The following is a 53766-nucleotide window of genomic DNA, read 5'->3' as shown; positions in this document are numbered from 1 at the left end:
GAAAAATGCAAGAGTAACAACTGCACCAATAATCATGATAAAGGCCAAATCAGTAACAAATGATGTGTGAGGAAGTTCAGGAGTAATCTGTTCAATCAAGCTAGAAACTGTATTGTTAAGTGAGCTTTGGATTCCACTAGGATTTAGTTGCAGTGGAATGTTTTGCATGTTTTCAGTTAACAAATTTGTTTAAAAATCATTGCGGATTGAAAATTCGAAAGTAAAATTACCTAAACTGCTAATAATTGAACACAGGCTCAAAATAATTTCAAAATGTTAATCTCTTTATTCCAAGGAACAATTATCAAAATGCAGAGTGATGATTAGGTCAACTGAATCAAATGTAGAGATATGACCTGGGGTATCTGACTGCATAATTGGTTACGTTGTCATTACCTTGATATTAATAGTACGGTACCATACCGTACTATATGATTCAATGTGAATATTGTACAAGAGGTTTTATCGAAACAGCAAATGGTTTGGCTGAAAAAACCTTCCATGAGTTACTTCATGAACCAGAAGTTGTAAACAAGTAACTCTTTACATTTTTTATTTTAGACCTAACTTTTTTATCGTTAAATTCTGTTTCAATTGATATGGCTACAAAAACTGCAAAGAAAAAAACAACTCCTAAAGCAAAAAAAGAAACAAAAAAAGTTACAAAAAGAGAACCAAGTCCATCAGTTTTACTAAAAAAAGTAGCATCAGTATCAGATTCTAACAAAGCATTACAAAAAGAGATCAAAGTAATGTCAAAGATTTTTGGAGAAAATCAAAAAGTTCTAGTTTCTATGAAAGGTATGATCGATTCATTAACATCAGCATTAGAACATATTCAAAAACAATCAAAACAACTTAACTTAATTGAAGACGACACACAAAAGCTATATGCAGGACTAAATCAAGTAAGAACTCAATCAAACCTAGTAACTAAGATTAACAATCAAACTGCAAAATTACAAGAAGAGATCAGTAGAATTTCTGAAGAACAAAAATTATCAAAAACTCAAGAAATTTCTCAACAAGTAGAAGACAGTATGAATTCTATTAGAAATAATTCACAGATGATCATCAAAATAGCTCAAAGAATTGATGAAGTAAGAGATGATTTAAGAAAAGTTTCAGGTAAAACAGACTCTTTCTTAGAAGTTGGTTCAGAAATGGACAAACTAAAAAACAGTATTGAAGAGATTTCAGGTAAAACTGCAAAACTTGAAACAGGTTCTCAAATTATTGAAAGTCTAAAACAAGAACTCTCAAAAATAACTGACGGGGTTTCAGATAGTTCCAATCTTAATTCCGAATTAGAAGCAATAAAGATCACAATTGATGCAATTTCTTCTAAAGCAGCAAAGATTGACTCACTTGGAGGCGTAATTGAGGGCCTAAAACAGCAATTTGAAACAGTTGCCACAAAGGCAAATTCAGTTGATAATGTGAGCCTAGAATCAATAAAAGAACTAGCAGGAAAAATTGACAAGATTGAAACTGAGATAGGGGCACTATCACATAGAGCAGATTCAACTGCATTTGTGGGTGAAGGTCTCAAATCGGTTCAAAACGACCTTTCAGAATTCAAACAAAATGTATTTGATAAAACTAACAGCATTGAGCAAAAAATTTCATCAGCAGCAGATATCATTAAAAGACAAGATGCTGCATCTGCAGAATTTCATAAAAAGACTGAAAAATTGTTTGAAGAGATGCAGTCAGTTAGAAGTGTAACAAACAAAGCTTCAGATGATTCATCAAAAGAAATGATGGCTTTGCTAAAACTTTCAGAGTATCAATCAAACATCAGGATGAATGCAGAATCAAAATACGGAGATGCAAAAGATCTTGAAAAGATGGCAGAACAAACTGCAGATATTGTGAATTTATTTGATAGAATCTCGATAGAATCTGGAGAAAAGATTCCACTACCACATGAAGTAAGACAATGGGCAGTAAGCAAAATTCTTGATTGTGCAGATAAGTGGGAAATTAGATTTAGTGATGTATATTCAATTTTGACAAATGCAATTGGAAGAGATTTGTTAAAAGAAGCAGTAAGAATTCAGCAAGTTAGAGACATTTATGGAATTAGAGCTGTTGATGAAATTAGAAAAGATCTAAATATTTCTTAGACTCCAACGTCGTCGACTTCTTTTAGTTGGTCTTTCTTTCTTTTTAGTGCTGCAAAGATTCCCAAGATTGCTGCAATCCAAATGGTACTAAAGGCAATATTTTGAATACTGACATACATGTAAGGAGTTGCATCCATGATGTCAGTTTGCAATGAAACAGCTCTACTGTTGATATCAAGCATTCCGGTATGATATGCAGAACTATCTTTTGGCACTGTAGAAATTTTTTCAATACTTGCAGTCATTGTTTCTACAGCATTTTCAATTCTAAGGAAGTTTGTAGATTCTGTTGGGAACATCCAAACAGGGTTTTTAGAAATAACCTCACCATTAGCATTTGTTGTTTCAGGTAAATTCTCCATAACAACAGTCAAATCAGTTTGAATTGCCAATAGATGAGCCTTTATTGCAGCAGGATCAGATGAGCCAATAATTCCATCTAGATTACCTCTCATTCTATCAAGGGGATAAATATCAGTGCTATAACCATAGATTGCCATAGAACCACCAAAGATTATGATGGCAACAATACCTACCATGGAGAGTTTGTAAACCAGATTAGCCATTTTCTCTTTCTTGCTTCTAATTTTTGGAGTACTTGATTTATTTCTTTTAAATCGAGTGTGTGAGAGGCTCAGATATGCAATATAGAAGAATCCTATTGCTTGCAATGCGATAATTGGTGCAAATATGGGATTGTTTGAAAATATTGAGATAAAGATTCCTAAAATTCCATACACACCAAAGAATAGTTCAAGAAGAGTTACTTGAGAGAAAGGTAAATTGTATGCATTATCTTTCCAGTCATCTTTTTTCTTGAGAACACCATACTTTGGAGTTCTAAGAAATTCATTCTTTTTTCCAAGAACTGCATCAAATACTGCAACAGTATTGTTAACTGACATCCCAGCATTATACACCAATAGTGCAGGTAGTATCTTTGCTTTTGACTTCCACGACTTGTGATACATGCTTTGTATAATCATGATGTATGCACCAGGTCCCATTGCAAGATATGTTGCAATTGTTAATGCAGGAAGAAAACTAATCACATAAAGATTGACATTTGCAGCTAACAAAATTGGTAATGATAGAAATTGAATTAGCATTAATGGGTAAACAATATGACGTGTAAGTTGAATGAAAGCTTGAATCTTTGCCTCAATTGCAATTTTTCTTTTTATTGTAATATCAGTTAGTAGTTTTAATGCGCATTGGATGGAACCTTTTGCCCAACGAAATTGTTGTCGTTTTGCAGCATTCATTTGAACAGGTAGTTCTGCATCAACTACGACATCAGGCAAGAAGACACACTTCCAACCTTTCATTTGAGCTCTATAACTAAGATCAAGATCTTCGACTAAAGTTGCAGTATGCCAACCACCAGCATCTTCAATACAATCACGTTTCCAGATTCCAGCAGTGCCATTAAAATTCATGAAAAGATGTGAATTACTCTTTGCCTTTTGTTCAATTAGAAAATGAAAATCCAAACTAAGTGCTTGAGCTTGAGTGATTGCTGAATAGTTTTCATTTACATGCCCCCAACGACACTGCACAAGACCAATGTTTGATTTTGCAAAATGAGGAATAGCACGTTTTAGGAACCATGTTGGGGGAATAAAGTCAGCATCAAAGATTGCCACTAATTCAGTATCAGTTGACTGCATTGCATACTTTAGTGCACCAGCCTTGTACCCTTTTCTGGTTCCACGTCTCACATGCTCGATTTGGAATCCTTTCTTCTTATAATCATCAACAGTTTGTGCCAAAAGGTCAACAGTATCATCATCAGAATCATCTAACACCATTATTCTCATTTTGTCTTGAGGATAATCCAGATTACATACTGAATCTACTAGTCTTTTTGCGACATACTTTTCATTGTATATTGGTAATTGAATTGTAATTGACGGAGTACCCAAGTCAGCTGTTTGTAAATTGTCTTTTCTTTTTCGAGACAAAAATGCAAGATAGTAAAAATTGCAAGTATACGCAGTGATAATTACAGCAGATATAATGAATAGATCAAATACAAATGCAGTGAAGGGGTTGATTGCCATTTTTCCCTAGCTCTGAGAATCACTGTTCGCTATTTATACTTGCAATAAATTTCCACTATTTTTGTTCGAAGATCTTGATTGCTTGTGGCGGACATACACCTTCACATGCAAGACAGAATATACAATCAGGTTCTTTTGACATTAGTGGTTTCTTGTCAGATGCAGGGTTTCCAGGAGTATCAAACCACTCATACACACCTACTGGGCATGCTTCAATGCATCCACCATCTGCTACACAAATATCATAATCTACTGAAACAAATTCTCCCCAAACACCCATGATTCCATTACTGGTGCCTTTTCTACCCCAAGTTTTGATTGTGTGTTCTGCTGCTTCATATGCTGTAGATGCTTTCATTTTTTGTTTGTAATCAACATCAATTGGTCCAGGCTTTGCACCATCTGGAATCTCCATATCACCTTCATCTTCTTCTTCAGCTTCTTCAGTAGCCTCAACTGGTTTTGGTTTTGCACCAAGAACAATCTTTGCTAAAGGAGTAAGGTCTTCAAGTTTTTGAATAGCTGCAACTTCAGAAATTTTTTCTGCTTTTGCAAAGTAAGAAATCATCTTGTCTGCCAAGATAGTGTTACGTAAAATAGTATCAATTACCATTTTTGCAAAATGGTCTGCTTTCTTTCTATAATCTTTGACCCAATTAGGATCACCGAACTTTTCAATTGGGAAAATCTGATAAATAATATCTACAACTTCACCAGTGACAATTTCAACTGTAACTGATAGTTCTACTTCTTCGTATCCCTTTGCATCAGGATCATCCATGTTTTGTTCAGTCCAGCGATATGTTGCAAAAACTCTATCAGCGTACTTGTCCATCTCAAAAGCCTTTTTGAGACCATCATGGACTGATTTTATCTCATTAGGATCTTCAAGATTAATTGGCAATCTATACAATCCAAGTTTGAATCCATGTAATGGATAAACTCCACGTTTTGCAGTAGGGGCTTCCATTGACCAAACTCGATCTTTGAGAAGTAAAGACATCTGAGATTTCTCAATCGATTTTATTTAAAAAGGTTATCAGTCATCATCGTCAGGACATGTGAGTTCACGTAATTCTGTGTATTTTTTTTCCATTGTTTCAGCATGTATTGAAACTGCATCAAGATCGTAAGAATCCTTTGGGAAATACCATCGAATTGGAACCCAATGGCCAATACCATCCATATCGTGAATCATACCTTTGTCAGCCTTGACATTTAGTTTTTCATCAACGGAGGTCTCCTTTACAGTAAGGCCTCTTTTTGTCTTGTCTTCCATAACAAGATCGGTGTCAGAATCTTTGATAAAATAAAAAGATCCCTTTTTTAAAACAGGGAGGTCTAGTAACATTTTATTTTTCCACAGGGTTTCCTATCATGTTTCCCCATTCAGTCCAAGAACCATCATAGTTTCGAACCTTTGGATATCCAAGTAGGTACTTTAGAACAAACCAACTGTGTGAAGAACGTTCACCAATTCTACAATAACAAATTACATCTTTGTCAGGTGTAACTCCTTTTGGTTCATAGTTTTGTTTTAGTTCATCAACTGTTTTGAAAGTTCCATCAGCGTCATTGACGGCAGTTGCCCATGGAATATTGTTTGCATCAGGAATGTGTCCACCTCTTTGTGCATGTTCCATTGGATACTCTGGTGGTGCAGTAATCTCTCCTGAAAACTCAGCTGGAGATCTAACATCAACCATTACAGTATCTTCTTTTCCAAGTGCACGGCTTACATCAAATAGATATGCACGTAATCCTTCATCTGGAGGTTGTGCATCATATGTAACTGATTCAAATTGTGGTTCATCAGTTGTATAATCTCTATTTTCTAATTCCCATTTTTTTCTTCCACCATTCATAATCTTTAGATTTTCATGTCCATAGATTTTGAAAACCCAGAAAACGAATGCTGCAAACCAATTGTTAAAGTCACCATAAAGAACTACCTCAGTATCTTTTGTAATTCCATTTTTTGCCATTAACTCTTCAAATTGTTTTTTGGAGATAATGTCTCTTGTAACTGGATCATTAATGTCACGTTTCCACCAGATAAGACTGGCACCACTAATGTGACCTTTTTGATATCCATTTACAGGATCATAGTCGACTTCAACTAATTTTCTATTTTCGTTTGGGGGATTTTGTGAAACCCATTCCGTATCAACTAATACTTCTGGATGTGCGTAACTCATGAGTTAATCGCAATTGTTTTCATAATTAATTGTTTTTCCAAAAAAATATCATTTTTAAGTAAATGCCATTTCTAGAAAACTGCTTGAAACTACAAAACGTTGCAGTGGTAAGTAAAGTAGGAAACAAAGAATCTGAAAAAGCTGCAATTGATGTTGCAAAAAAATTGTTGGCAAAAAAATCCAAAGTGTACACCATATCACCAATTCAAGTTGAGGGTGCAAAGCAGATTGAGACATTAGAGGAATTAAAGAAGGTAAAATTGGATTTGGTAGTCACATTAGGTGGAGATGGGACAACACTTCGTGTTTTTAGAAATTTAGAAAATGAGACTCCAATTTTGACAATAAATGTAGGTGGAAACAGAGGGATTTTAGCTGAAATTACAATTGAAGAGATAGATGATGCACTAAACCAAATTCAAAAAGACAAATTTTTCTTAGATAAGAGAACAAGAGTAGTTGCATCTTGTGGGGGAAAAGAATTTCCGCCAGCATTAAATGAAATTTTCATTAATAGAGCAAACTTGACAAAGACTGCAGAAATTGAAATCAAATTCCAAAACGATACTGTAAAACAAAAAATGGATGGAGTGATTGTTGCAACACCAAGTGGTTCAACAGGACATTCATTTTCATTGGGAGGACCAATTTTGCATGAGAGTTTAGATGTATTGATAATTACACCAGTTGCACCAGTGTATAGATTAGAATCAATTGTAGTTCCAGACGAAAAGATAGAGATAATCAGCTCTCATGATTGCAACATTGTAATGGATGCACAAGTTGTAAAAAGTGCAGGGTTTGAAGAACCAATTACTATCAAGAAATACAAAAAACCTGCCGTGTTTATCAGATTAAAAAAACGCGGGTTAAGACAAATGAGTAAACTTGGATTTTAGAATTTTAGATGCTAGTGCATTTTATGCAGGTGTTCCATTTAGATCATCTAATGATTGCTATACAACATCACTAGTATATGATGAAATCAAACACATAAAGAAAAATCATGACGCATTAGGAACTTTACTTGAAACAAACAGACTCAAAATCAGAGAGCCTGATGCAGAATCAACAAAAACTGCTACTGATGTAGCAAAGAACACTGGAGACTATCCACAGTTATCAAAGCAAGATTTGTCAGTAATCGCATTGGGTATTGAATTAGAGGGGGAGATAATCAGTGATGATTTTGCAATTTCAAATGTTGCAAGAAACCTAGGCTTGAAGATATCATCAATAATGACACAAGGAATAAAGGATGTTGGAAGATGGGTGCATTACTGCCCAGGATGTAGAACAAATCATGAATCAGGAAAAGAATGTCCAATGTGCGCCACACCACTAAAAAGAAAATTACTCAAAGAATAGCATTAAGATATAATTTTTTTAAATTCATTGAGTTTTCGAATTCCTTCAAATTCGATATCAAATTTTGCTTTTTCTTTGAATGAAAAATCTAATTCAATTACTTTAGATAAGATTTCTATTCCTTCTAGAACTCTTCCAGATTTTATCAAAGATGATGCTTTGTTGTAAAGAGTAGTTGGGTTGTTTGGTTTTTCTTTCAAGACTTGCTCATAGCAACCTAGAGCAACATCAACTTGTCCCAAATAATGATGAGCCAACCCTTTGTTCAGTAATGCTAAGAGATTTTTTTCTTGAGAAAGAACATTGTCATATTGAACAATGGCATCACCATATCTAGCCAATTGTCCCAAGATATGGCCCTTCTTCAGTAATGCTACAATGTGTTTTGGATCCTGTGCAAGAATTTTGTCATAAATTACAAGTGCATCTTTTGGATTTCCCAAATTCATCAGTGTTTGACCACTATTTAGTAAAGATTCGATTGTTTCAGTCATCATGCAAAGTTTTTTGATTTGATTTTTTGAGATGTTTACTTTTTGTGTCAAGAACTTTTTTGATTTTTTTGGCTCTTGCATCTCCTAAACCTTCAACTTTAGATAGCTCTGCAGTAGTTGCGGTAAATACTTTGAGAGGAGTACCAAACTTTTCAAGCATCCTTATTGCAAACTTTTCTCCAATTCCAGGTAAACTGCAAAGAGAGGATAATTGTTGTCTCTCTAAATCAGATGATTTTTTTATTTTCTTAAGATAAGGCCCTTTTGGAGCATCCTTTCTGGAACACATCGATACTAACAACTTAGCAGTATGTGTTGCACTAGGAGTAGGAATTACTGGAATTTTAAAATCAAGAACCACGGTAGAGATTGCACCATAAAATATCAAAGGGTTTTCTGTAATCTCTTCAATCTCATCTACATTTCCTTCCATTAGTACAACAGGATTCTCAAAATGCTCCTTTAGTCTAGTACATTGATCAAAGAGTCTTCCATCAAATACGGATGCCATCAAATCACGAATGCTTTTTCTCTCCACAACAGTTTCAGGTGCAACAATGTAATCACCGATTGGAAGAGTCTTCATCTCAAGATTAAGGCCAACTGATTTTAGTAATTCGGGAATTCCACTTTTGCGTTCCCTTTCATCTACAATAATTCGGAGGTTTTCTAAATTCACAAATACCTTTGAAAAGAATTGTTAATATCTTATATGAAAATGGTTTTTGAGATTATTTTCTAGGATTATCTTCTGCTTTTGGAGGTTCTTGAGATCCACTCTTCATCATTTCAGTGATCTTGGATTCTTGTTCTTTGAGAGTTTCTTTGACACGTGTTTCTTGTTTTTCAAGTACTGTTGCACGGGTTTTTGCCATCTCTTGTTTTTCTTCTAATTCATCAACGAGTTCCTTTTTTGTTGATTTTAACAAGACTGTTCCTGCTTGCTTGTAAACTGCATCAGCATCACCAACTTTCTTTAATTCTTCAAGGGCCTTCTCAGTTTCTGCCTTTTCCATCTCAAGATGTTGTTTTTGAGTCATGATAGATTGGAGATTTTGTTGAGATTGTTGTAATTTCATCAATTGTTCTTGAAGCCATGGTGGCATTTGTCCTGCTGACATTATTTATCACAATTTTTGTTTCATTATATCTTTACCGATTCTATAGTCTCATTACTTGCTTGAATCAATCTCAAGGTAGAGTTGAGATTAGCCCTCAAGTGGGGAAGATGCTCAGATTCTACAGAAATTGTCATTTTCTTGTCTAGTTTGATTTCAGTCTTTACAGGGTTTTCAGGATAAAACTCGTTATCGGTATTTACTGAATCAAAAATTGCTTTTGTTTTGTCTTTTGCATCAACTGTAATTTTTGCACTAAACTTTAACGTCATATGCGGTTCCAGCTATTTTGAAGCTGCATTTTTTGCAAGACCAAATTCCTACTGCATCTCTACCAAATGTTTTAGAACCACATTCAGGACATGCTCTTTTTTCTTTTAATTGAAGATGAATTTTGGTATATTGTTTTCTAATTTTAATTCCGTATCTTGCACCAAGACCTTTGAGTGATTTCTTGCCCTTTGCCATTTTACTGACCTCCTTGCTGAGCTGCTTTTAATTTTTCTCTTATTTTTGCGCCTACTCTGACTGAGATTTCACCGCATTGAACGATTTCATCTTGTGTGAACCCATCATCTCCACCTTTTTGTAAGGCACAGATGTTTCCATCAGAATCACTAGTAATTGTAATTCTTGCATCCATACTTGCCCATTCATCACCATTAGGATCAACTATGATGTGATTTCCAATCTTTCCCATGGTTACAGATACAGGAATTGTAGTGATTGGAACATCAACTTCTTCACCTTCAACTAGTGCAGGTGCGTCGTCTACCCAATTCCATTTAGGACTTTTTGATGAGAGTAATGCGGCAGTTGCAGCATAAGAACATGCATCAAATAGATTACCATCATAATCAACAACAACATTGTCTGCAAAGACACCAATTACAGATTTGTCTTTTTCAATAACTAATTGAGATACATCAATCATGTGACTTTCTCTGATTCCTCTATCAACAACTCTAGCTAGTTCAATTACTTCAGGTCCCGGAGGTCCTGTTTCAACTGTAGGATGTGAAAGTGGTAATAGTTCAGCAGTACAAATGAAAAGTCCTTTGTCACCAGTGTCTGGAAAAGGTCTGTCTGGTTGGATTTTAACGCCACATACAACTTCAGTATCGCCTAATCGAACTCTTGCAGAACCGTTTGCTTTTGGAATGGCATTAGTTTCAATAGAAACTTCTCTTGATTCATCAAGAGCTCTACCATCTACTCTTTTTCCTTGTTCTAATAATTCAAGAATTTGGTTTCTCTTTAGTTCGTCAATAACTGTATGTGATGTCATTTCTAATCTCCCTTGTTTCCAAAGTATTTGTCGTTGAGTGCTTTCTTTTGTAATTCATAAACTAGTTTGCATCCATCAACTCCAACTTGAATACATTTTTTGTATTCTTCAGGAGTAAGAACGCCATCTAATTGCAATAGTGTAATTTTTTCAAGATTTGGCATGTAACCAATTGGCATGTCTGCTTGACCTGCTTGGTCTTCTTCATTGTTAACATCAAGAATCACAGTATCTGCAACTTTGCCTGCAGCAATTGCTGCAACCATATCTCTCATTGGAATTCCAGCATCAGCTAGTGCGACAGATGCTGCTGTAAGTGCGGCACATCTAGTTCCACCGTCTGCTTGTAAAACTTCGATAAATACATCAACTGCAGTTCTTGGGAATTTTTCTAACATGACTGCAGGCTCTAATGCTTCTTTGATTACTTTGGAAATTTCAATCTCTCTTCTTGAAGGTGCAGGATTCTTTCTCTCACCAACAGAGAATGGTTCCATGTGATATCTAACTCTCAAAATACCAGTGTCAGTATCAGACATGTGTTTTGGATGAACATCTCTAGGACCAAATACTCCAACTAGAATTTTGTTATCACCAAATTCAATGTAAGATGAACCATCTGCATTTTTGAGTCCACCAGCTTTAATCATAATTCGACGTGGTTCATCAACTGTACGTCCGTCACAACGTTTTCCATTTTCGTCCATAAGGACCATTGTTGCTTCTCGTCCACCCATTATGATTCACCTTTTTTATCTAACATTTCTTTCACTTGATCAGTCAAATTTGCAACGTGTGCTTGCTCATTAACCATTTGAATTGCTTTTTTAGCCTTTAATAATCCCTCTGGGGATTCACAGGAAACTACAACCCAACCGTTTTGTCCAATTGTTACTGCAGCATCAGTAGCCTCTTCAATCATCTGAATCATACTACCTTTCTTTCCAATTAGGCGTGGAACTTTGCTTGGAGATATTTCCATAAGAACGCCAGAATCAATCTTTCCCAAGTCTCTATCAGAGATGGAGACTAATGGATCTCTTGTTCTATCAAAGTTTGCAATTCTTGCAGCAACTAGATCTCCTGTTCGGAGTTTGGTTGCAAGTTCATCAGCATGAGCAGAAAAGTCACGTCCAAAAACATCTTGTGCTGGCAAAAATCCAACATAGCATGAATTGATATCCAATTCCCAAGACAAGGATGTGTGGGAGTTGACTTTGCCAATTACAAGATCATTAATTTTTGGAATATATTTTCCAGTTAGTGGAATTACACGAACAGAGTCATCATAAATTTCAGAAATACCAATTGTTGTTGAGATTATTTTATTTCCTTCAAGTACTGTGTTTTGTTCAGGTCTGAAAGGTCCTGTGGTTACAACATCACCTGGGATAACGTATTTTCTCTTATCTGCCATTATTGCATTACCTCAACTGAAGCAGAACCTTTGGTTATAGAACCTAATCTGTCTATCACGTTTGGCCTTGCTGCAGCGGGTATTTCAAGTATTGCTTTTAGAGAACCATTATTTTGCCATTCTTCTTTTTTCAGAGAACCTACTGACTTTAGAACAGCATATGATTGTGAAGCATATTGTGCAGGTATGATAATCTCTAATTGCAAATTCTCAGATTTTAGAGCAATTATTGAACGAAGTTTGTCTACAATATCTTTTACTTGTTCATCAACACTTTTCTGAGGATCAACTGAAACTCTTCCATCTTTCATTGCTTGCTCAACTCTCAAAGGTGGGTGAGGTAAGTGAGTTTTAGGATCGACATAGGTCTTTGCAATGTATGCTACAATCTGTTTTTTCTTGTCTTCAATCATCTTTCGTCTTTGATCAGTTGTAAGATTAAGATCACCTTTTTGCATAATTATTTGAGCAATTTCAGTTTGATCTTCAGTTTTGAAAGCTTTGAGTAGTTTTTCAGTAGAAGGTTTTGTTCCCTTTCCTGAATCAGTGTAGATGTCTTCAGAAACCAAAATTGCAGAAATATCTTTTTTCTTTCCAAGCTTGTACTCTAGTGCTGGATCAGGTTTTACCAATATCTCAAATTTCTCTCCTTCAAAAGAGAATCTTGCAACTGTTACATCGGCCATTTCTATTTTGATGTATGATAATTTGGTATTTATCTCTACACACTGTAAATTGTGCAGAAATCATTACAACAACATCACAACATCAATTCAAAAGAAAGATTCTCTAATTGATAATTAGTTCAAGTATTTTTTTGATAATACTAGTATGATCAGCATCAATCTCAGTAGTAATCATCAAGAGGTGTTTTTCGTCAACTGGAAATGTAATTCGTTTGATTTTGTCGTATTCTGCTAGTGCGTACTTTGCAGGACCAATTTTGTGTTCAATATTTTTTCTTGTCTGCCATCTTTGGGATGCATAATAGTGCATCATCTGTAATTCTTCATCACTTAGAATTGGAGTGACATCGGATCTAAAACCACCGGCAATCTTGACACCAGTATTATTTTGAATTGCAGCATATCTGATGGAGGAATCTAAATTCAAAATATTAGAATACAATTTTTCAAAATCCATGGGTTTTCTAGAAGAAAATCGGACTTAAGCATTATCTCAAAATAGACACATTCCATACACAAAACTAGCTAGATTTTTATGTGGACTTTGAAGATTTTCATCAAGATTTGTCATCCTTAGAAGTAATTAGCAAAGATAATCAAAAAATAGCTTTAAAGCTCAAAGGCGTACCATTACAATATGCAAATGCCCTAAGACGTGTTTGTCTCAATGGTGTTCCAGTCTTTGCAGTTGACACAGTTGATATTATTGAAAATTCATCAGTTTTACCAGATGAAGGTTTAGCACATAGGTTAGGTCTCATACCACTCAAAACGGATTTGAGCAGATTTAACGAGCCATCAAAGTGTGAGTGTCAAAGTGAAACAGGATGTTCAAATTGTAAGGTAATGTTAGTTTTAGATTCTGGAGATTCAGATGTTACAAGAACAGTTCTATCAAACGAACTATCATCTGAAGACGACTCTATTACTCCAATATCAGACAAAATTCCAATTGTAGAACTTGCACCAGGTCAAAGAATCAAAGTTGAATGTTATGCAAGACTTGGACGGGGTACAGAGCATGCAAAATGGAATTCTGCAAATGTTTCAATGTTAACTGAAACAGACAAGGATGATGAGAGAATTCTTACTGTTGAATCAACTGGAGCACTTAATCCTGAGCAAATTATCTTGTCAGGAGTAGAAGAAGTAGGTCATAGATTGGCCGAATTCAAAGATACAATCGACCAAATCAGCGAATAGAAAGCATATACGTTATATTTGGGTTTTAAACCGCATTATTCACATGACTAATCAAGTAGTTATACGCATGGCAAAGGATCTAAAGTCTGCATCAGCTAAAAACGATGCTCCAATTTGGGCAAAACTAGCAGAATATGCACTAAAACCATCTATTGCCAGAAGAGACATTAACTTGAATAAAATCGCTAAACTAACTAAAGAAAACGACACTGTCGTATTTCCAGGAAAAGTTCTTGGAACAGGCAATGTACCTCACAAAATCACATTATGTTCATTTTCAATATCAAACTCTGCAGCAACCAAAATTATTGAAAATGGTGGAAAACTAATCAGTTATTCAGAATTAATCGAACAAAACCCAACTGGAAAAGGAGTAGTATTACTTGGCTAGTCAAGAGACAGTTGTTAGAACTGACAGACCAATCGTAGTAGATGCAACCAACCATATTGCTGGCAGATTATCATCAAATGTTGCAAAATTACTAAAACAAGGACACAGAGTTTCAATTGTAAACTGTGAGAAGATCATGTACAGTGGAACTAGATCAAACTTGATTAAAGAATATAGAGAATTTTTAGAAATTAACAGTATCATTAATCCAAAACACGGACCTGTACACTACAGAAGACCAGATACAATCATCACAAAAATGATTCGTCAAATGTTACCATACGATAGAAAGCCATCAGGTAAAGAGTCAATTAAAAGACTAAGAGCATACATTGGTTCTCCAAAAGAACTAAAATCACTTGAGAAGATTCAATTTGAGAAAGCAAAAATTAAAAAATCTCCATCAAACTACACCACGATGGGAGAATTATGCAGAGTAATAGGGTGGACTGAATGACAACACCAAAAACTGAAATCTATTTTGCAACTAGAAAGACATCTAGTGCACATGTTTACATTACTAAAGGACAAGGTAAAGTTAGAATTAACAACGTACCAGTTGAAATGATTCCTCAAGAAACTGCTCGTGAAGTAATTTTAGCACCACTTGAAATCACTGGGGATTTGAGAGACAAAATTGACATCTCTGTTAGAGTAAGAGGAGGAGGTTTCATGGGACAAGCAAGTGCTGTTGCAACTGCAATCTCTAGAGCACTAACAGGATGGACCAAATCAAAGAAAGATCCAAAAGATCATCCATTCCCAAAATCAACCAGAGAAGACCTTAGAAAAAGAATCACAGATTATGACAAATATCTAATCAGCGGTGACGCCAGAAGAAAAGAACCAAAGAAGTTTGGTGGACCTGGTGCAAGAAGAAGAAAGCAAAAATCATATCGTTAGACTGTGAAGGCAATAATTTTAGCCGGTGGCAAAGGTACACGAGGCAAGCCATATACAGAATTCTTTCCTAAAGCAATGACACCAATCGATGGGAAACCAATGATTGATTACATCATAAAATATCTTCAAAAATACAATTTCATAAAAGAGATAATCATAATTTCAGATTTTAACGGTCTTGGAGGACAAATCAAAAACTATTACGGAAACCAAAAGAACATCTCTTTTGTTCAAGATTCTCAAAGTGGAACTGGAGGAGATTTGTTACACATTGAGAAAAAACTAAAAGGTGAATCTGAATTTGTGTTGTGGTTTGTGGATAATCTGTGTGCAGTAGATCTCAAAAAAATGAAAGAGACATTTACTAAAAAGAAGAGTTCTGCATGCATTGCAACTAGAACAAAGAGAAGAGAAGAGACAGGATTTGCAGTGGTGAAAGATGGAATAATTACAGAATTCAAAGAAAAACCAGTTATGAAATTACAATTGTCTGAATGTTTTGGAATCTATATGCTTGAAAAAGACATTATCCAAAAAATAAAGGCAAAGAAGAAACAAAAAGAGATCAATCTCTCCTACGACATATTACAACAATTATCAAAGGAAGGAAAGATCAGTGCTTTTGATGTTGGAGATAAGGAATGGATTGATGCGGAATCTCCTTCATATTTGGAGAGAAATCAAAAAACTGTAAAGAAGATCATAAAACAGATGGGACTGTAGACTGTTTTTCAAATTCAGAAATCTTATCTTCAAATTGATATGTTTGTGCAATATCATCCAATCCCTCTAAGAGAATTTTCTTTTTGTGAGAATCTATCTCAAAATGTATTTCATCTGAAGATGTTTTGATTATTTGATTTTCTAAATCAACTTCGATCGGTTCAGACTCTTGTTGTAGTTTCTCAACAACACTTTGCTCTAAAGAAATTGGCAAGATTCCATTCTTGAAGCAATTGCTAAAGAAGATATCAGCAAATGAAGGGGCAATAATTACTGAAAAACCATAGTCTTGGAGTGCCCATACTGCGTGCTCCCTACTAGAACCACAGCCAAAATTGTCGCCTGCAACCAAGATATGAGAGTTATCATATTTTGAGTCATTTAAGACAAAATCAGATTTTGGGTTTTCATTTTCATCATATCTCCAGTTAAAGAACAAAAATTTTCCAAATCCAGACTTTTGTACTAGTTTTAGAAATTGTTTTGGTACGATCTGATCAGTATCAACATTAACTTTGTCAAGTGGAGTTACAATGCTTGTTGTTTTCTTGAAAGGTTCCATATTAACTCAAATCCATCTTCCTTACATCAACAAAATGTCCATTGATTGCAGCAGCAGCTGCCATTACAGGACTAACCAAATGAGTTCGTCCACCAGTGCCCTGTCTTCCTTCAAAGTTTCGATTAGAAGTACTTGCACATCTTTCTCCTGGAGATAAAATATCAGGATTCATTCCAAGACACATACTACATCCAGCTTCCCTCCATTCAAAGTTAGCATTAGTGAAAATTTTATCAAGACCCATCTCTTCAGCTTGTTTCTTTACCATTTGAGAGCCAGGAACCACCATTGCACGAACATCTGGAGAAACTTTTTGTCCTTTGACTACTTTGGAGGCTTCAATCAAATCTTCAAGTCTTGCATTAGTACAAGAGCCAATGAACACTCTGTCGATTTTAATTTCTTCAATTGGTGTTCCAGATTTAAGGTCCATGTAATCAAGTGCCTTTTCTGCACCCTTCTTTTGATTGGAATCGCCTTTTGAAAACTCGTCAGGTGTTGGAACTGTTTCAGTTACATCACAAGTCATTCCAGGATTTGTTCCCCAACTTACTTGAGGTGCAATATCATCAATGTGTAATGTGAATTGTTTTTCAAATTTTGCATCATCATCTGATTTTAGATTTTCTCGCCAGTATTCTACAAGAGATTCATAGTTTTTTGGAGTGTATTGCCTATCTCTAAGATAATCATAAGTCTTCTCATCAGGGGCAATCAATCCAGCACGAGCACCAGCCTCAATTGACATGTTACATATGGTCATTCTCTGCTCCATGGAAAGGTCCTCTATTCCCTCACCACGGTACTCTATTACAGTTCCAGTCCCACCGCCAGTTCCAATATTTTTGATAATGGATAGTACGATATCTTTTGCAGTAACAGCATGAGGGTTCTTTCGCTTTCCTTCTACTCTAATTTCAAAGGGTTTTGGTTTTTCTAGCCACAAAGTCTGGGATGCCAAAACATGTTCTACTTCGCTTGTTCCAATTCCAAATGCAAGAGCACCAAATGCACCATGAGTAGAAGTGTGACTGTCACCACAAACAATAGTGGAACCAGGTAAAGTGATTCCAAGTTGAGGCCCAATGACATGAACTATTCCTTGATTAGGACTGTTAATATCAAATAGTTTAATTCCGAAATCTTGGCAGTTTTTTTCTAGTGTTTGAATTTGTACAGATGATGTTTGATCTAAAATTGGAAGCCCCCTATCAGTTGTAGGAACATTATGATCCATTGTTGCAATGGTAAGATCAGGTCTCCTAACCTTTCTGTTATTCATTCTAAGACCATCAAAGGCCTGAGGAGAAGTTACTTCGTGAACTAGATGTCTATCGATGTAAATCAAAGATGGGCCGTTTTCTTTTCCAACTACAACATGTGCATCCCAAATTTTTTCAAAAAGTGTTTTTCCCATTTTGAATCCTATGGTTTGTAATTAAAGAGACCACCAGCTTCAATTATTTTTCCAATAATCTCAGAGAATGGTTTCATCTTGTATGTTTGATTTTTTGTCAAGTTATTGATTTCGTTTTTGCTAATGTCAATATCAATTTCATCTCCTTCAGAGATTCCATTGTATGCATCTTCTTCAATTTCAATTGGTAACAAAAATGCACCATCAACAGAATTTCTGTAAAAGATTCTGGCAAAAGATAACGCAAGTACTGCCTTGACGCCAGAGTGAGACAATGCAATTGGGGCATGCTCACGTGATGAACCACAGCCAAAATTCTTTCCAGACAAGATAAAATCACCTTCCTTTACTTTGGAATGAAAGTCAGGATCTAGACCTTCCATTGCGTGAGTTGCAAGTTCAGCATAATCATGAACCTTGAGGTATTGTCCAGGAATAATTACATCAGTATCGATGTTGTCTCTTTCATATTTTATGACGTTTCCTTTCATTACAAATCCCTCGGATCAGTGATTTTTCCAGTTACTGCGGAAGCTGCAGCAACCATTGGAGATGAAAGATATGTCTCAGACTCTACATGACCCATTCTACCTGGGAAATTTCTGTTTGTAGTGCTTATGCAGATTTCATTTTTAGCCAAAACACCCATGTGTGCTCCACAACATGCACCACAAGTTGGTGGACCTACAGTAACGCCTGCATCTAAGAATATGGTAAGTAATCCATTTTCCATTGCACGCTTGTAAATTGAGATAGATGCTGGAAGAATTTCTGTTCTAATCTTTACAGTCTTTCCTTTGAGAATCTTTGCTGCAGCTTCCAAGTCTTCATACTTTGCCCCAGTACAAGAACCGATGTAGGATTTGTCAAGTTCTACTGAAGGAGCTTCTCTTACTACTGCAATATTTTCAGGAGAGAATGGTTTTGCGACAAGAGGTTCCATTTCAGAGGCTTCATACTCATACACATTTGCATACTGTGCATCATCATCACCTTTGAATACTTGTGCATTTGTTGCACCTCTACTAGAAAGATAATCTACGACTTTTTGATCAGCTTCAGCAATTCCATTCTTTGCTCCAGCTTCTGTTGTCATGTTACATAGTGTCAATCTGCTTTCAACAGACATCTCATCAATCCCAGTACCGCCAAACTGCATTGTTCTGTAATTTCCTCCATCAGTTCCAATATCGCCAATGATTTTCAAGATCAAATCTTTAGCCATTACATGATCTGGGAGTTTTCCGTTTAGTTTGAAATAATCAGTCTCTGGCACCTTAAACCAGATTTGTCCATTAAGCAAAACATATGCAATATCAGTATGACCTAACCCACATGCAAATGCACCAAGTGCACCCGTAGTGTTTGTGTGAGAATCACCGCCAACATAGACATCACCAGGCATCACCATTGCTTCTTCATGAGATAATGTATGGCAGATTCCATACTGACCCATTCCATATTTGAAGTGTTTTTCAATTCCATAGTTTTTTGTGAAATTTGATAATTTAACGATATTTTCAGCAGATATTTTTTCTGCAGAAGGAACAAAGTGATCTTCAGCAACCCATACCTTTGTAGGATCCCAAAGTTTGCTGACATCAACACCTTTGTTTTTTAATTTATCAAACACCTTGAGAACTCCAGGTCCAGAAACATCATGAACCATTACCTTGTCGACCTTTGCAAAAACTACATCATCAGGGGCAACTTGCGATTTTCCTGATGCACGAGCAAGAATCTTCTCTACAATGTTCATAATCAAAAACCACCATTTTAGAGATTAAAAGCTTTTCAGAACAATAAAAAAGAAAAACCACACTCACAATGTTGTGCAATTAACCGTTTTACCACTTTTAGCAGATAGAATGGATGAAAAATTTGATGTTTTTGAGGTATTTTTGAAGACACTTGAAAAAAATGAGACAAAACTAGAAGATGGTGATGTTATAGTGATTTCAACAAAATACATCTCAAACTCCCAGGGAAGAATTGTGGATATTGAAAATATTCAAATCTCCAAAGAGGGACTAGATGTTTCAAAAAAATATCAGTTAAAACCAGAGATTGCTGAAGTCGTAATTAGAGAATCAGATAAAATTTTTGGAGGAATAGCAGGATTTGTTATCACATCATCAGATAACATCATGGCACCTAATGCCGGAATCGACAAATCAAATGCAAAAAAAGGTAAAGTCATTTTGTATCCAGATAACCCTTACTTGGTAGCAGAACAACTGCGAAGAAAGATATTTTTGAAAATGTTAATTCATGTTGGAGTTATCCTAGTTGATAGTAGGTTAATGCCTGCAAGAATTGGAACATCAGGTGTTGCAATTGCATGTGCAGGAATTGAGCCAGTATTAGATATGAGGTCAAAAAAAGATCTTGATGGCAATCCACTCAAAGTAACATTTCAAGCAGTTGTAGATAATTTGGCTACAATTGCAAATCACAAGATGGGTGAAGGCGCAGAGTCAAAACCATTTGCAATAGTTAGAAACTCTGGGGCAACTCTTACAGATAGAAAAATCAGTTCTTTTGAGATGGCAATAGATCCAGATCAATGCGTGTATGTTAGAGGTCTATCAAATCCACCAAAAAATCAGTAATGTTGTTGTTCTGCTTTAAATAGAGGTATTTTGTCCACCAAAATATTGGAATATCTTACAACATATCCAAAGACAGTATCATTTCTTGATGGATTAAAGCACAAGATTGATGTTGACAATAAAGAAGGGGTAGAACAACTTCATGTTGTTGTAAAGAAGAGTTTTGAAGAAATGTTAAAGATCTTTACTGAAGAGGGATTTACCAAAGTAAAATTTGAACATAAACAGCCTGACCAAATAGGACATGGTCTTAATTTGAAACTAAAGAAACCTTGGGAGATGCATGTAAGAATGGTAGACCTCAAGAAAGGACTAATTGGAATTCATGCAGAAGTTGAGGTCTCAAGAGATTATCTTCAACACTTGTTTTCTCAAAGAACACCTGTTGTTTATGAAGTAGAAGAGATTCTAAAGAAATACCAAGTAGAATACAGTATCTGGCATGATAAAATTAAGAAAAATGTTCATGCAATTGTAGACAACTATAAAGTAAAACTTGCAACTCCAGCACTTCCAGTATTTGCATGGAAACCAATGTTATTTGTCATTGGAACTGTTGCAGCATTTTACGGTTGGAAATATTTCAACACAATACTCTAGGTCATACGCCAAGAGATTCTGCTTTACTTAGTTCTAGAAAGACTTTATCTCCAACAGAAAGACCCATGTCTTTGTATTCATGCATCTCTAGTTTTAGTTGAGTAATACCGCCTTGCATTCCCATACCGCCCATTCCAGATAGCATTTTGTTGAGATCCTTCATCATGTCATTCATGTTTGAAAAACCCATGACTTTTGGACTACCAAATGGAGATTGTGGATTTTGTGTTCCTTCTTTGAGATCCTTTACAGAAGATAACGATACAATGACATATGGTGCACCATCAGGGGCAGCATCAATACTTCGTACTACATACTCTTTTTTCATATCTAAAATGACTGACCTTCCATCTAATTTTAATTTTAAGGTCAATTTCTTCTAGTTTTACAATGTTGAAGCTTTAATTACAATTTTTGAGTCTAGAGATTATTGGCTGACAGTCTAACTACAACATTGCGATATTATGGAATTTCACCTTGGGAAATTGAAGTTTTGTATGGGTTTCTAAACTCACATTTTACTATTAACCAAGAGGAGATAGAAGCAGATGATGAAGATTTTGTTAGTTTTTTAGATGTAAACATTCCACTTACGTTCAATGATGCGTTTTTTGAATGGTTTGATTTCAAACGTTGGGAAAAAGTCAAGGCAGTATTCAAAGAGATGAAACGTAGAAGGGGTAGCGGTAATGCCATAAAGATTGTAATCAATTTTTCAGGAATTCCAAAAATTGGATTTACAATTGATACACAAGATAAACAGTGGTTTGATAATGCCATAGAAAAAATTGATTCAGTTTTAGAGTTACTTCCTTATCATCTTGATCCAGAAAAGATTCCAGCAGAAATAACTGAAGTCTATTACAAGTTTGATTCAAAAACAGTTAGATGGAGATTAAACACAGCAACATCCCCACAAAAACAATTTTCGTTTAAAGGCGATGTTTGGAAAGAAATCAATTAAGATCTTTTTGTAGTGGTTCAAGTAATGCGTGTAGTTCTTTGTATTTTGACTCTAGAAACTCTATAGCATTATCAAGTTTCTTTGATTTTCCGTATTTGTAGCGAATTAGTTCACGATGATGCCAGTATGTTTTACCATCATCAACTGAAAGTGTTGTAAAGTAATCAGTTCCCTTTAGGTTGTCAGGTAATTTAATGTCATGGGGAAATAACATATCTACAATAAACCACTCATCACCATCAGGATAGTCAGCTCCAGTTTCTACATCAAAGAAGACATGAAGTAAATCAGACTGCATAAGACCATCATCACTTATTGCAGGGTGTTTTACAGATGATTTTTTAAAATCAAGATTTACTAGTTTAGGTTCAAAAAAACCCTTAATGATGGATTTTCTAAAGATAGTGTTTGCCTCATTGATGTTCAAATGCAAAATACACTGCTACAAAACTTGCCTATAACCTGTTTGGTTTTAGAATAGACTAAACTTCAAGTGAGTCCAAGATGTGTGAAATATTAGTATTAGAGATTCCATTTTTTGAGATATTTTGTTTTGCGGGGGGGTTTTCCAGATAATTTGGAATCTTATCTTTTAATCTAGTGGTATAAGGAGTAATGATTTCATTTTTGTAAAATACTCCAATTGGAATCTTGTTTCCCCATTCAAGAGATTTGATTAGAGCTTGAGAGAGCCTTTCATTGACTTCTGCTTCTTCATTGTAATGGACTTCAGGATCATAACCGTGTTCTTCGAGTTTGTAAATTCTTGAATGCCTCTTTTGAGCTTCGTCCATTAAATCAGTTCCAGCATACCAATCTCTAGTGTTAAGATCGTTGTATGTTGGACATGGTTGTAAAACATCCAAAAATGACAATCCCTTGTGATTTACTGCTTGAATAATCAAATCTTTGAGATGTCTAACATCGTAAGAGTATCCACGTGCAACAAATGTAAATCCACTTGCAACAGCTAATCCGATTGGATTAACATTGTAGTTGGTGTTTGGGGATGGGAGGGATTTTGTTTGCTCACCAAGTTTTAGGGTTGGAGATGCTTGTCCCTTTGTTAATCCATAAACTCCATTATCAAATATGATGTATGTCATGTTTACATTACGTCTTCCTGCTGCAACAAAATGACCTGCACCAATTCCTAGACCATCACCATCACCGCCAACTGCAACTATAGTCATCTCAGGATTTGCAATCTTTGCACCTTGTGCAAATGTCAGAACTCTGCCATGAAGAGTATGGACACCATAAGTATTGATGTAGTGAGATGTTTTTCCAGAACAACCAATTCCAGAAAATATTGCAGTCTTGTCTCGCTCTACGCCCATTTCAGCAAGAGCCATCTGAATAGCATTTACAATTCCAAAATCACCACATCCAGGACACCAGTCATTGTGGACATCTGTTTTGAAATCTGCCATCTTAAGCGCCATGCATCAAAACCTCCCTCTTCTCAGCCTTGTTTTCAACAATTTTCTTAAGTGAATCATAAACTTCAGTACTAGTCATTGCTCTTCCAGTGTATTTTAAGATAGAATAGTCAATATCTCTTTGTACATTTTGTTTGAATAATTTTCCTAGTTGTGCTGAATGATTTGCTTCAACATCAATGATTGTTTTTGCATCTTTTAGTAAAGAAGCAACATAATCACCAGGAAATGGATGTAAGAGTTTAATCTGTACAAGGCCAATAGATATTCCGTCTTTTTTGAGCATTTCAATTGCATCAATGATTGGTCCTTTTGAAGAACCCCATGTGATTACAGTAAAGTCTTCAACACCAAAAGACACTGCCTTTTCTGCTTCTGGAATTTCTTTTAGAATCAAATCAAGACGGGACATTCTCTTATCCATCATCTTAACACGCAATACTGGATCTTCTGTGATGTGGCCTTTTTCATCAGATTCATCACCAGTGTCCCAAAATATTCCGTTGTCGAGTCCTAATTTAGAACGAGGAGATACACCATCTTCAGTAAATGCAAATCTTTCGTATTCACCTTCAACTTTGTCTAAGAGTTTTCCTCGATTAATTGTAATTTTAGAAGGATCAAATCTTGTACAAGTAACAACAGAACTTGCAATGAATTTATCCATCAAATGAATTACTGGAACTTGAAAAATATCAGCATAATTGAAAACGTTTCCAGTGTCATAGAAGCTCTCCTCGACATCACCTGAAGCATAAACAATTTTTGGGAAATCTCCATGTCCTGCAAATACAGAAAATAGTAAATCATCTTGGCCGTGTCTTGTTGGCAGACCAGTTGAAGGACCACTTCTTTGATAGTTGGTGATTACAACAGGCACCTCATTTATGCCTGCCCAGCCTAGCATTTCAGTCATCAGAGCAAATCCAGGACCAGAAGTACACGTTGCAGAACGTGTTCCAGTTAATGCACTTCCTATAGTCATACCCATTGCACAAATCTCATCTTCAGTTTGAATTACTGCTGTAGAACCAGGACGGTCATCAATTATTTCCAAAATTTCATTTGATTCTAAAAATACAGATTCATCTGAAGCTGGAGTAATTGGATAGTAAGGTTGTACTCGACAACCACATGCCATCTTTCCTAATGCAGTTCCTTGGAATCCTTGAACCAAAAGAGTTCCAGATTCTTTTTGAATTCCAGTTAATGTATGATGAAAATCTTCAAATTTTGCAGTTGCATAATTGTAAGAATAGTTTGCAGTTTGTTGATTAATTTTTGCAATCTCTTGTTTCTTTGAAAAAATTGTTCCGATTGTTTTTTGTAAAGAGTCAGGAGGCATCTTGACTAGACCCAAAGACAAAGAAACACCAATGACATTAAACATTCTAACTAATCCCTTGAGACGAGGATTTTCAGTTTCTTCTGCAAGTGTTTCAAGAATGGATTTGAATGATACAGGATATAATTTCACACCGTTTTCTTTTGCAATTTCCAAAACACCTGCGATGGAAAATGGTTTATTCTTTGATTCTAGTTTCTTATGTAGTCGTTCTCTAAATGGTGCATCTAGTGTATGTACTCTATCAGTAGTAACATCATCAAGATCTGCATCATAAATTATCCCACCATCAGAAACTACTTCATCATAATGACGAAAGATAGTTTCAGCATCAAATGATGCCATCAATGTTACATCATTTACATTTGAATGGATTTTTTCATCAGATATTCTTACTGCAAAGTAGCTGTGTTCTCCTTTGATGTTTGAGTAGAATTCTCTCTTCCCAAATACCTGATACCCCATCTCAGCACAAACTCTAGAGAAAATATTAGCACCAGATTCGACGCCACTACCTTGAGGACCTCCAATTAGCCAAGTAAAATCAGTAGAACTCATAGCAAGTCACCTATGAAATGAATAGTAATAGCCAATTTTATCAAATTGTTATCCTCCAGTTGCTGCATCAAATAATGCACATTTACACTTGTCTCGTTCTCCACAATAAGGGCATACACAAACACATTTTTCAATAGCATTTCCACATTCTACACAAATAGCAAATTCTTCTTCCTCTTGTGTTTCAGAAGACATAAAGAAATTAGAAGGAAATCGTATAAATGGTTTGAGATAAATCTCATCTTTATGAGAAAGAAAGTGTTTCTAACAAGAACACTTCACGATTTTGCTTTAAAGGAATTAAAGAAAAAATATCAAATTGAAGTACATAAAGGAAAGATTCCAGTTCCTCAATCAAAGTTACGATCAAAAATTAAAGATGTAGATGGATTGATCTGTTTTCCATATGACATAATCAATAAAGAAACAATAGATTTGGCAGAGAATCTCAAAGTCATCAGTACATACAGCGTAGGTTTTGATCATATTGATACAAAATATGCAAAAGGAAAAAAGATCAGAGTGGGATACACTCCCGAAGTATTAACTGATGCAACAGCGGATTTGGCTTTTTCACTATTACTTGATTCATTAAGAAGGGTTTCAGAGGGAGACAGAATAATCAGAGATGGAAAATGGAAAATGATCTATGGAGCACATGACTATGTAGGAGTTGACCTACAAGGAAAAACTATAGGAATTTTAGGATTAGGAAGAATTGGACAAACACTTGCAAAGAGAGCTAAAGCATTTGATATGGATATAATTTATCACAATAGAAATCGTCTATCAAAGACTAAAGAGAGAACATTGGATGCAAAATACGTCTCATTTGAGAGGTTAATTTCTCAAAGTGATGTCATTTCAATCCACGTTCCACATACAAAAGAGACTGACAAGATGTTTAACATGAAAATCTTCAAAAAAATGAAAAACACTGCATTTTTGATAAATACATCAAGAGGCAAAGTGGTAAATGAAAAAGACTTGGTTACTGCATTAAAAAAGAAAATTATTGCAGGAGCAGGACTAGATGTCTTTGAACAAGAACCAATAAGCAAGAACCATCCACTGACAAAATTGCAAAATGTGGTACTGGCACCACACATAGGGAGTTCGACTAAGGAGACCAGAGCCAAAATGGCAGAAATTACTGTAAGAAATCTCAATCTAGGAATGAATGGAAAAAAACCGATCTACTCAGTAGGATATTGAATTTCACGCCCAAGTTACTATGAAAAGAAATGTGGAGTTTTTATATCTAAACGGTGAATACCAATCAGATTGAAAAAATTCAAACATACAAACGAAGAATTAGAATTAGCTAAACTACAATCTGAAAAAGAAAAGAAGAAGAAATCTCAAGAATAATATTTTTTCTCCTTGTCTTTTTCAGACAAGGTTTTTTTTAAAAATTAATTTTAGAAGAAAACTTTTCGTTTAGTTGTTCATAAATTTTTTTTCGTTCAGGAATTAATGTTTTAGAATCATCATACATCTTTGTAAAAAAGGCTGCCAACACTCTTTGGTTATCTTTATTGTAAAATCTAACACTAAAACTTGTACGTTCGGGTTTTTCTTCTTGTACAAATTCTGCATAATTAATTAGTTCTGAATCAATATGCATATGAGCGGGATCATCATTTTCACCAAGTGTAATCCACTTTTCTCTTTGTCGAATACTAAGAGGACTTCTAACCTCACTTGTTGCGCCACCGCTTTTTACAACAAACAAGATATTCTCAATTTTTACAATATCAGATAATAACTCAAAAAGCAATACATCCAAAAAGATTGGAAATTATTTCAGTTTTTACTTCGATTCATGTCAATTTGGATAAAATCATCCTCACCACCATGAATACAGTCAGTTCCAACTGCTTTGACAGGCGAAAAACTTACTGTTCCTTCATGGATTTTACCTTCTTTTTGCATAAATTCAATTTTTCCAGATACAACTTGCTTGTGTCTGCCACATGTAACTCCAACCATATACTCATCTTTTCCATCAACAATTGATACAATAAATTCAGGAGGACTAGGACACTGTTTTCCTTCTTTGCTTACAGAACACTTGTCAGGTAACATAGTTTGATTTTGAATTTTATTAGATATTAACCTTGATTGTTATTGATTCCATTTATTATCCACTAAAACGAAATTAAAGCGAAAATACTTGGCAAAGAATTTTGATGTTGTAATTATTGGTGGAGGCATTCTTGGCACATCCATCTCATATTTTCTATCACATCTAAACAAATCAAAAAAAGTAGCAGTTATTGAGCAAGCCAAAAATGTTGCTTTTCACACTAGTGGTAGAAACACAGGTAAAGTACATGCTCCCTATCTATACAATCCTGAAAAGAAAAAGCTGTTTGCAAATGCTGCATTTCATGGATTTGACATGTGGGAAGAATATTCCAAATTACACAACTTGCCATTCAAAAAAGACGGAGTAATAGAAGTTGCACTAGACAAAAAAGGAATCAAAGTTCTTGAGAAATATCTCAAATGGGCAAAACAAAACGGATTGGAAGAAAAAGACATTGAATTGATGGACAAATCAGAGATTAAAAAAATAGAACCAGAGATAAAATGCGAAGCCGCATTATACGTTTACAGAGACGGCTCAGCTGATTATTCCACATATACAGAATCATTAATGAAAGATAGTAAAGAAAACGGAACAGCATTTCTTTTAGATACCAAAGTTACAGAAACAAAAAGAGAAAATGGAAAATGGAAAATAACATTAAATGAAGAGGATGAAATTTTTACAGAATTTTTGATCAATGCTGCAGGTGGAGAGGCAGTAGACATTGCACATGATGTAGGAGTTGCAACAGAACTAACCGATGTTCATTTTAGAGGGGAATATTGGAAGGCACCAAAACAATACAATAACCTAACAAAAACTAGCATCTATTCAGTACCAGAGTTTCCAGACTATCCATTCTTGGATCCACATTGGATAATTCGAGTTGATGGAAATTGTGAGATAGGACCAAATGCAGTACCTGTCTTTAGCCCATACGGGTATAACAAAGCTGAAAACATCAAGGAATTTGTCCCAAAAATGTTAGAGATGCTGGGGTCTGGTGCACGAAAGGCAATCTTTGACAAACAATTCCAAGAGCTTGCAATGAATGAGATACAATCATCAATGTCAAAATCAACAATGGTTGAAAGAGTAAGAAGATTTTTGCCGAAGATTGATGCAGAAAAGATTACAGAGAAAGGAACAGCAGGTATTCGCTCATCAATAATTAATGAGAAAGGAAAATTTGAACCAGATGTGATTTTGCTTGATGACGAGTCATCATTTCACATCCTAAACTATAACTCACCTGGAGCAACTGGAGCATTACCATTTGCAGCACATGTTGTGAACCATTTACATAATTCAGGGCTATTACTAAGTGAAACCACTGATGGACAGTGTGGACCATGGAAATTCTCTGAAATCATAGAAAAAATAGAAAAAAAGTAGTGTTATGATAGTTCAGCACTACCAAACAATACGCTAAATGCTTGACACCAAATCAACACCTTGTTGTATTTGGTCAAATCAGCATCATCTGGGATTTCGTAATTTTGATTTCCCTTGTTTGCTTTGAGTTCACCTAGATTGATAAATTCAGAAGCATCATCATCAGTTGCCAAATAGACATACAAGTCAGGGCCATTAGTTGATTGGAAATTTTCTAATCGCAAGACATCACTACCATCCTCAAGTGGAATAGTATATGCATCACCTTGGGCGTCATGAATTCCATCACCAACACCGATAAAAGTTCCTGAATAAGAAACAGGAGTCATTTTCTCCATCATGGTTTCTTCCATCATAGGTTGAACAACTGCACCAGTAGGTAATGCCTCATCAATACTAGATTCTGTAAAGTATGGAGATATTGCAAATGCTGATACAGAACCAACTATTGCAATTGCAATAATCGGTATCAGGTATTTGTTCATGAGAAAAAGATTGGAATTTTAGTATAAAGAGGATTTTCCAAATGATTACCAGATGTTTTCCAAATCTTCAAACATGTTTTTTGAGAATATCAGTAACAGTTTTGGAAAAACTAACAGCTGTTGCAGTTTTTTTTATTTCTGCAGCTTGTTTTGAACGTAATTTTTTGTAAAGATCATCATCAATTAGTAGAGTAACCCTCTTTGACATGTTTGTGTTATGCGTTTTCTGTATTTAATGGACACGTGTTTTTACTAATCTAGAAAATCAACATGGGAATTTAGATTGTTTTCAAATTTTCTACAACATCAAAAAATCTAGTGGTAAGATCAAAGTTCATCAAATTAGAAAATAATGGCGCCGGGAGGGAGATTTGAACTCCCGTTCCCTTGCGAGAACGCGCTTTATGGTTAACAATTTCCAGGCGCGCGCCCTACCAGGCTAGGCGACCCCGGCACAAGTCTTGCGACAAATTTAGTTTTTAGAATCTGATTATAAATGGTATTACTACTTCCAGATCGTAATAGTAGTTGAACGTTCTACTTTTTCTCCATTCTCATCAAATCCTTTTGCTGAGATCTTGTAAAGACCTTCAAGAGCTGAATCTCCATCATTGTTAATTTGATCCCAAGAAAATGTAACCTCTTCATTTGGTTTTAGTTCAGATAACACTTGTGTTGATGTTGGAGAATACATTAGCATACCAGAGAGTCCCGTAATTCTTAGACCATATGATGCATCAGAAAATGAAATTGGAACAGTTCCAGTATTCATGATTGTAATTTTAATCTCTTCGCCTTTTTTAAAATCAAACTTTTCAGTGAGAATTGAAATTCCAGAACCTTCAACATAAACTAGTTGACTGGTGTTCTTGACATCAATAAGATAAATTCCAAATAACAATCCAGAAATTATTCCAATTCCAACAAAGATAACTAAACTTTTTGAGAGCAATTTTTATTCTTTAGAAGATGGTTTTGTTCTCCATTTTTTAGGATAAGTGTTTGGAGCCATGATAATTCTCTTTGTTTCAAATGCATATCCTTTTACTGCATCTTGAATTTCCTGACCAGACATTGTTGCTTCGGCTAATGCAACTGCTTCTCCTTTTTGTGTGTAAATTCCAACAATGTCACCTTTGTTCAAACTAGGAGATATTTGTAAAATTCCAGGAATTGCTAGTTGTGCACCATGGCACATTGCATCAATTGCAGAATCACGAATTACTACTGATTTTAACTCACTTAGTGCATGTTCTACAGGCTGTATCATACTCTTTAGTTTAGAATCATCTTTCTTTTCTTCCCATAAAGCAAATGCGTTTGCAAGTTCATGGAGGGTCACCAATCCATCAGTTTCTCTGAATTGATCAACTCTAGTTCTTCTAAGCTCAATCATGGTTGCACCAGGTCCTAGAATTTCACCTAGATCATAGTATAATTTTCTAATGTATGTTCCAGCCTCACATAGGACTCTAGTTAGTAACAGTCTTTCTTTTTGTTCTAATACTTCAAATTCGTAAATTGTTCTAGTTCTTGTTTGTCTAACTACTGCGGAACGTTGTGGAGGTTTTTGGTAAATTTCTCCAGTTAATGATTCGATTACCTCATGTAGTTTTTCTTTTGATGGAAGCGAGTGGACACGTCCTAGTGCATGGTATTCTTTAGGTCCAAACAGCAATACACCTAGAGCTTTTGTTGCCTCACCCAACCCTAAAGGAAGTACTCCTGAAACTTGTGGGTCTAGCGTTCCACTATGTCCAATCTTTGGTAATTTCAAAATTCTTTTGGTCCATGCTACTGTCTCATGACTTGTAGGTCCAGGAGGTTTGTCTAGTAAAATAATTCCATAGTTTAGTAATTGTTCTATTGTTCTTTTATCATAGTATGTGCCATATGCATCATCAGTAATATCTTGATCAACTTCAATTAGATTCTCTAATTGTTTTAGAGTCATAGTAGTTTTCTCACCGTTTCTTTTGCAACATCAATTACTTGTTGTGCTGTAAGATTGTCAGTATTTATTATAACATCAAAAACTGATTTGTCATCACCAAAATCAAAATCATAGAGTTTTTTGTAAAGAGCCTTGTTTTTGTCAAACCTCTGTTTTGTGATTTGATAGGCATCCTCAGAACTCATATCATCTCTAGTTTGCATTCGTTTTGTGCTACTCTCATGAGACCCCTCAAGCCAGATTCTAATCCCATCTTTGATTAACCAAGGGAGTGTATAGCTGGTGATTACCATTCCACCCTCATTGAATAGTTTTGTTAGTTTTTCATCCAACTTTTTATCAAATTCAGAATTTTTTTCGCGTTGGTTGAGAAACTTCATTCCTTCTTCTGTGTCCCACCAATCATCACCTGCAGAATCAAAACCTTGTTCTTTTGCCATCTCTTTGAGGACATCACCGCCACTAAGATATTGTAATGAAAATTCTTCTGCCAATCCTTTTGCAACAGTTGTCTTTCCTACAGCAGGAGGACCTGAAATTACAATGGATTTTGTCAACTGAGATCCATTGATGTTTTGGTTAGTCGCATAATAATGCCACTAAATGCAATTGAAGACAAGAAATACCAAGCCCAAAGATATAACGCATTTTCTGTTTGACAAACATGTTCAGGGTCTGCTGCTTGTTCTGCAGTACAAGTAAGTTGGAACATATCTCCAGGAATCACATTTAGAGGAATTGGAGAGACAGCTACAGTGTAAGCAAATAGTTGTGGCAATACAAGATAAAATATCAAGATTAATGGGACAAAAGTAATCATCATTGGTCTCATATTCATTTGCATCATTTCCATTGACATCTTGTTCATGTATGCAGATTTTTTGTTGAGTTCAGCTGCTCTTGCAGTATCTTTTGAACGCATTGCTGCCATTCTTTCTTTTTGCCATCCACGAGTCTCTTTCATTATTCGTTTTAGCTTTACTTGATCAACCATCTTCTTTCTAACTGCGGCATTGAAGATGTTAAGCAAAATACCAAACCCAGTTACTGCAAACATTGAGAGAATCAGTCCTTTGATTATTGGGTCATCACTTCCGAGTGCACCCCTTTCACCTCCAAAGAAATCAAACTGGAGAGGTATTGATTCGATAAATAGTAGAATAAAGCTAAAGTCCATTTTTTACAGTCCTAATGAATTGATTATCTTATTTGCTGCTTCATCAACCTTTCCCTCACGATTGAGTATGTACTTGACTGGTGAGCCTGTAATTACTGCACATGCTGAAATCATACCTGATTGGACATCTAGCTCTTTCTTGACATTTGCAAGGGTGATTTTATCCCGATTTCTAGTGTCATCGCTCATTCTTCGGCTATAGATTTCCTCAGGCTTTGCAGATACTGAGACAAAGTTTGATGGTTTGATAATTTTGAGAACATGTTCTGGTAATCCAGGATAGTATCCTTCTGGAGAGCTGATAAATGCATGTGTGTCAATGATTACAATTTCTTCAGTGTGTGCTGCAATCTTTTCAGCTGCAACTTTTTGTAGTTCTTGTTGTTTTCCGATTGGGAGTTTTCGTAGTTCGTCTCTATCATTAAGACCATTTTCTTTTGCAACCTCAAACATCAAAGTTCCATAACTTACAACACTGATACTCTTTTGATGATCTTTGATGTGATCAACAATTTTAGATAGTAATGTAGTCTTCCCAACTCCTGGGATTCCAACTAAAACAATTTTCTTACTTTCTGCCAAGTAAAGCACCCAATCGCGGCATTACAACTTCGACTTGTTCTCTAACTAATTGTGTGTAATAGTTGATGAGAATATCTACCATAAGTAAAACTCCGATACCAGAACCAAATACACCCAAGACATCAGATGCACCTGCTAACAGACCCAGAATAGCTGAGCCAATAATGGTGACTGATGGAATGTACTTGTTCAACAATGCTTCAACGGGTTTGTTTGATCTTCTAAATCCAGGAATCTGTACATCTGCATCAAGCAAGTTCTGAGCTGCACTCTTTGGTGAAAGACCACCTAGCTCTACCCATAACCTACCAAATACAATTACAATTCCAATCATGAATAGGACATAGCCAACTGCACGTCCAGGATCCAAAGCTGCAACGTCTAGACCTCTAGGTGGTGTGATGTAATAGATAAGACCACCAATTGGGGTCGACGGACTCGTCGGGTCGAATTGCGCTATGAAATTCATAAAGAAATTATTGTTACGCGGGTTCGCATTGGCCCACAACATCTGGAAGATAAAGACGGCGTTTGCAGTAAGTGCAGATGCCAAGATAACTGGAATATTTGATACATACATCATCTTGATTGGATAGACTGCAGAGAATCCTCTGTATTTTGTAGATACGATTGGAATCTCAATCTTCATTCCTTGTGTGAAGACAAGTATCAGTATAACACCTGCCGTCAGACACAGACCGAAGATGCTCGGCAACTGGTTTGAACGGAACATGATGTTTGACAGGTCACCTGCCATGATTGATTGTCCAATGTATGGAATGATACCAATAGTTCCTCCATCTCCTGCAGGCAATGGGCTGAACAGACTCCACAGAATTTGTTGAGCAACACCTGCCATAATGAAGAGACTGATTCCACTACCAAGGCCCCAGCCTTTCTGAATTAATTCGTCTAAGAACATGATAATAATCGACGCGGCCATAAGCTGCCCGACCATGACATACAGTATCGACGGGTCAGAGACTCCAGGACCATAGACTGCTACGCCATATACAATAGATTCAGCTACAATTACAACATAAGTTACCATCTTTGTTGCAGTTTGGAATACACCTCTTTCCTCTGGTTTCTTAAAGTCAAATTTGAGAATGTCTGAACCTCTCAACAACTGCATCAAGAGTCCAGCTGTTACAATCGGCCCAATACCTAATTCAACAAGGGTTCCTTGTTGTGATGCAAAAATTACTCTAGCAAATGCTAGGAAGTCAAATTCAGGGGTTGTTGCTCCAAATAATGGTGTTTGGCCCATTACCATGTAGATAAGTAATGCAACTCCACACCAGAGCAATCTAGTGGATAATGGAATCTTCTTTTTTGGTTTTGGAACTTGAGGAAGATATGGTTCTGCTTTAAAGACCATCTTTCGAATGATGGTGGTAACTGTACCCTCAGCCATCTTCTGTAACTACCTCTTCCCCATCAGATTTTTCTTTTGCTGCAGAAATTACTTCTCCGCCAACAGCCTTTAGTTTCTCTTCTGCAGATGCAGTGTACTGTGTGACTTTGACAGAATAAGCGTTTGATACTTTTCCGCCGCCAAGGAGTTTCTCGTATCCTGCATTTTCAAGGTCTACGACTTTTTTTCCTCCTTCTTCTTTACCGAACTTAGTAAACAAGTCATCAAGATCACGGACGCTAGCCCATTTCTTGGTAATATTTGGGTGAGGTGGTTTAGTTGAATCATGGCCATAATGATCTGGTTCATCTTTTAGTGTTGTACTCCAATGATGTTTCATCATTCCAGTAACTCCAAGACCACCTTTGTGACCACTTGCACGATGTTGACCTACTTGGCCCCATCCCATGTGGCGTCCTCCCCTAAGTCGTCTTGTTTTTCTTAATCTTGTTGCCATGTTAAATCATATTCCTAACAATTGTTGCGAGTTCTTTGTTTCTTCCAAGAATTCCTTTTTGTCCATACAATCTCTTTGTACTTCTTTTGAATCCGTGTCTTGGTGGTGCTAATGCAAACCAAGGTTTTAGTGGTTTTAATTTTGATAACATTGTTTTTCCTTCAGTTAGTGCTGCAGCTAGTTCTGCAGAACTTGCATAACCTAATTCTTTAAGATCTTCTGGCGTTACTTTCTTGTATCCAGACTTTCTTGCTTTTTTGTCAATGAGTTCTTGTGCCAACTCTGTGTCAAGATCAACCCAAGCAACATAGTGTTGTACTTTTTTTAGCATACCAAGTAAGTTGTCTTTTGCAGGAAGAATTACTGCACGATATTTTCTTTCAAGTTTTAGCAAATCCATTGTAGTTGATGCCCAATAAGGACAGTCTGCTTGACCTTTGATTCTAACAACTAGTACTGCATTTGCCATTTCTCATCAACCCTGACTAAATGTCTGTCTAAGACAGTCCAAGATAGCTTTTGAAGTAGAGTTCATTGTAGGAGTTGAACCTTTTGCAGTAGTCCAAGCGTCTTTTAGACCAGCTAACTCCAATAATCGTTTAATTTTACCACCTGCTACAAGACCTAATCCACGAGGTGCAGGAATAATTTCAATTGTAACACTTCCACCTTTACCCTTTACTTTGAATGGTACTGAATGTTTTTGATCACATCTGCATTCCCAACTGCCACAGCCCATCTTGATTGGATTGACGTTAAGATAAGCAGCGTTTGTTGCCTTTTCAATTGCAATTCTCATTTGTTTTGATTTTCCTTGTCCAATTCCCAAGTAACCGTTCTCGTTTCCAGTTGCAACGATTGCTTTGAATCTTGTTGATTGACCGTTTGATGTCATCTTTTGGATAATTCCAACATCAACGACTTCACTCTTCAAGTCAGGCAGTAATTTTTTGATAATTCCTGCTTCTTGAATTCTTAATCCTAATTCAATAATTTCTTCTAGTGATGAAATTTCTCCTGATGCAACTTTTTGTCCAAGAATTGTTTTTGGAACCCAAACTTCTTCTTCTGGTTCTCTTCTTCTTCTTGGTCTATCTCCACCTTTTGCACCATCAGGTCTACCTCCGCCATAAGTTGGGGCACCTTTACCTTTCTGTCCGCCTTGTGGTTTAGATTCTGTTGTTTGACTCATTTCATTTTACCTCAGTATCAATTGTAGATTTCATTTTAGAGACTTCGTTTTTAACAGTAAGATGTTCTCCGTTAATTCTTTCTTCAGATGGAAATGTTTCTTCGTTTGCTGGAACCTCTAGACCTGCATCGATAACTCCTTTGAGAGCTGCTGCCATTCTTTGGGTGTATCTTTTAGTTCCAGTATACAAGATTGCATCCTTTGCACCTTGTCCAAGTGCTTTCTTTCCTGCCAAGTATCCAGTAAGATATGCCGCTGGGACACTCTTTCTAGAGCCCTTCCAACCTTTTTCAAGAAGATATCTAGAATGTGCAGATGCAACAACCTTGTCGCCAGTCATACCAGGTTTTAGAATTTGGACTTGAGTATTTTCATTAGTAATATTTACAGTGATAAAGTCACGCTTACCCATCAACATTGTACTACGTTTACGATAATTGGTCTTCTCCTCGCGCAGTCTCCTTAATATTTTTGAATAGGCCATGTATAGAATTCGAGTTTGAACGTGCTCTTATATACGTTAAGCGCGAATGAGCGAGGCAAGCAATGCCTTTTGAGAATGAAGACGATTTTCTGCTTCATCCCAAACAACAGATTGTGGACCATCAATTACTGACGAAGTAACTTCTTGATCTCGTTTTGCTGGAAGACAATGCATAAAGATCGCATCTTTCTTTGCAGACTTCATCAATTTGGGGTTAACTTGGTATTTCGGAAGGAATTTTTTGATTCTCTTTGGATCATTGTTATGAATAGAAGAATAGGTGTCAGTTACTATAACATCGGCATTTTTTACTGCCTTTAGCGGATCAGTCGTTAGTTCTATAATGGTTGACTTTTGGGCTTCTTTGACGGTCTTCTTGTCCGGCTCAAAGCCTTTTGGAGTTGCAATAGACATTGTTGCACCTGCCAATGCTGTACCATAAATCATAGAATTGCATACATTATTGCCATCACCAATCCACGCGATCTTAATTCCTTTGATTTTTTTCTTCTTTTCTTTTATTGTCATAAAGTCTGCCAAGATTTGACAAGGATGAAAAGTATCAGAGAGTCCATTAATGATTGGGACAGTTGCATTTTCAGATAATTGTTCTAATAATTTGTGATCATAGACACGAGCCATTATACAATCAGTATATCGTGAAAGAGTCTTTGCAGTATCTTCAACTGACTCACCTCGTGACAACTGCATGTCATTTGATGAAAGATTAACTGCATAACCGCCAAGTTGTGACATTCCAATTTCAAAACTAACTCGTGTTCGAGTAGATGGTTTTTGAAAAATCATCGTTAATGTTTTGTTTTTTAGAATAGGTTTGTTTCCACCTTTCTTGAGTTCTTTTTTTAGTTTAAGTGCATCATCAATTAGACCCACAAATTCCTTTGGGGACAATTCCGCTAAAGTGAGTAAATTTTTTGTTTTTAGTTTCATCTTCTAAAGAACCCGAACCTACCTTTTTTCTTTTTTGGTTCTTCTTTATCATGTTTTTGAATCTCTTCTTCATCTTCATCCTCATCATCTTCATACTCATCTTCATCTTCTTCATCTTCGTCCCCTGGTTCAGGTTTCCCATCTTTAATCCATTGACGAATTTTTTTGCCTAGTTTGAAAGCCTCATCATCGTTTTCTGGTGGAGGAACATCAAACAAATCTGAATAAGTTGCAATCTCATCATCTTTGATTCCTTCAAACGGATCATCAGAAGTTGGTTCTGGTTCTGGTGTTGGTTCTGGTGTTGGTTCTGGTGTTGGTTCTGGTGTTGGTTCTGGTGTTGGTTCTGGTGTTGGTTCTGGTGTTGGTTCTGGTGTTGGTTCTGGTGTTGGTTCTGGTGTTGGTTCTGGTGTTGGTTCTGGTGTTGGTTCTGGTGTTGGTTCTGGTGTTGGTTCTGGTGTTGGTTCTGGTGTTGGTTCTGGTGTTGGTTCTGGTGTTGGTTCTGGTGTTGGTTCTGGTGTTGGTTCTGGTGTTGGTTCTGGTGTTGGTTCTGGTGTTGGTTCTGGTGTTGGTTCTGGTGTTGGTTCTGGTGTTGGTTCTGGTGTTGGTTCTTTCTTGATATCGACGTTATCCAGATTTCCAAAAACAGTTTCAAGAAAAGTTTTCTTATCAAAGGGTTTCAAATCAGGATATTCCTGTCCAACTCCAACATACATCACAGGGGTTGAAGTGACTTTAACAATAGATAGAGCAGCACCTCCTCTTGCATCTGCATCACTCTTGGTAAGAATTGAACCATGGAAGTTTGTATGCGCATGAAATTCACGAGCTTGATTGACAGTATCATTTCCTGCCAAAGAATCACCAACAAAAATTTTTAGATCAGGATTTACAACTTTGGTAATTTTTTCAATTTGTTGCATCAAGTTTTCACTTGTTTGCATTCTTCCCGCAGTGTCAATCAAAACAACATCTGTTTTGTGAGATTTTGCATACAGTACTGCATCACGTGCAACAGCTGCAGGATCAGAATTGTAATTTTGTGCAACAAGTTTTAGATTAAGTCGATTAGTGTGTTCTCGTAATTGTTCAATTGCACCAGCTCTAAATGTATCAGCAGCTGCAACAACAACAGAATATTTTTCTTGTTGTAACATGTGTGCAACTTTAGCTAGTGATGTTGTCTTTCCAGTTCCATTAATTCCAAGGAATAAAATCAGAAATGGTTGACCTTGTTCCTTTTTTTCATTAATTTTTCCAAATAGATCAATTTCTCCAGCTGCATCAAAATGTGCAGAAATACTAGAAATCAAACTGTCTTTAACAAATTTTTCTATCTCTTTTTTGTCAACTTTGGAGCCGACCAGTTTTTCTTTAAGATCATCTTTGATTGAATCAATTACTTCAGTTGCAACATCAGATTCTAAAAGAGAAATTTCTAATTCAAAGAGAATGTCTTCTATGTCTTTTTCATTAAGTTCTTTTTCACCAAAACTTTTCGCTGCATTAGAAAATGCACTACGAAGTTTATCAAACATTGTTTATCCCGATTTTGGAGGTTGACCAGATTGTTGCATGGCTTGCATCAGTTGGTTGACTTGTGCTTTGCCTTGCTCCAATCTTTGAGCAGCATCTTGTTTTTTTGCTGCAGTATCTTGTATTGCGATTTCAATTTCTTTGATTCTCTCTTCAAGATAATTAATTGCAGAAGGAAAGTCTTTTTCTACTGCCACTCCTGCGCCAATGTTTAAAATTATTTTGCTATCGGATGAAATTTTTGTTGGGACATATGTTCCAAGTCCAATTGGAACAAGAGTGTCGGATTCAGGGTTTTTACTAAGAGATTTTATGGATTCAATAGCTGCAGTTGCTTCTCTAAATACACCAAGAAATGTATTTTCTCTTTGAGATAAGTCTGCAAAATATGTTTCAAGCATCTGCATTTGTTGCATTAATTGTTCTGCTTGTTCTTGACTCATTTACAACATGACTTTCTCTTATGGTTATAAATTCATTCATAGAAAGCGAATCAAAAAATGAATAAAAAATAAAGAATGAACTTTATTTTGCTTTAGAGAATCTGTTCTCTACCTCATCCCAGTTAACTACGTTCCACCATGCTTCAATGTAAGCAGGTCTCTTGTTTTGGTAGTTGAGATAGTATGCATGTTCCCAAACATCACAGCCTAACAATGGAACTAGTCCTTCAGTTCTAGGACTTGTTTGGTTTGGCATTGATTTGTACTCAACCTTTCCAGAAGAAGGGTTGTATACTAACCATCCCCAACCACTGCCTTGAATTACTGCTGTAGTGGATGAAAACTTCTCTTTGAAGTCAGAAAAGCTTCCAAAAGAATCGTTAATTGCATCAGCAATTGATCCCCCAGGTTCTCCGCCTCCATTTGGTTTCATGTTATTCCAAAATAGCCTATGGTTATCATAACCACCACCGTTGAAATTAATTGCACCTCTTTTGTCTTCTGGAACTGAATTGATATCAGACAAGATGTCAAGAATATCTTTGTCTTGAATTTCAGCTGGACATGTTTCAAGAGCTGCATTTAGTTTGTCAGTGTATGTTTGATGATGCTTTGTGTGGTGAATCTCCATGGTTCTTGCGTCAATGTGAGGTTCTAATGCATCATAAGCATATGGCATTTCAGGAAGTGTGTATTTTCCCATAAATTTATTTGAAAATTTATTCCATTTATTGGTTTACAGGTAATCATTTTTACTTGCTAAAATTGTTAAAAGATTTGTGAAATTCTTAGTGATTTTTTCTTTTATTGTTGTAATTTTGATGGGATTAATTTTAACTCAAGCAACTGATTCTAAAAATCAAATTCATACATACTTGGAAAGAAGTGTCCCATTTGTTGGAACAGATATTCCAAGAATAGATGGAATAGATGGAACAGGAATCAAAATTGCGATTATTGATACTGGTGTAGACTTTAATCATCCAGATTTGTTTGGTTGGGGTCATGATGGAAAAGTTGTTGGAGGATACAATTTCATTCAAGAGGGTCAACCCCCTATGGACAATAATGGACATGGCACACAAGTTGCAGGGGTCATAGCTGCTGATGGGCAAGCAACAGGTGTTGCACCCAAGGCAAAAATCCTTGCCTACAAGGTATCTGAAGATGGAGAGGGAGTATCATCAGATTTAATCATTAGAGCAATTGAAAAAGCAATTGAAGATGATGCAGACATTATCAATATCAGTTTAGGAGTAAACAAAACAAACACAAAGATTGAAAGAGCAGTAAATCAAGCACTAGAAAAAGAAATCTTTGTAGTAACTGCAGCTGGAAATGACGGTCCAGAATTAGGAAGTATCGGAAGTCCTGGAAGAAACTTTGGGTCAGTTACAGTTGGTGCAACTTACAACAATCTTACATCAAGTTTGGTTGCAACATTAGAAGTTAATGACAAGCCATATACAGTAATTCCAATGGCAGGAAATAAAAAAACGGAAGACGCAATTTCTGGAAAACTAGTATTTGGAGGATTTGGAAAAGTAGATGAATTAAAAGATCTCGATGTCAAAGATTCAATATTGATTGTTGAAAGAGGCAGTGATGTAAAAGAGGAATTGTTGTATTTTTCAATAAAGGAAACTAATGCAGCAGACGCAGGAGCAAAAGCAATGATTGTTTACAATAACATTCCAGGAATTTTTCTTGGAGAATTAATTCATGAGTTTATTGAGCCAAATTATTCGCCTAGAATTCCAGTTGTATCAATTGATAGAGAAGAAGGATTAGAGATTATTGAATCGATTAATGGAGATGAAGCTACATTGAATTTGTTCTTTAATCCAGATTATCTTGCACATTTTAGTTCAAGAGGACCAGTATCTCCATTTTATATCAAACCAGAAATTGTGGCGCCAGGAGCATACATCAATACCACACAAAACAATGCAGGATACAATTTTACTAGTGGAACCAGTTATGCGGCTCCCCACGTAAGTGGTGCAGCAGCACTATTACTACAAAAAAATCCAGAATTGCACCATCATGAGATAAAGTCATTATTACTGACCACAGTTGAGCCTGTATCTGATGCCTACGGAGATGAATTCTCCATACAAGAAACAGGCGCAGGCAGGCTGAACATCGCAAAAGCATTTGATGCAAAATTGATCATAGAGCCTCCAAACTTTGTAGGACTAGCATCATCAGATAACAAAGTCGTTGAAAAACAATTCCAACTAAAATCGCTTGATGGGACATGGGATGGATTTGACATGACATTTGATGGGCCAGAGTTCATAAAATTTGGAGGAGAGTTAGTTGATGAAAATATTTTGAATGTAAAAATGAGGGTACTAGAAGACAAGTTTGGAGAACATGAAGGAAAGATAAAGATAAGTCATGAAGGGATACAATATGTCATTCCATTTGTGTTACACTATACACAAGGGTCAATTTCAATAGTTCAACAAAACGAAAAACTATTCTTTGAAATCCATCACCCAGAAGAATGGAGTTTTGCAAAGATTTCAGTTACAAACAGCAAAGACGGAAGAATTGATACAACAACTGTAACACCAGACAAAGCTGCATCAATTGATGTCTATGAGAATGCAGAATATTGGGTGGATGCAAAAATTAGAATTAACGGAAACACATCAAGTGCATACAACACAATAGAAATCAAAACGCTTGAAGAAAGAAAAAGACTAGACTTTGACATTCCAGAAAGACAGATGGTAATAATTGCCAGTGCAGTAATTGTAATTGGAATAATAGGTATTGTTCTAAAAAGAAGATAGTTTATTGTGGTGGTTTTGGACCAGCGTCAATAATTTCTTGTGAGACTCCATCAAACTTTTTAAAGTTCTCAACAAACATTTGAGCAAGTTTCTTTGCAGACAAATCATATGCATCTTTGTCAATCCAAGTGTTTCTAGGATCTAAAATCTCAGAAGGAACACCTTCCACTTCTGTTGGAACATCTAGATTAAACAAATCATTGTGAGTATACTTTACAATATTTAGACCACCAGAAAGTGCAGCAGTAACCATTGCACGACTATACTTTATCTTGACTCTCTGTCCAACTCCATATGGACCACCAGACCAACCAGTGTTAATGAGGTAGACTACAGTATTGTGTTCGTTAATCTTTTCACCAAGTAATTTAGCGTAAACAGAGGCAGGTCTAGGCATGAATGGGGCTCCAAAGCACTGAGAGAATACAGATTTTGGTTCCTTAATTCCTCTTTCAGTTCCTGCAAGTTTGCTGGTGTATCCAGACATAAAGTGATACATTGCAGCTTCTTTGGTAAGTCTTGATACAGGAGGTAATACTCCCAAGGCATCTGCTGTCAAAAATATAATCACTTTAGGATTTCCACCAACACTTGGAATTACAGCACCTGGAATGAAATCCAAAGGATAACCAACTCTAGTGTTTTCAGTTAAAGTGTTATCATCATAATCAGGAACGTTGTCATTTAGAACTACATTTTCTAAAAGTGCACCAGGTTTGATTGCGTTCCAAATTTCTGGTTCTGCCTCTTGACTAAGATTGATACATTTTGCATAGCATCCGCCTTCAAAGTTAAAGGTCCCATTATCAGACCAACCATGTTCATCATCACCAATTAGTTTTCTGTTAGGGTCTGCTGAAAGTGTGGTTTTTCCAGTGCCAGACAATCCAAAGAATAAAGCAGTGTCTCCTTTTTCCCCAATGTTTGCAGAACAGTGCATTGGGAAAATTCCTTTATCAGGTAAGAGGAAGTTCATTACACCAAACATTGACTTTTTCATTTCACCTGCATATTCAGTTCCACCAATCAAGACAATCTTTCGTGTCAAGTCAATGAGGATGAATATGTCAGTTCTGGTTCCATCAATCTCGGGGTCAGCCTTAAAGTCATTAATACAAAGAATTGTAAATTCTGGTTCGTGGTTTTGTAATTCATCACTTGTTGGACGAATAAACAAATTGCTTGAGAACATATTTTGCCAAACATGATCATTGATTACTCTAATTGGTAAACGAGTACCAGGATCAGCTCCTACAAATCCGTCAAATACAAAGAGTTCCTTGTTATCAACAAAGTTTTTCATTTTTTCTAAGAGTTTTTCAAATTTACCACTTGGGAATTGATGGTTAATTTTACCCCAATCAATTGTATCATGGGTTTTATCATCATATACGATAAATCTGTCATCAGGTGAACGCCCAGTGTATTTTCCAGTATTTACTGAAAGAGAGCCTGTAGAGTTTACCACGCCTTCTTTTCTCTCAACTGCTAGATTCACCATCTCATCTGTACTAAGATTTCTGTGGACTTTGGATGGATTGATCCCAAAATCTTTGAGTTGGGCTGAAAACTTGTCAGTTGTGGCAGTACCAACTACTTGTGTCAGAGTATTACGCCTCCAAAAATAATGTCATTAATCCCAGGCTTGTTCATGAGATATTTCGATCCGCCTTCCATTTCCTTATTATCTCTTACCAATTGAAATTATTTTGACTGTCTAGGAACGTATTTATTCCAAAATTCAAGAGTCAATCTGATGCCGATCAACAAAGACAAGATTGCAAAGAGACAGGAGATCAAAGAACACAATCCTGATTTTGAAAGACCAGAGAGTTGGCGTTATGTTAGACTTCAAACTGGTTGGAGAAAACCAAAAGGTATTGATCATCATCAGAGAAAACAGTGGAGTAGAGGTCGTCCAGGTCTAGTCAAAGTAGGATTTGGCGGACCAAAAGATGCAAGAGGATTACATCCATCAGGATTTACAGATAATTTAGTTTACAATTTAGATGACTTGGCAAAACTTGATCCAAAAAAGGATGGAGTAAGATTAGGTCACAGTGTAGGTACTAGAAAAAGAAAAGAGATTGTTACAAAAGCAGTTGAGCAAAAATTCAAAATTTTCAATGCGAGAGTGAGTGCAAGTGGTAGTAAATCTTAAAGCTAAGAAAAGACTAGCATCCAGAGTAACTGGTGTTGGAGTCCACAGAATAAAATTTGATGCAGACCATCTTACTGATGTAGCTGATGCAATTACAAGAGAAAACATTCGAAGTCTAATTACAGCTAACACAATCAAAATTGATTCATTTACTGGAACATCCAGAGGAAGAGCACAAACTAAAAAAGCTCAAAGAAACAAGAGAGGTACTAAACAAGGTTCAAAACAAGGACGTAAAGGTGCACGTGTTGGCAAAAAAGAAATCTATGTTGCAAAGGTTCGTTCATTGAGAAGACTGCTAAAGATTGCAAAAGATAGAAAAGAATTGACGAATCCTGAATTTTGGGCACTCTACAAAAAAGTAGGTGGAAATACAGTCAGAAACAAGGCCCACTTGAGACAATTAATGGAAGAGATTGTCGCAAAAAGAAAGAATTAGAACTTTTCAAAAATCCTTTTAATTCAAAAGATCCAATTTAGACTATGACAGACATACTCAAAGCGACATCCATGGATCATGTCAACATGAATGTAAAAGACTTGGCAAAAACAGTAGAATTTTACAAAAATTTGTTCGGGTTTGAGATTAGAAAAGATGACAATTCACCAAACAAGATGGGTGCACCTTCAAAAATTATTGGAAATGATTCAATCAAACTTTGTTTGTATGAAGACCCACAGGTAACTCCTACTGGAGGAATTGCACATTTTGGATTTCATGTAGAGAATTTTGACGACATTATGCAAAAGTGCAAAGAACTTGGAGTCGAAGTACTTTATGACGGGCCTGTAGATTTTGAGAAATCAAGTTCAGTATACATCAAAGATCCAACAGGGTATGACATTGAATTAAGCAAAGTATCAGGAGGAGGATTGTAAATTAGAATCGATAAACAGTCTTTTCCCAATCTAGAATTTTACCATTTTCAATTTTGATACCCTCATCATTAAGCATCTTTGTTTTGATATGCTCACCATATGCATATCCACCAACTTTACCATTAGACATAACAACTCTGTGACATGGAATGATTACAGGGTAAGGATTCTTGTTCATTATTCTTCCAACTGCTCGTTGCCCATTCTTTAGACCAACAGCCTTTGCAAGTTCACCATAAGTCGTGATTTGGCCTTTTGGAACTTCTAGTAATTTTTTGTAGATCTTTTTCTCAAGATTCAAAGTTTGATTACCTCAAGTTCTGTAGATTCTAGAAGGTCAAGAACTTTTTGCTTGTTTGGTCCCAGTCCATTCCAATCTAGCAGAGCAAATTTGGCCATATTGTTTTGCTTGAGAATATGGGAGAACAATTCTTCATCAAGATTGTCAAGTGCGTGTTTTGGAATTACAGTTCCAAGTGCATATTTGCCATCAAGTAGTTGTTCTGTAAACTTTGTAGGATAATGAGTTCCACCAAAACATATCGCAACGGGGTTTTTTGGGATATCATTTGACATTACTTCATGAACAAATTTTGCAACTCTATGACACAGATTCTCATCAGTCCACTGTTTTTCAGTAGTTCCAATCTCAATGAAAATTGAGGGTTTTTTGAGATCTGTAGGTCCGTGGTGTGTTGCTTCTATTGTAATGTCAAACTCTACAAAATCAGATTGATGATCACGTAAAGTTTGGAGGTATTTTTTTTGTAAGTCAGGATGAGGGATTGCTACTTGTCTATCTTTTCCACCAAACTTTGCCTCTGAAAAATTCCCAGTGCTATGACAAGTGAGTGCAAGAACTCCAGATTCAGCTGCATGTTTTGATAAAAATACAAATCCATCATAATCATATTTTTCTTCTAACCAATCTGCAGAAATTGCAGGGGTTGGGATAATTATCAAATCATAATACTTGCCTCGAAATACATCTCCATCTTGAGTCATATCTTTGCAAAGAAATTTTGCCATATTGTGACCTGCAGGATCATCAACATACGCAACTAGCAGTTCCATGAAATAAGAGATATAAAGAGACCTTATTAATTTCCACCAATGAACCCGAAGCAGAGATTGAAGGATATGGCAAATACCTTGAAAATGGCAAAAAAGCCAGACAAAGATGAGTACAAACAACATCTTAGATTGGTTTTGCTAGGTATCGGTGGTATAGGAACTATTGGATTTATCATTCAATTTGTCTTTTCGGTGATCACATTTGGAAGGTAAAATTGTCAGAAGAAGTAAAATCACATTTGTTTGCAATTAGAACCACTGGTGGACAAGAAAAAGTGGTAATGAGATTATTAGAAGCAAAAGCTAATGCAAATCAAATCAATATTCAATCAGTATTTTGGGTAAATGATCTTAAAGGATATGTTGTCATTGAAGCAATCAATCCAAGTGATGCATACATGGCAGTAGAGGGAGTAAGACACATCCGAGGTCAACTAAGAGGAGAATTAGAATTTAAAGACATAGAAGGATACTTGGTAAAGAAATCAACAGTTTCAACATTAGCAGTAGACAATGTTGTAGAAATCACCGGTGGTCCATTCAAAGGAATGAAAGCAACAATTACCAGAATTGATTCAGATAAGGAAGAAGCTACTGTTGTTTTGCTTGATGCATCATACCAACTACCAGTTACAGTCGACGCAAACTATCTAAAACTGTCAACAGAGGGTTAGGAAGGATTAAATTTTCATTTTGAGGCGATAAAATATGGGAGAACAAAAAATTTCATCACTTGTAACAGGAGGAGGAGCATCTGCAGGTCCACCTTTAGGTCCAGCACTAGGTCCACTTGGCGTTAACATCATGGAAGTCATTAATGCAATTAATGATAAAACAAAAGACTTTGAGGGAATGAAAGTCCCAGTCACCGTTATTGTAGATAGTGATACAAAAAAGTATGAGATTGAAATTGGAATCCCATCAGCAGCTGCACTCATTATGAAAGAAGCAGGAATCCAAAAAGGGTCTGGAGCTTCTGGAACTGAATGGGCAGGAGATGTAACAATGGATGCAGTTGTTAAAGTTGCAAACACGAAACTAGAAAATTCTTATGCATCATCATTAAAATCAGTCGCAAAAACCATAGTTGGTACATGTCTTGCTTTAGGAGTCAAAGTAGAAGGAAAGACCCCTAAAGAAATTACAGCAGAGATCAATGAAGGCAAGTGGGATGAGAAATTCCAATAGTTAAACTCGGGTTTCATCTACATCATCTAAAATTTTCTGCATACAATTATGACAAATCACGTCATGACTAGACAATTTTTGAATTACATCATGATCTTGAACTCTTGAATCATAAGTTGCAGAAATTACTATCTTGTTACTCCAAACTTCAAAGTCTTCTTTTTTCTTGGAGCACATAAAGCAATTCATGATACAGTTACAGGTTTTGTGTATAAAACCTAAACATCATTACCTGTAACTACCCATTCAAGTGCTCTGAGAACACCTTGATAGTACTTCATTGCATCCATAGATTCAGTACTAACCAATCTTTGTTCAATTTCCTTTCTATATTCTGCAACTTCATTTTCTGTTTTCATAAAATTTGTAAAAAATGCGTCTAGATAAATGGGTTTTTGATAAAACCGTTTGCCAAAAGAACCACAATCCCTACAGCAGTTCCGGTACCTCCAAGAATTCCTATCAAAAAGGCAGCATCACGTTTGTCCATTTGAAATGATTCAAAATTTTGCAACTTATGAATTTAGAGTTTTGGGAGTTGGCCTGTTTTATCCAGATTTGATTTACATACCTTACAATACAGTCTAACTTCAGTTGAGGGGAATTCAGAACCACAATTTTTACAAATGTAAAGTTTGGTTTCACCCATGAATCTATAATGTGTATTACAGACTTAAGCATTGATAATTTCGTATTTATCGTGTTTTTTCAGATTTTTCTTGTGCAGTATCAATTCCATACTGTTCTTTTCTCTTCTTGTTTGATAACTCACAATAGAAAATTTGTTTATCTTCAGACATTATGATTACTAATTTGTTTGATTATTAATAGATGATGTATTATGTCAATTCATTGAGATATACTGGATCTTTGTCAGTCTTTTGTAACTCTACAAAGGTCTCTGTATTTTGAACACCTTCGATTTTTCCAATCTTCTCAATTACAACAGAGTGAAGGGATTCAAGATTCTTGGAATATACTTGGATCATAATATCAAATCTTCCAGTGACTTCCGAAATTGATACAACCTCAGGTGTTTCCATGAATTTTTTGTGAATTGCCTCTTTAAACTTTGGATCTCTGTTAATTCCAACATTTGCTTTTACACCTATTCCTAACAAGGAATCATCAATTTCGACAGTGAATTTCTTTATGAGTTTCTTTTTGACTAGTCTCTTGATTCGGCTATAAAGTACAGATGCGTTGATTCCTAGTTTCTTTGAGAGTACTGGAACTGAGATCGAACCATCTTTTGTTAACTCAAAAAGCAATTTCATGTCTAATTCATCGAATCTATGCAAGATATTCGAAAATTCTCGTTGTGATTTAATATATGTAGGTTTTGAGAGGAATTTGATGTTGATTTTCAATTAATTTGGGGAAAAAATGAAATTTTTTAAAATAATCTACATCAAGAGAGTCTCTGCCTCTAAACGATTTTAAGTAGGCTTTCTCGAAATTGTTCGTAATGATTACAGAGGCTCAACTAGTTGACATAGTAAAAGAAGCAAAGGCTGCAACCAAAGCAAAAAAGTTCAAGCAGTCAATAGAGTTGATTGTCAATTTCAAAGATATTGATGTCAAGAAAGGATTTGCACTCAATGAAGTTGTTCAACTTCCAAAGACCAGTTCTCCTGCAACAGTTTGCGTCATTGCAACAGGAGACATGGGAACAAAAGCAAAAGCAGCAAAAGCAGACTCTGTTATCGGAAATGAAGAACTAGACAAATTTGGAGCAAACAAAAGAGAGTCTAGGAAATTCATCAACAAATATGATTTCTTTTTGGCAGACACACAAATCATGCCAACAGTTGGTAAAACTTTGGGTCAGCTATTAGGTCCTAGAGGAAAGATGCCAACACCAGTTCCATTTAATGCACCTATTGAATCATTTTTGTCTAGATTTAGATCATCAATTAAAGTTAGAACAAGAGCATCACTTTCTGTTTCATGCAAGATTGGAGATGAAACAATGGAAGATGCAGACTTGGCAATAAATGCACATGCAGTTCTAAGTGCAATTGAAAAGAAATTACCAAACGGTGAGAAGAACATGAAAAGAGTCATGATCAAAACCACAATGGGAAAACCAATCAAACAACTACAAGAGGTTAAGAAGAAGTTTGCATGAAAATAGAACCTCTTATCCAAAGAGAAAAACACAGATGTATCAGCAATTACAAGAGCTACCAAAAAAATACAAAGTAATGGCAATTATCAAAATGAACAAGGTACGTTCTACTCAGATACTACCTTTAAGAAAAACTCTCAAAGACGATGTAGAGTTTTTCAGTGTTAAAGACAAAGTTGCACAAAAAGCATTAGAGAATTCAGACATTCCTGGAATGAAAGACATGATTGGAGAATTCAAAGGACAAGTAATGATCATGTTTACAAACATGTCACCATTCAAACTTAACGTACTCTTGGCAAAGAACAAAATCATGATGATGGCAAGAGGTGGAGATATTGCAAGTGTTGATGTTGTAGTTCCAGCAAAGAACACGGGAATCGCTCCAGGACCAATGCTTACAGAATTCAAAGAAGCAGGAATCCCAACTAAGATTGATCAAGGTACAATCTGGATTGCAAAAGATTCCACACCAGTACTCAAAGGTGAGGCAATCAATGAGAAACTTGCAGCAATTTTAGGTAAATTAGACATCAAACCGGTAGAAGCAGGAATTACATTATTCACAGCACTTGAAGACGGACTCAAGTATGCTGAAGAAGAGATGATAATTGATGTTGAGAAAGTAAGAGACGAATTTGCACAAGCACACCAAGAAGCAATTTCATTATCTATTGAGGCAGCATATGTCACACCAGAAAACATCGAACAAATATTGGCAAAAGCAGCACAATCAGCACGTTCTGTTTCTGTTGAATCAGGATACATGACTGATGAGACTAAAGAGCAAATCTTGCAAAAGGCAGATGCTCAAGCAAGAGCAGTTGCAGGTCAAGCAAAAGATTACACCCCAGCATAAAACAAAAACAATTCTTTCAAGTGGCAACTAGCAATTAAAGTAGAATCATTTATGAACATAATAACTATGGTTTGAACTGTTGGCAACAGAATATTTGCAAAAATCTCAAGTGAAATTTCCTGCAATTGTATTCCTTGTAGCATTATCTGGAACTACACTAGCAATGTGGGGGGCAAGTTGGGATATCACATCACATTTGCTAAGAGAACCTGAGACATTCTTTACACCATCACACGGAATTTTGTATCTTGGTGTAGGAATTAGTGTAATTAGTGCAATAATGAGTTCTGTTGTGTATCTCAGAAGAAAGGAACTCAGAACAGAGTCATTTGCAATGGGACTCAAGCTAATCATAATAGGTTCAATGATTCAAGTTGCCGCAGGGCCAGGAGATTTTTACTGGCATGAGTTATTTGGATTAGATGGACTGCTTAGTCCAACTCACATTACACTTGCATTAGGAATTCTAACTACATTGGTAGGCTCTGTTATTGGATTTTCACGAATTAATTTCCACTTGGAAGAAAAAAATTCTTTCTTTAAAATAATCTTACCAATAACATATGGAATTTTTTGGTTTAGCATAATGTGGTTAATCTTCTTTTTTGTGTTACCAATTTCAGAAGGAGAAACTCATAATTTCAATCCTGACCCCAATGTTGCAATTGTACTAAGTTTTATCTTAATTCCATTTGCATATTCTCTAATATTTTGGACATCATCAAAGACACAGAAAAGATTTGGTGCAACAAGTGGTGCAGCACTAACATTTATCGTGATGAACATATCATCAAACATATTTACATCTGAAGACATCATGTCATATCTTCCATGGTTTGCAGCACCAATGATTAGTGCAATTGTTGCAGACTATATTTTTAACAAAAAATGGAAATCAAAAATATTACAAAAACATTCAGGAAAAATTGCAGGTGCAATACTGGGTTCAATGTTTTTTGCATTTAGTTTTCCAATGCTTTCAATGACATTTTTAGAAATTTATCTGCACAACGACATATTCCCATACGATGTTTTGCCAACATCATCGGATGTTGTTTTCAAACATTGGATGATGAGTGTTCCAGGAGGAATTGTTTCAGGAATAGTAGGAATGATTCTTGCACCTAAAATACTAAGATTCAACTCAGAGTAATATGAAAGCGATGTTCTTTGCCATAGTAGTGGCAATTATTGCTTTTTTCTTGCTTCAGACAGTTTTGCCTTTTCCATACGGATTGGTAGTGGGTTTGGGACTCGTGATAGGCATAATTTGGTATGCAAAAAAACAAAAAACATTCCAAAAAGATTCGGTTCTAAATTACAGAAGAGTAGATCCAATTAATGAAGAAGAACGGGCACAAAATGATGAGGCATTAAGGATTTTAGAGAAAAAATACATTGAAGAAAAAATCTCAAAATATGAATATCTGAGACTAAAAAAGGAATTTGAAGATTTAGAATACAATCCAAGAAAATGTGAATCATGTGGTTCAGAAGATTTTGAGTTTATCTCAGAAGAAAGAATTGAAGAGCCAGGAGAACATACATCAGATATTGGATATTACAAATGCATGAGGTGTGGTAAAAGATGAAGAAAAAAGAAGAAAATGAAATTCTAGAGCACATTAGTCAGAAATTTGAAGATGATGTTCCAGGAATTGTCAAAATGTTAGTACGAAAAAAAATTGGCAAGTTCCAATCATTTGATGTAGAATCTTTGCCTGAATCACTACGAACATGTACAGTTGAAGAACTAATTGATATTGTAAAGAAAGGGTTAGAATCAGGCAAACTCAATATATGATTTAGGTACAAACTTGGTTTTTGATTGATAACTGTTACTACACATAAGATATTTTCCTTTAAATGTAAAAATTTATCCATCAAACTAATGCAGAAATTACTTCCAATACTTGGATTATTTGCCATTTTGATTGTAGGATTAACTACACCGGCAATGGCAGAATATGATGAGTGGGATGACAAATACGAACAACTAGAAGATGAATTTGAAGACAAAAGACATCAGATTGAAAAAGAGTTCGAGCAAAAATATGACGAGTTAGACAAACATTATGAAGAATTAAAAGCAGAAATTTATGAAAAAATAGATAGTAATTCTGATCTTAGTTATTCAGAAATTGATGCAATGTTTTACGAATTGTTTTTAGAATTTGAGGAAAAAGAAAAAGCTTTGGAATCAGAAATGATAAAACAATTTGGCGAGCTTGATGAGTCATTTGAAAATGAATTACGCAATCTTGATGAGCAGTCAAGACAATACTATGACGAACATGAAAAAGAAGATGATGAATTTTATGAAAACGATCCTGAATGGAAATCAATTGAACCACTAGTAGACAGAATTATGAAATTAGTATCCATGGAGAAGATACAAAGACTCTGGGAAGCAGGTGAAATTGATCAACTAGTAGAACTAATCGTCTCTGAAACTGACTTGAGTCACGAAGAAGCAAAACGAGTTGTAATATTCTTTGAGAAATATGAGGATGAAACACATGATGAGGATTACTATTATGATGACGACTATCCAGAATACGACTACAGAGAATATGATTTTGAAGAGTACGAATATCCAGAATCATATCCTACAGATAACGAACAAATTCTCAGACTAGAACAAAGAATTGCAGAACTTGAAGAAGAAAATCAGATGCTTCTAGAGACAATAGAAGAATTGGAAGAAAAAATAATTCAGGTAAATGCAATTATGATGGAACAAGTCAAATTCATCTACGAATGGGTGCAATCCCAATAACTTTTCTTTTTTAGTTAGAATCTAGTTCCAATTTTAATTCATTTTTTAAAATATCCAATAAAGTATTCATTCGAAATGGTTTGTGAAGAACAGCTGAGGGTTTGAATTCCAATAATTTGTCAATCGCATCATCATCTCCGCCAGAAATCATGACTACAGGTATATTCTGATCAATATTTCTGATTTCCCTCAAAGCATAACGACCATCAAATTCAGGCATCATAATATCTAAAAATACTAAA

Annotated in this window: 76 protein-coding genes and 1 tRNA gene (2 of these 77 running past the window's edge); 26 read left to right on the top strand and 51 right to left on the bottom strand. The window is 35.8% G+C overall.

Going from position 1 to position 53766, the window contains the following annotated elements; genetic code table 11:
• On the bottom strand, positions 1-168 hold the start of the coding sequence (locus NMAR_RS02380) for a cation:proton antiporter (protein WP_012214829.1). The gene continues 1158 nt to the left of window position 1, outside the view; only the first 168 of its 1326 coding nucleotides appear in the window; its start codon is at positions 166-168; its stop codon lies beyond the left edge, outside the window.
• A gap of 431 nt (positions 169-599) precedes the next feature.
• Here NMAR_RS02380 and NMAR_RS02375 point away from each other — a divergent pair, with 431 nt between their 5' ends.
• On the top strand, positions 600-2129 hold the full coding sequence (locus tag NMAR_RS02375) for a hypothetical protein (protein ID WP_012214828.1): 1530 nt from the start codon (positions 600-602) through the stop codon (positions 2127-2129).
• On the opposite strand, the gene NMAR_RS02370 is transcribed toward NMAR_RS02375, so the two are convergent.
• The 4 genes from NMAR_RS02370 to NMAR_RS02355 are packed head-to-tail and all read right to left on the bottom strand — an operon-like array spanning position 2126 to position 6390.
• Entirely contained in the window at positions 2126-4192 is a 2067-nt protein-coding gene (locus NMAR_RS02370; protein ID WP_012214827.1) for a glycosyltransferase, read from the bottom strand. The genes NMAR_RS02375 and NMAR_RS02370 overlap by 4 nt on opposite strands.
• A gap of 55 nt (positions 4193-4247) precedes the next feature.
• Positions 4248-5195 carry a 4Fe-4S dicluster domain-containing protein gene (locus NMAR_RS02365; protein ID WP_012214826.1) on the bottom strand — a complete coding sequence of 316 codons (948 nt, stop codon included), beginning with the start codon at positions 5193-5195 and terminating at the stop codon, positions 4248-4250.
• A gap of 36 nt (positions 5196-5231) precedes the next feature.
• Positions 5232-5543, bottom strand: a complete 312-nt coding sequence (locus NMAR_RS02360) for a hypothetical protein (protein WP_012214825.1) — start codon at positions 5541-5543, stop codon at positions 5232-5234.
• Between the two features lies 1 nt (position 5544).
• Positions 5545-6390, bottom strand: coding sequence for a sulfurtransferase (locus tag NMAR_RS02355; RefSeq protein WP_012214824.1), 846 nt, complete (start codon positions 6388-6390; stop codon positions 5545-5547).
• An 83-nt stretch (positions 6391-6473) separates the two neighbouring features.
• On the opposite strand from NMAR_RS02355, the gene NMAR_RS02350 reads away from it, so the two are divergent.
• Entirely contained in the window at positions 6474-7289 is an 816-nt protein-coding gene (locus tag NMAR_RS02350) for an NAD(+)/NADH kinase (protein ID WP_187146553.1), read from the top strand.
• Entirely contained in the window at positions 7279-7758 is a 480-nt protein-coding gene (locus tag NMAR_RS02345; RefSeq protein WP_012214822.1) for an NOB1 family endonuclease, read from the top strand. The genes NMAR_RS02350 and NMAR_RS02345 overlap by 11 nt, the downstream gene beginning before the upstream one ends.
• A 2-nt stretch (positions 7759-7760) precedes the next feature.
• Here NMAR_RS02345 and NMAR_RS02340 read toward each other — a convergent pair whose 3' ends face one another.
• From NMAR_RS02340 to NMAR_RS02295, 10 genes are all read right to left on the bottom strand, one after another.
• Positions 7761-8255: a tetratricopeptide repeat protein gene (locus NMAR_RS02340; RefSeq protein ID WP_012214821.1), complete on the bottom strand. Its 495-nt coding sequence runs from the start codon at positions 8253-8255 to the stop codon at positions 7761-7763.
• The gene (locus NMAR_RS02335; RefSeq protein ID WP_012214820.1) at positions 8245-8931 is read right to left on the bottom strand and encodes an ERCC4 domain-containing protein; all 687 of its coding nucleotides are present in this window, start codon (positions 8929-8931) and stop codon (positions 8245-8247) included. The genes NMAR_RS02340 and NMAR_RS02335 overlap by 11 nt, the downstream gene beginning before the upstream one ends.
• 52 nt (positions 8932-8983) lie before the next feature.
• Positions 8984-9373: a prefoldin subunit beta gene (locus NMAR_RS02330; protein ID WP_012214819.1), complete on the bottom strand. Its 390-nt coding sequence runs from the start codon at positions 9371-9373 to the stop codon at positions 8984-8986.
• A gap of 23 nt (positions 9374-9396) precedes the next feature.
• Positions 9397-9642, bottom strand: a complete 246-nt coding sequence (locus tag NMAR_RS02325) for a KEOPS complex subunit Pcc1 (RefSeq protein ID WP_012214818.1) — start codon at positions 9640-9642, stop codon at positions 9397-9399.
• Positions 9626-9838 (bottom strand): eL43 family ribosomal protein, encoded by a 213-nt coding sequence (locus NMAR_RS02320; RefSeq protein WP_012214817.1) that lies wholly within the window; start codon positions 9836-9838, stop codon positions 9626-9628. Before NMAR_RS02320 ends, NMAR_RS02325 begins: the two co-directional genes overlap by 17 nt.
• Position 9839: 1 nt before the next feature.
• On the bottom strand, positions 9840-10658 hold the full coding sequence (gene rrp42, locus NMAR_RS02315; RefSeq protein ID WP_012214816.1) for an exosome complex protein Rrp42: 819 nt from the start codon (positions 10656-10658) through the stop codon (positions 9840-9842).
• Positions 10659-10660: 2 nt separating this feature from the next.
• Positions 10661-11395: an exosome complex exonuclease Rrp41 gene (gene rrp41, locus NMAR_RS02310; RefSeq protein WP_012214815.1), complete on the bottom strand. Its 735-nt coding sequence runs from the start codon at positions 11393-11395 to the stop codon at positions 10661-10663.
• A complete protein-coding gene (gene rrp4 / locus NMAR_RS02305) occupies positions 11395-12075 on the bottom strand; it encodes an exosome complex RNA-binding protein Rrp4 (RefSeq protein ID WP_012214814.1) in 681 nt (226 codons plus the stop codon). Before rrp4 ends, rrp41 begins: the two co-directional genes overlap by 1 nt.
• A complete protein-coding gene (locus NMAR_RS02300) occupies positions 12075-12761 on the bottom strand; it encodes a ribosome assembly factor SBDS (protein ID WP_012214813.1) in 687 nt (228 codons plus the stop codon). The genes rrp4 and NMAR_RS02300 overlap by 1 nt, the downstream gene beginning before the upstream one ends.
• Positions 12762-12864: 103 nt before the next feature.
• Positions 12865-13218 carry a DUF6659 family protein gene (locus NMAR_RS02295; RefSeq protein WP_012214812.1) on the bottom strand — a complete coding sequence of 118 codons (354 nt, stop codon included), beginning with the start codon at positions 13216-13218 and terminating at the stop codon, positions 12865-12867.
• Positions 13219-13298: 80 nt separating this feature from the next.
• On the opposite strand from NMAR_RS02295, the gene NMAR_RS02290 reads away from it, so the two are divergent.
• The 5 genes from NMAR_RS02290 to NMAR_RS02270 are packed head-to-tail and all read left to right on the top strand — an operon-like array spanning position 13299 to position 15981.
• On the top strand, positions 13299-13964 hold the full coding sequence (locus tag NMAR_RS02290; RefSeq protein WP_012214811.1) for a DNA-directed RNA polymerase subunit D: 666 nt from the start codon (positions 13299-13301) through the stop codon (positions 13962-13964).
• A gap of 43 nt (positions 13965-14007) precedes the next feature.
• A complete protein-coding gene (locus NMAR_RS02285; RefSeq protein ID WP_012214810.1) occupies positions 14008-14355 on the top strand; it encodes a 50S ribosomal protein L18e in 348 nt (115 codons plus the stop codon).
• Positions 14348-14812: a 50S ribosomal protein L13 gene (rplM, locus tag NMAR_RS02280; RefSeq protein WP_012214809.1), complete on the top strand. Its 465-nt coding sequence runs from the start codon at positions 14348-14350 to the stop codon at positions 14810-14812. The genes NMAR_RS02285 and rplM overlap by 8 nt, the downstream gene beginning before the upstream one ends.
• On the top strand, positions 14809-15258 hold the full coding sequence (rpsI, locus tag NMAR_RS02275) for a 30S ribosomal protein S9 (protein ID WP_012214808.1): 450 nt from the start codon (positions 14809-14811) through the stop codon (positions 15256-15258). Before rplM ends, rpsI begins: the two co-directional genes overlap by 4 nt.
• A 3-nt stretch (positions 15259-15261) precedes the next feature.
• On the top strand, positions 15262-15981 hold the full coding sequence (locus NMAR_RS02270; protein ID WP_012214807.1) for a nucleotidyltransferase family protein: 720 nt from the start codon (positions 15262-15264) through the stop codon (positions 15979-15981).
• On the opposite strand, the gene leuD is transcribed toward NMAR_RS02270, so the two are convergent.
• From leuD to NMAR_RS02250, 4 genes are read right to left on the bottom strand one after another with little or no spacing between them, the layout of a single operon-like run.
• Positions 15959-16543, bottom strand: a complete 585-nt coding sequence (gene leuD / locus NMAR_RS02265; RefSeq protein WP_012214806.1) for a 3-isopropylmalate dehydratase small subunit — start codon at positions 16541-16543, stop codon at positions 15959-15961. The two genes, NMAR_RS02270 and leuD, sit on opposite strands and share 23 nt — an antisense overlap.
• Position 16544: 1 nt before the next feature.
• Complete coding sequence (leuC, locus tag NMAR_RS02260) at positions 16545-17960, bottom strand: 3-isopropylmalate dehydratase large subunit (protein ID WP_012214805.1); 1416 nt, start codon at positions 17958-17960, stop codon at positions 16545-16547.
• A gap of 8 nt (positions 17961-17968) precedes the next feature.
• Entirely contained in the window at positions 17969-18451 is a 483-nt protein-coding gene (locus NMAR_RS02255; RefSeq protein WP_012214804.1) for a LeuD/DmdB family oxidoreductase small subunit, read from the bottom strand.
• Positions 18451-19719, bottom strand: coding sequence for a 3-isopropylmalate dehydratase large subunit (locus NMAR_RS02250; protein WP_012214803.1), 1269 nt, complete (start codon positions 19717-19719; stop codon positions 18451-18453). Before NMAR_RS02250 ends, NMAR_RS02255 begins: the two co-directional genes overlap by 1 nt.
• A gap of 73 nt (positions 19720-19792) precedes the next feature.
• Here NMAR_RS02250 and NMAR_RS02245 point away from each other — a divergent pair, with 73 nt between their 5' ends.
• Together NMAR_RS02245 and NMAR_RS02240 are read left to right on the top strand one after the other, a co-directional pair.
• Complete coding sequence (locus NMAR_RS02245) at positions 19793-20572, top strand: coenzyme F420-0:L-glutamate ligase (RefSeq protein ID WP_012214802.1); 780 nt, start codon at positions 19793-19795, stop codon at positions 20570-20572.
• 45 nt (positions 20573-20617) lie between these two features.
• Positions 20618-21172, top strand: a complete 555-nt coding sequence (locus NMAR_RS02240) for a hypothetical protein (protein ID WP_148680281.1) — start codon at positions 20618-20620, stop codon at positions 21170-21172.
• 1 nt (position 21173) lies between these two features.
• On the opposite strand, the gene NMAR_RS02235 is transcribed toward NMAR_RS02240, so the two are convergent.
• Positions 21174-21500 carry a hypothetical protein gene (locus tag NMAR_RS02235; RefSeq protein ID WP_148680040.1) on the bottom strand — a complete coding sequence of 109 codons (327 nt, stop codon included), beginning with the start codon at positions 21498-21500 and terminating at the stop codon, positions 21174-21176.
• A 102-nt stretch (positions 21501-21602) separates the two neighbouring features.
• On the opposite strand from NMAR_RS02235, the gene NMAR_RS02230 reads away from it, so the two are divergent.
• Complete coding sequence (locus NMAR_RS02230) at positions 21603-22136, top strand: hypothetical protein (protein ID WP_012214799.1); 534 nt, start codon at positions 21603-21605, stop codon at positions 22134-22136.
• On the opposite strand, the gene NMAR_RS02225 is transcribed toward NMAR_RS02230, so the two are convergent.
• From NMAR_RS02225 to NMAR_RS09660, 4 genes are read right to left on the bottom strand one after another with little or no spacing between them, the layout of a single operon-like run.
• Positions 22129-22569 (bottom strand): hypothetical protein, encoded by a 441-nt coding sequence (locus NMAR_RS02225; protein WP_012214798.1) that lies wholly within the window; start codon positions 22567-22569, stop codon positions 22129-22131. The genes NMAR_RS02230 and NMAR_RS02225 overlap by 8 nt on opposite strands.
• A 49-nt stretch (positions 22570-22618) precedes the next feature.
• Positions 22619-23581: a 2-oxoacid:ferredoxin oxidoreductase subunit beta gene (locus NMAR_RS02220; protein WP_012214797.1), complete on the bottom strand. Its 963-nt coding sequence runs from the start codon at positions 23579-23581 to the stop codon at positions 22619-22621.
• Positions 23571-25481 carry a 2-oxoacid:ferredoxin oxidoreductase subunit alpha gene (locus tag NMAR_RS02215; protein WP_012214796.1) on the bottom strand — a complete coding sequence of 637 codons (1911 nt, stop codon included), beginning with the start codon at positions 25479-25481 and terminating at the stop codon, positions 23571-23573. The genes NMAR_RS02220 and NMAR_RS02215 overlap by 11 nt, the downstream gene beginning before the upstream one ends.
• 48 nt (positions 25482-25529) lie before the next feature.
• Positions 25530-25676: a hypothetical protein gene (locus NMAR_RS09660; RefSeq protein WP_187146552.1), complete on the bottom strand. Its 147-nt coding sequence runs from the start codon at positions 25674-25676 to the stop codon at positions 25530-25532.
• Between the two features lie 51 nt (positions 25677-25727).
• On the opposite strand from NMAR_RS09660, the gene NMAR_RS02210 reads away from it, so the two are divergent.
• A complete protein-coding gene (locus tag NMAR_RS02210) occupies positions 25728-26696 on the top strand; it encodes a 2-hydroxyacid dehydrogenase (protein WP_012214795.1) in 969 nt (322 codons plus the stop codon).
• A gap of 193 nt (positions 26697-26889) precedes the next feature.
• Here the strand turns inward: NMAR_RS02210 and NMAR_RS02205 are convergent, their stop codons facing one another.
• Positions 26890-27261 (bottom strand): ChuX/HutX family heme-like substrate-binding protein, encoded by a 372-nt coding sequence (locus tag NMAR_RS02205; RefSeq protein WP_148680039.1) that lies wholly within the window; start codon positions 27259-27261, stop codon positions 26890-26892.
• 26 nt (positions 27262-27287) lie between these two features.
• Positions 27288-27569, bottom strand: a complete 282-nt coding sequence (locus tag NMAR_RS02200) for a hypothetical protein (protein ID WP_012214793.1) — start codon at positions 27567-27569, stop codon at positions 27288-27290.
• 88 nt (positions 27570-27657) lie between these two features.
• On the opposite strand from NMAR_RS02200, the gene NMAR_RS02195 reads away from it, so the two are divergent.
• Complete coding sequence (locus tag NMAR_RS02195) at positions 27658-28971, top strand: NAD(P)/FAD-dependent oxidoreductase (RefSeq protein ID WP_012214792.1); 1314 nt, start codon at positions 27658-27660, stop codon at positions 28969-28971.
• A gap of 2 nt (positions 28972-28973) precedes the next feature.
• Here NMAR_RS02195 and NMAR_RS02190 read toward each other — a convergent pair whose 3' ends face one another.
• From NMAR_RS02190 to NMAR_RS02115, 17 genes are all read right to left on the bottom strand, one after another.
• Positions 28974-29456 (bottom strand): DM13 domain-containing protein, encoded by a 483-nt coding sequence (locus NMAR_RS02190; RefSeq protein ID WP_012214791.1) that lies wholly within the window; start codon positions 29454-29456, stop codon positions 28974-28976.
• A 67-nt stretch (positions 29457-29523) separates the two neighbouring features.
• Positions 29524-29664, bottom strand: coding sequence for a hypothetical protein (locus NMAR_RS09655; RefSeq protein ID WP_187146551.1), 141 nt, complete (start codon positions 29662-29664; stop codon positions 29524-29526).
• Positions 29665-29809: 145 nt separating this feature from the next.
• Positions 29810-29910, bottom strand: a tRNA-Ser gene (locus NMAR_RS02185).
• A 51-nt stretch (positions 29911-29961) separates the two neighbouring features.
• On the bottom strand, positions 29962-30408 hold the full coding sequence (locus tag NMAR_RS02180) for a COG1361 family protein (protein WP_012214790.1): 447 nt from the start codon (positions 30406-30408) through the stop codon (positions 29962-29964).
• A gap of 3 nt (positions 30409-30411) precedes the next feature.
• The gene (locus tag NMAR_RS02175) at positions 30412-31410 is read right to left on the bottom strand and encodes an RNA-guided pseudouridylation complex pseudouridine synthase subunit Cbf5 (RefSeq protein ID WP_012214789.1); all 999 of its coding nucleotides are present in this window, start codon (positions 31408-31410) and stop codon (positions 30412-30414) included.
• On the bottom strand, positions 31407-31967 hold the full coding sequence (locus NMAR_RS02170) for a cytidylate kinase-like family protein (protein ID WP_012214788.1): 561 nt from the start codon (positions 31965-31967) through the stop codon (positions 31407-31409). Before NMAR_RS02170 ends, NMAR_RS02175 begins: the two co-directional genes overlap by 4 nt.
• Positions 31964-32587, bottom strand: a complete 624-nt coding sequence (locus NMAR_RS02165; RefSeq protein ID WP_012214787.1) for an EMC3/TMCO1 family protein — start codon at positions 32585-32587, stop codon at positions 31964-31966. Before NMAR_RS02165 ends, NMAR_RS02170 begins: the two co-directional genes overlap by 4 nt.
• Positions 32588-32590: 3 nt before the next feature.
• The gene (locus NMAR_RS02160) at positions 32591-33169 is read right to left on the bottom strand and encodes an adenylate kinase (protein ID WP_012214786.1); all 579 of its coding nucleotides are present in this window, start codon (positions 33167-33169) and stop codon (positions 32591-32593) included.
• On the bottom strand, positions 33156-34586 hold the full coding sequence (gene secY / locus NMAR_RS02155; RefSeq protein ID WP_012214785.1) for a preprotein translocase subunit SecY: 1431 nt from the start codon (positions 34584-34586) through the stop codon (positions 33156-33158). Before secY ends, NMAR_RS02160 begins: the two co-directional genes overlap by 14 nt.
• Entirely contained in the window at positions 34579-35043 is a 465-nt protein-coding gene (locus NMAR_RS02150) for an uL15 family ribosomal protein (protein WP_012214784.1), read from the bottom strand. Before NMAR_RS02150 ends, secY begins: the two co-directional genes overlap by 8 nt.
• A 1-nt stretch (position 35044) precedes the next feature.
• Positions 35045-35512, bottom strand: coding sequence for a 50S ribosomal protein L30 (locus tag NMAR_RS02145; protein WP_012214783.1), 468 nt, complete (start codon positions 35510-35512; stop codon positions 35045-35047).
• 6 nt (positions 35513-35518) lie between these two features.
• On the bottom strand, positions 35519-36235 hold the full coding sequence (locus NMAR_RS02140) for a 30S ribosomal protein S5 (protein ID WP_012214782.1): 717 nt from the start codon (positions 36233-36235) through the stop codon (positions 35519-35521).
• A 1-nt stretch (position 36236) separates the two neighbouring features.
• Entirely contained in the window at positions 36237-36719 is a 483-nt protein-coding gene (locus NMAR_RS02135; RefSeq protein ID WP_012214781.1) for a 50S ribosomal protein L18, read from the bottom strand.
• 36 nt (positions 36720-36755) lie between these two features.
• Entirely contained in the window at positions 36756-37670 is a 915-nt protein-coding gene (gene argF, locus NMAR_RS02130; RefSeq protein WP_012214780.1) for an ornithine carbamoyltransferase, read from the bottom strand.
• Positions 37667-39208, bottom strand: coding sequence for a signal recognition particle-docking protein FtsY (ftsY, locus tag NMAR_RS02125; protein WP_012214779.1), 1542 nt, complete (start codon positions 39206-39208; stop codon positions 37667-37669). Before ftsY ends, argF begins: the two co-directional genes overlap by 4 nt.
• 3 nt (positions 39209-39211) lie before the next feature.
• Positions 39212-39649, bottom strand: coding sequence for a prefoldin subunit alpha (gene pfdA, locus NMAR_RS02120; protein ID WP_012214778.1), 438 nt, complete (start codon positions 39647-39649; stop codon positions 39212-39214).
• Positions 39650-39731: 82 nt separating this feature from the next.
• Complete coding sequence (locus NMAR_RS02115; protein WP_012214777.1) at positions 39732-40352, bottom strand: superoxide dismutase; 621 nt, start codon at positions 40350-40352, stop codon at positions 39732-39734.
• An 88-nt stretch (positions 40353-40440) separates the two neighbouring features.
• Between NMAR_RS02115 and NMAR_RS02110 the strand changes: the two genes are divergently transcribed.
• Positions 40441-42453: a S8 family serine peptidase gene (locus tag NMAR_RS02110; RefSeq protein ID WP_420835138.1), complete on the top strand. Its 2013-nt coding sequence runs from the start codon at positions 40441-40443 to the stop codon at positions 42451-42453.
• A 1-nt stretch (position 42454) separates the two neighbouring features.
• Here NMAR_RS02110 and pckA read toward each other — a convergent pair whose 3' ends face one another.
• Complete coding sequence (gene pckA / locus NMAR_RS02105) at positions 42455-44059, bottom strand: phosphoenolpyruvate carboxykinase (ATP) (RefSeq protein ID WP_148680037.1); 1605 nt, start codon at positions 44057-44059, stop codon at positions 42455-42457.
• A gap of 150 nt (positions 44060-44209) precedes the next feature.
• Between pckA and NMAR_RS02100 the strand changes: the two genes are divergently transcribed.
• Genes NMAR_RS02100 through NMAR_RS02090 form a run of 3 tightly spaced genes read left to right on the top strand, consistent with a single transcriptional unit; the run spans position 44210 to position 45493 of the window.
• Positions 44210-44614, top strand: coding sequence for a 50S ribosomal protein L32e (locus NMAR_RS02100; protein ID WP_012214774.1), 405 nt, complete (start codon positions 44210-44212; stop codon positions 44612-44614).
• Positions 44598-45053: a 50S ribosomal protein L19e gene (locus NMAR_RS02095; RefSeq protein WP_012214773.1), complete on the top strand. Its 456-nt coding sequence runs from the start codon at positions 44598-44600 to the stop codon at positions 45051-45053. Before NMAR_RS02100 ends, NMAR_RS02095 begins: the two co-directional genes overlap by 17 nt.
• A gap of 44 nt (positions 45054-45097) precedes the next feature.
• Positions 45098-45493, top strand: a complete 396-nt coding sequence (locus NMAR_RS02090; protein ID WP_012214772.1) for a VOC family protein — start codon at positions 45098-45100, stop codon at positions 45491-45493.
• Between the two features lies 1 nt (position 45494).
• Here NMAR_RS02090 and NMAR_RS02085 read toward each other — a convergent pair whose 3' ends face one another.
• A complete protein-coding gene (locus tag NMAR_RS02085) occupies positions 45495-45794 on the bottom strand; it encodes a methylated-DNA--[protein]-cysteine S-methyltransferase (RefSeq protein WP_012214771.1) in 300 nt (99 codons plus the stop codon).
• A complete protein-coding gene (locus tag NMAR_RS02080) occupies positions 45791-46567 on the bottom strand; it encodes a D-aminoacyl-tRNA deacylase (protein WP_012214770.1) in 777 nt (258 codons plus the stop codon). Before NMAR_RS02080 ends, NMAR_RS02085 begins: the two co-directional genes overlap by 4 nt.
• Positions 46568-46633: 66 nt before the next feature.
• Between NMAR_RS02080 and NMAR_RS02075 the strand changes: the two genes are divergently transcribed.
• From NMAR_RS02075 to NMAR_RS02065, 3 genes are read left to right on the top strand one after another with little or no spacing between them, the layout of a single operon-like run.
• Positions 46634-46780, top strand: a complete 147-nt coding sequence (locus NMAR_RS02075; RefSeq protein WP_238523187.1) for a protein translocase SEC61 complex subunit gamma — start codon at positions 46634-46636, stop codon at positions 46778-46780.
• Positions 46781-46782: 2 nt separating this feature from the next.
• Complete coding sequence (locus tag NMAR_RS02070; RefSeq protein WP_012214769.1) at positions 46783-47241, top strand: transcription elongation factor Spt5; 459 nt, start codon at positions 46783-46785, stop codon at positions 47239-47241.
• Between the two features lie 34 nt (positions 47242-47275).
• Positions 47276-47755, top strand: coding sequence for a 50S ribosomal protein L11 (locus NMAR_RS02065; RefSeq protein WP_012214768.1), 480 nt, complete (start codon positions 47276-47278; stop codon positions 47753-47755).
• Here NMAR_RS02065 and NMAR_RS02060 read toward each other — a convergent pair whose 3' ends face one another.
• The 4 genes from NMAR_RS02060 to NMAR_RS02055 form a co-directional block, all read right to left on the bottom strand.
• A complete protein-coding gene (locus NMAR_RS02060; RefSeq protein ID WP_148680036.1) occupies positions 47756-47944 on the bottom strand; it encodes a hypothetical protein in 189 nt (62 codons plus the stop codon).
• Positions 47945-47973: 29 nt separating this feature from the next.
• Entirely contained in the window at positions 47974-48114 is a 141-nt protein-coding gene (locus NMAR_RS09650) for a hypothetical protein (RefSeq protein ID WP_012214767.1), read from the bottom strand.
• 164 nt (positions 48115-48278) lie between these two features.
• Positions 48279-48404: a hypothetical protein gene (locus tag NMAR_RS09985; RefSeq protein ID WP_274377692.1), complete on the bottom strand. Its 126-nt coding sequence runs from the start codon at positions 48402-48404 to the stop codon at positions 48279-48281.
• A 190-nt stretch (positions 48405-48594) separates the two neighbouring features.
• Positions 48595-49032, bottom strand: a complete 438-nt coding sequence (locus NMAR_RS02055) for an Lrp/AsnC family transcriptional regulator (RefSeq protein WP_012214766.1) — start codon at positions 49030-49032, stop codon at positions 48595-48597.
• Between the two features lie 191 nt (positions 49033-49223).
• Between NMAR_RS02055 and NMAR_RS02050 the strand changes: the two genes are divergently transcribed.
• From NMAR_RS02050 to NMAR_RS02025, 6 genes are all read left to right on the top strand, one after another.
• Positions 49224-49886 carry a 50S ribosomal protein L1 gene (locus NMAR_RS02050; protein WP_012214765.1) on the top strand — a complete coding sequence of 221 codons (663 nt, stop codon included), beginning with the start codon at positions 49224-49226 and terminating at the stop codon, positions 49884-49886.
• Positions 49879-50745 carry a 50S ribosomal protein L10 gene (locus NMAR_RS02045; protein ID WP_012214764.1) on the top strand — a complete coding sequence of 289 codons (867 nt, stop codon included), beginning with the start codon at positions 49879-49881 and terminating at the stop codon, positions 50743-50745. Before NMAR_RS02050 ends, NMAR_RS02045 begins: the two co-directional genes overlap by 8 nt.
• Positions 50746-50824: 79 nt before the next feature.
• Positions 50825-51898 (top strand): hypothetical protein, encoded by a 1074-nt coding sequence (locus NMAR_RS02040; protein ID WP_012214763.1) that lies wholly within the window; start codon positions 50825-50827, stop codon positions 51896-51898.
• Positions 51899-51926: 28 nt separating this feature from the next.
• Positions 51927-52337 carry a hypothetical protein gene (locus NMAR_RS02035; protein WP_238523185.1) on the top strand — a complete coding sequence of 137 codons (411 nt, stop codon included), beginning with the start codon at positions 51927-51929 and terminating at the stop codon, positions 52335-52337.
• Positions 52334-52549 (top strand): hypothetical protein, encoded by a 216-nt coding sequence (locus NMAR_RS02030; RefSeq protein ID WP_012214761.1) that lies wholly within the window; start codon positions 52334-52336, stop codon positions 52547-52549. Before NMAR_RS02035 ends, NMAR_RS02030 begins: the two co-directional genes overlap by 4 nt.
• Before the next feature lie 87 nt (positions 52550-52636).
• Positions 52637-53524: a hypothetical protein gene (locus NMAR_RS02025; RefSeq protein WP_012214760.1), complete on the top strand. Its 888-nt coding sequence runs from the start codon at positions 52637-52639 to the stop codon at positions 53522-53524.
• A 10-nt stretch (positions 53525-53534) separates the two neighbouring features.
• On the opposite strand, the gene NMAR_RS02020 is transcribed toward NMAR_RS02025, so the two are convergent.
• A protein-coding gene (locus tag NMAR_RS02020; protein ID WP_012214759.1) for a response regulator crosses the window boundary here: on the bottom strand, positions 53535-53766 show its 3' portion. The gene runs 146 nt beyond the window's last position; the window shows 232 of its 378 coding nt (coding positions 147-378); its start codon lies beyond the right edge, outside the window; its stop codon occupies positions 53535-53537.

It is taken from the genome of Nitrosopumilus maritimus SCM1, from assembly GCF_000018465.1.
In the GTDB taxonomy this organism is placed as follows: domain Archaea; phylum Thermoproteota; class Nitrososphaeria; order Nitrososphaerales; family Nitrosopumilaceae; genus Nitrosopumilus; species Nitrosopumilus maritimus.
Note: the sequence above shows the minus strand (reverse complement) of the source record. Positions and strands in the feature narration are given on the sequence as shown.

What these genes read in the sequence shown, in the direction of transcription:
- NMAR_RS02210 (WP_012214795.1), top strand. Translation starts at nt 25,728, where the DNA reads ATGAGAAAGAAAGTGTTTCTAACAAGAACACTTCACGATTTTGCTTTA.
- NMAR_RS02065 (WP_012214768.1), top strand. Translation starts at nt 47,276, where the DNA reads ATGGGAGAACAAAAAATTTCATCACTTGTAACAGGAGGAGGAGCATCT.
- NMAR_RS02295 (WP_012214812.1), bottom strand. Translation starts at nt 13,218, where the DNA reads ATGGATTTTGAAAAATTGTATTCTAATATTTTGAATTTAGATTCCTCC.
- NMAR_RS02190 (WP_012214791.1), bottom strand. Translation starts at nt 29,456, where the DNA reads ATGAACAAATACCTGATACCGATTATTGCAATTGCAATAGTTGGTTCT.
- NMAR_RS02365 (WP_012214826.1), bottom strand. Translation starts at nt 5,195, where the DNA reads ATGTCTTTACTTCTCAAAGATCGAGTTTGGTCAATGGAAGCCCCTACT.
- NMAR_RS09650 (WP_012214767.1), bottom strand. Translation starts at nt 48,114, where the DNA reads ATGAAAACAGAAAATGAAGTTGCAGAATATAGAAAGGAAATTGAACAA.
- NMAR_RS02050 (WP_012214765.1), top strand. Translation starts at nt 49,224, where the DNA reads ATGATTACAGAGGCTCAACTAGTTGACATAGTAAAAGAAGCAAAGGCT.
- pfdA (WP_012214778.1), bottom strand. Translation starts at nt 39,649, where the DNA reads ATGAGTCAAGAACAAGCAGAACAATTAATGCAACAAATGCAGATGCTT.
- NMAR_RS02135 (WP_012214781.1), bottom strand. Translation starts at nt 36,719, where the DNA reads ATGGCCTATTCAAAAATATTAAGGAGACTGCGCGAGGAGAAGACCAAT.
- leuC (WP_012214805.1), bottom strand. Translation starts at nt 17,960, where the DNA reads ATGGGAAAAACACTTTTTGAAAAAATTTGGGATGCACATGTTGTAGTT.
- NMAR_RS02255 (WP_012214804.1), bottom strand. Translation starts at nt 18,451, where the DNA reads ATGAAAGGAAACGTCATAAAATATGAAAGAGACAACATCGATACTGAT.
- NMAR_RS09660 (WP_187146552.1), bottom strand. Translation starts at nt 25,676, where the DNA reads ATGTCTTCTGAAACACAAGAGGAAGAAGAATTTGCTATTTGTGTAGAA.
- NMAR_RS02340 (WP_012214821.1), bottom strand. Translation starts at nt 8,255, where the DNA reads ATGATGACTGAAACAATCGAATCTTTACTAAATAGTGGTCAAACACTG.
- NMAR_RS02115 (WP_012214777.1), bottom strand. Translation starts at nt 40,352, where the DNA reads ATGGGAAAATACACACTTCCTGAAATGCCATATGCTTATGATGCATTA.
- NMAR_RS02355 (WP_012214824.1), bottom strand. Translation starts at nt 6,390, where the DNA reads ATGAGTTACGCACATCCAGAAGTATTAGTTGATACGGAATGGGTTTCA.
- NMAR_RS02320 (WP_012214817.1), bottom strand. Translation starts at nt 9,838, where the DNA reads ATGGCAAAGGGCAAGAAATCACTCAAAGGTCTTGGTGCAAGATACGGA.
- NMAR_RS02330 (WP_012214819.1), bottom strand. Translation starts at nt 9,373, where the DNA reads ATGTCAGCAGGACAAATGCCACCATGGCTTCAAGAACAATTGATGAAA.
- rrp4 (WP_012214814.1), bottom strand. Translation starts at nt 12,075, where the DNA reads ATGGCAGATAAGAGAAAATACGTTATCCCAGGTGATGTTGTAACCACA.
- NMAR_RS02150 (WP_012214784.1), bottom strand. Translation starts at nt 35,043, where the DNA reads ATGGCAACAAGATTAAGAAAAACAAGACGACTTAGGGGAGGACGCCAC.
- NMAR_RS02145 (WP_012214783.1), bottom strand. Translation starts at nt 35,512, where the DNA reads ATGGCAAATGCAGTACTAGTTGTTAGAATCAAAGGTCAAGCAGACTGT.
- NMAR_RS02215 (WP_012214796.1), bottom strand. Translation starts at nt 25,481, where the DNA reads ATGAGTTCTACTGATTTTACTTGGCTAATTGGAGGTCCTCAAGGTAGT.
- NMAR_RS02250 (WP_012214803.1), bottom strand. Translation starts at nt 19,719, where the DNA reads ATGAACATTGTAGAGAAGATTCTTGCTCGTGCATCAGGAAAATCGCAA.
- ftsY (WP_012214779.1), bottom strand. Translation starts at nt 39,208, where the DNA reads ATGTTTGATAAACTTCGTAGTGCATTTTCTAATGCAGCGAAAAGTTTT.
- NMAR_RS09985 (WP_274377692.1), bottom strand. Translation starts at nt 48,404, where the DNA reads ATGGGTGAAACCAAACTTTACATTTGTAAAAATTGTGGTTCTGAATTC.
- NMAR_RS02325 (WP_012214818.1), bottom strand. Translation starts at nt 9,642, where the DNA reads ATGACGTTAAAGTTTAGTGCAAAAATTACAGTTGATGCAAAAGACAAA.
- NMAR_RS02030 (WP_012214761.1), top strand. Translation starts at nt 52,334, where the DNA reads ATGAAGAAAAAAGAAGAAAATGAAATTCTAGAGCACATTAGTCAGAAA.
- NMAR_RS02375 (WP_012214828.1), top strand. Translation starts at nt 600, where the DNA reads ATGGCTACAAAAACTGCAAAGAAAAAAACAACTCCTAAAGCAAAAAAA.
- rpsI (WP_012214808.1), top strand. Translation starts at nt 14,809, where the DNA reads ATGACAACACCAAAAACTGAAATCTATTTTGCAACTAGAAAGACATCT.
- rrp42 (WP_012214816.1), bottom strand. Translation starts at nt 10,658, where the DNA reads ATGACATCACATACAGTTATTGACGAACTAAAGAGAAACCAAATTCTT.
- leuD (WP_012214806.1), bottom strand. Translation starts at nt 16,543, where the DNA reads ATGGAACCTTTCAAGAAAACAACAAGCATTGTAACTCCACTTGACAAA.
- NMAR_RS02165 (WP_012214787.1), bottom strand. Translation starts at nt 32,587, where the DNA reads ATGGACTTTAGCTTTATTCTACTATTTATCGAATCAATACCTCTCCAG.
- NMAR_RS02140 (WP_012214782.1), bottom strand. Translation starts at nt 36,235, where the DNA reads ATGAGTCAAACAACAGAATCTAAACCACAAGGCGGACAGAAAGGTAAA.
- NMAR_RS02055 (WP_012214766.1), bottom strand. Translation starts at nt 49,032, where the DNA reads ATGAAATTGCTTTTTGAGTTAACAAAAGATGGTTCGATCTCAGTTCCA.
- NMAR_RS02090 (WP_012214772.1), top strand. Translation starts at nt 45,098, where the DNA reads ATGACAGACATACTCAAAGCGACATCCATGGATCATGTCAACATGAAT.
- secY (WP_012214785.1), bottom strand. Translation starts at nt 34,586, where the DNA reads ATGGCTGAGGGTACAGTTACCACCATCATTCGAAAGATGGTCTTTAAA.
- NMAR_RS02235 (WP_148680040.1), bottom strand. Translation starts at nt 21,500, where the DNA reads ATGAAAAAAGAGTATGTAGTACGAAGTATTGATGCTGCCCCTGATGGT.
- NMAR_RS09655 (WP_187146551.1), bottom strand. Translation starts at nt 29,664, where the DNA reads ATGTCAAAGAGGGTTACTCTACTAATTGATGATGATCTTTACAAAAAA.
- argF (WP_012214780.1), bottom strand. Translation starts at nt 37,670, where the DNA reads ATGAAACTAAAAACAAAAAATTTACTCACTTTAGCGGAATTGTCCCCA.
- NMAR_RS02025 (WP_012214760.1), top strand. Translation starts at nt 52,637, where the DNA reads ATGCAGAAATTACTTCCAATACTTGGATTATTTGCCATTTTGATTGTA.
- NMAR_RS02360 (WP_012214825.1), bottom strand. Translation starts at nt 5,543, where the DNA reads ATGTTACTAGACCTCCCTGTTTTAAAAAAGGGATCTTTTTATTTTATC.
- NMAR_RS02370 (WP_012214827.1), bottom strand. Translation starts at nt 4,192, where the DNA reads ATGGCAATCAACCCCTTCACTGCATTTGTATTTGATCTATTCATTATA.
- rrp41 (WP_012214815.1), bottom strand. Translation starts at nt 11,395, where the DNA reads ATGGGTGGACGAGAAGCAACAATGGTCCTTATGGACGAAAATGGAAAA.
- NMAR_RS02100 (WP_012214774.1), top strand. Translation starts at nt 44,210, where the DNA reads ATGCCGATCAACAAAGACAAGATTGCAAAGAGACAGGAGATCAAAGAA.
- NMAR_RS02220 (WP_012214797.1), bottom strand. Translation starts at nt 23,581, where the DNA reads ATGGCGCTTAAGATGGCAGATTTCAAAACAGATGTCCACAATGACTGG.
- NMAR_RS02175 (WP_012214789.1), bottom strand. Translation starts at nt 31,410, where the DNA reads ATGACTCTAAAACAATTAGAGAATCTAATTGAAGTTGATCAAGATATT.
- NMAR_RS02060 (WP_148680036.1), bottom strand. Translation starts at nt 47,944, where the DNA reads ATGAATTGCTTTATGTGCTCCAAGAAAAAAGAAGACTTTGAAGTTTGG.
- NMAR_RS02285 (WP_012214810.1), top strand. Translation starts at nt 14,008, where the DNA reads ATGACTAATCAAGTAGTTATACGCATGGCAAAGGATCTAAAGTCTGCA.
- NMAR_RS02300 (WP_012214813.1), bottom strand. Translation starts at nt 12,761, where the DNA reads ATGGCCGATGTAACAGTTGCAAGATTCTCTTTTGAAGGAGAGAAATTT.
- NMAR_RS02075 (WP_238523187.1), top strand. Translation starts at nt 46,634, where the DNA reads ATGGCAAATACCTTGAAAATGGCAAAAAAGCCAGACAAAGATGAGTAC.
- NMAR_RS02200 (WP_012214793.1), bottom strand. Translation starts at nt 27,569, where the DNA reads ATGTTACCTGACAAGTGTTCTGTAAGCAAAGAAGGAAAACAGTGTCCT.
- NMAR_RS02080 (WP_012214770.1), bottom strand. Translation starts at nt 46,567, where the DNA reads ATGGAACTGCTAGTTGCGTATGTTGATGATCCTGCAGGTCACAATATG.